The organism is Limosilactobacillus sp. (genome assembly GCF_040772465.1).
Taxonomy (GTDB): domain Bacteria; phylum Bacillota; class Bacilli; order Lactobacillales; family Lactobacillaceae; genus Limosilactobacillus.
In genome coordinates this window covers 1-57,671 of the sequence record NZ_JAXGYB010000007.1, presented here as the reverse complement: position 1 = coordinate 57,671, position 57,671 = coordinate 1, and the positions used below count along the sequence as shown (strand labels likewise).

40 protein-coding genes and 1 pseudogene (1 of these 41 running past the window's edge) are annotated in these 57,671 nt (G+C 45.1%); 25 read left to right on the top strand and 16 right to left on the bottom strand.

Annotation, left to right across the window (positions count from 1 at the left end):
- A protein-coding gene (locus AB3114_RS07430; RefSeq protein ID WP_367342624.1) for a Na+/H+ antiporter NhaC family protein crosses the window boundary here: on the bottom strand, positions 1-1,287 show its 5' portion. Its footprint begins 117 nt before the window's first position; only the first 1,287 of its 1,404 coding nucleotides appear in the window; the start codon lies at positions 1,285-1,287; its stop codon lies off the left edge, out of view.
- 121 nt (positions 1,288-1,408) lie between these two features.
- On the opposite strand from AB3114_RS07430, the gene AB3114_RS07425 reads away from it, so the two are divergent.
- Entirely contained in the window at positions 1,409-2,452 is a 1,044-nt protein-coding gene (locus tag AB3114_RS07425; protein ID WP_367342623.1) for a hypothetical protein, read from the top strand.
- A gap of 182 nt (positions 2,453-2,634) precedes the next feature.
- Positions 2,635-3,831 (top strand): glycosyltransferase, encoded by a 1,197-nt coding sequence (locus AB3114_RS07420; protein ID WP_367342622.1) that lies wholly within the window; start codon positions 2,635-2,637, stop codon positions 3,829-3,831.
- A gap of 84 nt (positions 3,832-3,915) precedes the next feature.
- Here the strand turns inward: AB3114_RS07420 and AB3114_RS07415 are convergent, their stop codons facing one another.
- The 3 genes from AB3114_RS07415 to AB3114_RS07405 are packed head-to-tail and all read right to left on the bottom strand — an operon-like array spanning position 3,916 to position 7,137.
- Complete coding sequence (locus tag AB3114_RS07415; RefSeq protein WP_367342621.1) at positions 3,916-4,905, bottom strand: beta-1,6-galactofuranosyltransferase; 990 nt, start codon at positions 4,903-4,905, stop codon at positions 3,916-3,918.
- 15 nt (positions 4,906-4,920) lie between these two features.
- Entirely contained in the window at positions 4,921-5,928 is a 1,008-nt protein-coding gene (locus AB3114_RS07410; RefSeq protein WP_367342620.1) for a beta-1,6-galactofuranosyltransferase, read from the bottom strand.
- 18 nt (positions 5,929-5,946) lie between these two features.
- Positions 5,947-7,137, bottom strand: a complete 1,191-nt coding sequence (locus AB3114_RS07405; RefSeq protein ID WP_367342619.1) for a glycosyltransferase family 8 protein — start codon at positions 7,135-7,137, stop codon at positions 5,947-5,949.
- Positions 7,138-7,309: 172 nt separating this feature from the next.
- On the opposite strand from AB3114_RS07405, the gene secY2 reads away from it, so the two are divergent.
- The 10 genes from secY2 (at position 7,310) to AB3114_RS07355 (ending at position 21,955) form a co-directional block, all read left to right on the top strand.
- Positions 7,310-8,521, top strand: a complete 1,212-nt coding sequence (secY2, locus tag AB3114_RS07400; RefSeq protein ID WP_367342618.1) for an accessory Sec system protein translocase subunit SecY2 — start codon at positions 7,310-7,312, stop codon at positions 8,519-8,521.
- A complete protein-coding gene (gene asp1, locus AB3114_RS07395) occupies positions 8,521-10,020 on the top strand; it encodes an accessory Sec system protein Asp1 (RefSeq protein ID WP_367342617.1) in 1,500 nt (499 codons plus the stop codon). Before secY2 ends, asp1 begins: the two co-directional genes overlap by 1 nt.
- Positions 10,017-11,528, top strand: coding sequence for an accessory Sec system protein Asp2 (gene asp2 / locus AB3114_RS07390; protein ID WP_367342616.1), 1,512 nt, complete (start codon positions 10,017-10,019; stop codon positions 11,526-11,528). Before asp1 ends, asp2 begins: the two co-directional genes overlap by 4 nt.
- A 2-nt stretch (positions 11,529-11,530) precedes the next feature.
- Positions 11,531-12,406, top strand: a complete 876-nt coding sequence (gene asp3 / locus AB3114_RS07385) for an accessory Sec system protein Asp3 (RefSeq protein ID WP_367342615.1) — start codon at positions 11,531-11,533, stop codon at positions 12,404-12,406.
- Between the two features lie 18 nt (positions 12,407-12,424).
- The gene (gene secA2, locus AB3114_RS07380) at positions 12,425-14,794 is read left to right on the top strand and encodes an accessory Sec system translocase SecA2 (protein WP_367342614.1); all 2,370 of its coding nucleotides are present in this window, start codon (positions 12,425-12,427) and stop codon (positions 14,792-14,794) included.
- Positions 14,795-14,809: 15 nt separating this feature from the next.
- Positions 14,810-16,348 (top strand): accessory Sec system glycosyltransferase GtfA, encoded by a 1,539-nt coding sequence (gene gtfA, locus AB3114_RS07375; RefSeq protein ID WP_367342613.1) that lies wholly within the window; start codon positions 14,810-14,812, stop codon positions 16,346-16,348.
- Entirely contained in the window at positions 16,341-17,675 is a 1,335-nt protein-coding gene (gene gtfB / locus AB3114_RS07370; protein ID WP_367342612.1) for an accessory Sec system glycosylation chaperone GtfB, read from the top strand. The genes gtfA and gtfB overlap by 8 nt, the downstream gene beginning before the upstream one ends.
- Complete coding sequence (locus AB3114_RS07365; protein ID WP_367342611.1) at positions 17,668-17,859, top strand: hypothetical protein; 192 nt, start codon at positions 17,668-17,670, stop codon at positions 17,857-17,859. The genes gtfB and AB3114_RS07365 overlap by 8 nt, the downstream gene beginning before the upstream one ends.
- A 576-nt stretch (positions 17,860-18,435) precedes the next feature.
- Positions 18,436-20,502, top strand: a complete 2,067-nt coding sequence (locus tag AB3114_RS07360) for a serine-rich glycoprotein adhesin (protein ID WP_367342610.1) — start codon at positions 18,436-18,438, stop codon at positions 20,500-20,502.
- Between the two features lie 103 nt (positions 20,503-20,605).
- A complete protein-coding gene (locus AB3114_RS07355) occupies positions 20,606-21,955 on the top strand; it encodes a transposase (protein ID WP_169490189.1) in 1,350 nt (449 codons plus the stop codon).
- 390 nt (positions 21,956-22,345) lie between these two features.
- Here the strand turns inward: AB3114_RS07355 and AB3114_RS07350 are convergent, their stop codons facing one another.
- On the bottom strand, positions 22,346-27,547 hold the full coding sequence (locus AB3114_RS07350; RefSeq protein ID WP_367342609.1) for a hypothetical protein: 5,202 nt from the start codon (positions 27,545-27,547) through the stop codon (positions 22,346-22,348).
- Between the two features lie 124 nt (positions 27,548-27,671).
- Between AB3114_RS07350 and AB3114_RS07345 the strand changes: the two genes are divergently transcribed.
- The 4 genes from AB3114_RS07345 to AB3114_RS07330 all read left to right on the top strand — a co-directional run bounded on the left by AB3114_RS07345 (position 27,672) and on the right by AB3114_RS07330 (position 30,978).
- Positions 27,672-28,031: an LPXTG cell wall anchor domain-containing protein gene (locus tag AB3114_RS07345; RefSeq protein ID WP_367342608.1), complete on the top strand. Its 360-nt coding sequence runs from the start codon at positions 27,672-27,674 to the stop codon at positions 28,029-28,031.
- A 150-nt stretch (positions 28,032-28,181) separates the two neighbouring features.
- Positions 28,182-29,012: an exodeoxyribonuclease III gene (locus AB3114_RS07340; protein ID WP_367342607.1), complete on the top strand. Its 831-nt coding sequence runs from the start codon at positions 28,182-28,184 to the stop codon at positions 29,010-29,012.
- A 148-nt stretch (positions 29,013-29,160) separates the two neighbouring features.
- Positions 29,161-29,841 (top strand): matrixin family metalloprotease, encoded by a 681-nt coding sequence (locus tag AB3114_RS07335; protein ID WP_367342606.1) that lies wholly within the window; start codon positions 29,161-29,163, stop codon positions 29,839-29,841.
- A 117-nt stretch (positions 29,842-29,958) separates the two neighbouring features.
- Positions 29,959-30,978, top strand: coding sequence for a glycosyltransferase family 2 protein (locus AB3114_RS07330; protein WP_367342605.1), 1,020 nt, complete (start codon positions 29,959-29,961; stop codon positions 30,976-30,978).
- A 56-nt stretch (positions 30,979-31,034) separates the two neighbouring features.
- On the opposite strand, the gene AB3114_RS07325 is transcribed toward AB3114_RS07330, so the two are convergent.
- The 3 genes from AB3114_RS07325 to AB3114_RS07315 are packed head-to-tail and all read right to left on the bottom strand — an operon-like array spanning position 31,035 to position 33,953.
- Complete coding sequence (locus AB3114_RS07325; RefSeq protein WP_367342604.1) at positions 31,035-31,907, bottom strand: LysR family transcriptional regulator; 873 nt, start codon at positions 31,905-31,907, stop codon at positions 31,035-31,037.
- Positions 31,900-33,246: an ATP-binding protein gene (locus AB3114_RS07320; protein ID WP_367342603.1), complete on the bottom strand. Its 1,347-nt coding sequence runs from the start codon at positions 33,244-33,246 to the stop codon at positions 31,900-31,902. The genes AB3114_RS07325 and AB3114_RS07320 overlap by 8 nt, the downstream gene beginning before the upstream one ends.
- Positions 33,246-33,953: a LytR/AlgR family response regulator transcription factor gene (locus AB3114_RS07315; protein ID WP_367342602.1), complete on the bottom strand. Its 708-nt coding sequence runs from the start codon at positions 33,951-33,953 to the stop codon at positions 33,246-33,248. Before AB3114_RS07315 ends, AB3114_RS07320 begins: the two co-directional genes overlap by 1 nt.
- Before the next feature lie 167 nt (positions 33,954-34,120).
- Between AB3114_RS07315 and AB3114_RS07310 the strand changes: the two genes are divergently transcribed.
- The 6 genes from AB3114_RS07310 (at position 34,121) to AB3114_RS07285 (ending at position 44,910) form a co-directional block, all read left to right on the top strand.
- The gene (locus tag AB3114_RS07310; RefSeq protein WP_367342601.1) at positions 34,121-36,538 is read left to right on the top strand and encodes a glycoside hydrolase family 3 C-terminal domain-containing protein; all 2,418 of its coding nucleotides are present in this window, start codon (positions 34,121-34,123) and stop codon (positions 36,536-36,538) included.
- A 2-nt stretch (positions 36,539-36,540) separates the two neighbouring features.
- Positions 36,541-37,059, top strand: a complete 519-nt coding sequence (locus AB3114_RS07305; protein WP_367342600.1) for a GtrA family protein — start codon at positions 36,541-36,543, stop codon at positions 37,057-37,059.
- Positions 37,060-37,222: 163 nt separating this feature from the next.
- Positions 37,223-40,174, top strand: a complete 2,952-nt coding sequence (locus tag AB3114_RS07300; protein ID WP_367342599.1) for a glycoside hydrolase family 3 N-terminal domain-containing protein — start codon at positions 37,223-37,225, stop codon at positions 40,172-40,174.
- Positions 40,175-40,626: 452 nt separating this feature from the next.
- Positions 40,627-43,548 (top strand): glycoside hydrolase family 3 N-terminal domain-containing protein, encoded by a 2,922-nt coding sequence (locus tag AB3114_RS07295; RefSeq protein WP_367342598.1) that lies wholly within the window; start codon positions 40,627-40,629, stop codon positions 43,546-43,548.
- A gap of 147 nt (positions 43,549-43,695) precedes the next feature.
- Entirely contained in the window at positions 43,696-43,962 is a 267-nt protein-coding gene (locus AB3114_RS07290) for a SemiSWEET family transporter (protein ID WP_367342597.1), read from the top strand.
- 105 nt (positions 43,963-44,067) lie between these two features.
- Entirely contained in the window at positions 44,068-44,910 is an 843-nt protein-coding gene (locus AB3114_RS07285) for a metallophosphoesterase (RefSeq protein WP_367342596.1), read from the top strand.
- Between the two features lie 557 nt (positions 44,911-45,467).
- Here the strand turns inward: AB3114_RS07285 and AB3114_RS07280 are convergent.
- The 4 genes from AB3114_RS07280 to AB3114_RS07265 form a co-directional block, all read right to left on the bottom strand.
- Positions 45,468-46,850 carry a DHA2 family efflux MFS transporter permease subunit gene (locus AB3114_RS07280; RefSeq protein WP_367342595.1) on the bottom strand — a complete coding sequence of 461 codons (1,383 nt, stop codon included), beginning with the start codon at positions 46,848-46,850 and terminating at the stop codon, positions 45,468-45,470.
- A gap of 349 nt (positions 46,851-47,199) precedes the next feature.
- Positions 47,200-48,144, bottom strand: a complete 945-nt coding sequence (locus tag AB3114_RS07275; RefSeq protein WP_367342594.1) for a Dyp-type peroxidase — start codon at positions 48,142-48,144, stop codon at positions 47,200-47,202.
- Between the two features lie 134 nt (positions 48,145-48,278).
- A complete protein-coding gene (locus AB3114_RS07270) occupies positions 48,279-49,583 on the bottom strand; it encodes an FAD-binding oxidoreductase (RefSeq protein WP_367342593.1) in 1,305 nt (434 codons plus the stop codon).
- 27 nt (positions 49,584-49,610) lie between these two features.
- Entirely contained in the window at positions 49,611-50,237 is a 627-nt protein-coding gene (locus AB3114_RS07265; protein ID WP_367342592.1) for a flavodoxin, read from the bottom strand.
- Between the two features lie 145 nt (positions 50,238-50,382).
- Here AB3114_RS07265 and AB3114_RS07260 point away from each other — a divergent pair, with 145 nt between their 5' ends.
- The 3 genes and pseudogenes from AB3114_RS07260 to AB3114_RS07250 all read left to right on the top strand — a co-directional run bounded on the left by AB3114_RS07260 (position 50,383) and on the right by AB3114_RS07250 (position 53,045).
- Positions 50,383-51,216: an alpha/beta hydrolase gene (locus AB3114_RS07260; protein ID WP_367342591.1), complete on the top strand. Its 834-nt coding sequence runs from the start codon at positions 50,383-50,385 to the stop codon at positions 51,214-51,216.
- Positions 51,217-51,430: 214 nt separating this feature from the next.
- Complete coding sequence (gene tnpA / locus AB3114_RS07255; protein WP_367342590.1) at positions 51,431-51,808, top strand: IS200/IS605 family transposase; 378 nt, start codon at positions 51,431-51,433, stop codon at positions 51,806-51,808.
- A 71-nt stretch (positions 51,809-51,879) separates the two neighbouring features.
- A pseudogene (locus AB3114_RS07250) lies at positions 51,880-53,045 on the top strand (RNA-guided endonuclease TnpB family protein).
- A 96-nt stretch (positions 53,046-53,141) separates the two neighbouring features.
- On the opposite strand, the gene AB3114_RS07245 reads toward AB3114_RS07250, so the two are convergent.
- The 4 genes from AB3114_RS07245 to AB3114_RS07230 form a co-directional block, all read right to left on the bottom strand.
- Positions 53,142-53,342, bottom strand: coding sequence for a type II toxin-antitoxin system PemK/MazF family toxin (locus AB3114_RS07245; RefSeq protein WP_367342667.1), 201 nt, complete (start codon positions 53,340-53,342; stop codon positions 53,142-53,144).
- A 541-nt stretch (positions 53,343-53,883) separates the two neighbouring features.
- Positions 53,884-55,203 carry a solute carrier family 23 protein gene (locus AB3114_RS07240; RefSeq protein ID WP_367342589.1) on the bottom strand — a complete coding sequence of 440 codons (1,320 nt, stop codon included), beginning with the start codon at positions 55,201-55,203 and terminating at the stop codon, positions 53,884-53,886.
- Positions 55,204-55,402: 199 nt separating this feature from the next.
- Positions 55,403-55,888 (bottom strand): flavodoxin, encoded by a 486-nt coding sequence (locus tag AB3114_RS07235; protein WP_367342588.1) that lies wholly within the window; start codon positions 55,886-55,888, stop codon positions 55,403-55,405.
- A 143-nt stretch (positions 55,889-56,031) separates the two neighbouring features.
- Positions 56,032-57,273 (bottom strand): OFA family MFS transporter, encoded by a 1,242-nt coding sequence (locus AB3114_RS07230; protein ID WP_367342587.1) that lies wholly within the window; start codon positions 57,271-57,273, stop codon positions 56,032-56,034.
- Positions 57,274-57,671: the final 398 nt, after the last annotated feature.

Genomic DNA, 57,671 nt, shown 5'->3' with positions numbered 1-57,671 from the left:
AGCACCAGCGATGAAGACCCCAGAAACTGACCACGGAACCACCGCGTTGATGGCGGCCCCGGCATCGTTTAGAATCCGGGTCAGATACTTGCGCTTGAGCCCTAGACGATCAAAGGCGTGGCGGAAGGATTGACCAGGCAGGATGATGGCCAGGTAGTGTTCACCGACCATTAGGTTGACCCCGATACAGGTAACAGCAGTAGCCAAGGTTAGTCGTCCTGGTGTCTTCACGATACCGGACAGGTGGTCGATGATGGCGCCAATGATGTGGAATTTGATCAGCAAGCCACCGAGTGCCAAGGCAAAGACAATCAGGGCCAGCGACGTTAACATACTAGCAATTCCACCCTTGGACAGAAGGGTGTTGATGGTTTTGCTGTTAGTGTGGGCAACGTATCCCATCATGATCGTTTTAGTAATAGCAGTAATGCTCGTTGTCGGGGCGTGGACCCAACCGAGAAAAGCGGCGAAGAGTGAACCTAGCCCCAGTGACGGGATGGCTGGCACTTGCAGAATAGCGAGGACAATCAAAAGGACAACTGGTAGGAGGGCCCAGCCGGAGATCCAGAAACCATTGGCCAGACCATGCATCATTTGGTGAACAGCGGTCAGGCTGACTTTTTTGGAGTTTAGTCCCAAAATCGTGTAGGCAATGACACAGAGAACCCAGGCTGGAATGTCAGTCATCATCAGCGATTTGATGTGCTCGTAGATGCTGATCTCACCGACACTGGCGGCCAGGTTAGTCGTTCCGGACAGTGGTGAAATGTTCGATCCACAGAAAGCCCCTGAAACGATAACTCCGGCGGTGAGGCCCGGATTGATCTTTAACGTAGCGCCGATCCCGATAAAGGCGATTCCCATGGTTGAGACGGTTGTAAAGGAACTTCCACAGGCCACCCCGACTAAGGTACAGACAATGAAGACCGTCGGCAAGAAGAACTGAACGGAGATTATCTTGAAACCGAAGTACATGATCGTTGGAATCGTTCCGGAGAAGATCCAGGTAGCAATCAGAACTCCGATGGAGAGGAAGATCACTAACGGATCGACCCCAGCACGAAGCCCTTCTCGCATACCGTTCATGACGGTCGACCATTTAAAGCCACGTAGGCGACCATAAACGGCTAAAACAGTAAAAGCAATGAATAATGGCGCTTGGGGTTCCTGCTTTTGACAAATGATTAGGTAGCCCAAGATACAAAGAATAACAACTAAGACGGCGATGCTCTCACCAAAACTGAAGACCGGTTCAGGCTTATCAGTTGCTTTCTTTAAGTGATGCAATGTAATCGCTCCTTAATAATTTTATTGTATTTTAATTTTAAGCGTCGCCATGGTCCGTAGTCAATTGCTCTTTGGTGTTAAAATAAGCAAAGATTGAATGATTATTGGGAGGATCATTGAGATGAAGAAACGATTATTGACGATGACGGTCTGTGGTTTGGCACTGTTGACGCTGGCTGGGTGTGGCCAGCAGAACAGTAAGCAGGGGGCTAGTTCCAGTAGTTCGAGCTCTAGTTTGTTGGTTAAGAAGACAAGCACGAAGGTCAGCCCGAGCACTTCGCCACAACAGTCAGTGGCTCTGATCACGGCTTACGCCGGCAATAAGTACGGCAATGGCTGGGCAACAACGGCCAAGAAGGCTCAATCTGCCGGTCTGCAGGTTAACCTCTACCAGTCCAACAAGTATAAGCTAGCTGATGGTGGCCAGGGCGTGGCATACAGTGTCACGGCTGGTGGTAAAGATACTGGCTTGCTGTACACGATGAAAGGTAACAACGTTATTCTATACAGCAATAACGGTAGCCAAAAACTTGGGACGGTTAGTCGCCAACAAATGGCTGACTACATCAACCAGAACGGCCAAGGTTCACTGGTTAAGCAGCTCGCTGGACAGGCCAAGGTGGTCGATAAGACGAACGGCCAGCTGAGTGGTGGTTCGAGCAACGGCGGTAGTTCCAGTAACAGTGAAACCGGCAAATACGGCAACCAGGGGCCATTCACCGTTCCAGCGGAAATGCGTGGCACTTGGTACACGTCCAGTGATGATGACGATAGTAGCGTGACCTTTGGTGCACATAGTATGTCCAATGCGGACGATGGGGATAGCAGTACCTTGCAGCTCTTCAAGCAGGATCCGAAGTTCTTAAGCAGTGATCAAACTGAAGATAATTCAATTCAAGATGCAACGAAGAACTGGGGCAGTGCCCGGATGACCAATGTTCACGATCTGGACTTTCTTACTATCCGTGGTTGGACCCAGAGTGCAGGGGATGGCGAATCCTTTGCTGTCCACACCGAAATGGTTGACGGTCAACAAGTGAAAGTTTTGGTCGAAGCTGGTGGTGCCGGCTACTGGACTGACGCGGTTTACTATCAGAGTAAGTCGATGTCTCAGCATCAGGGGGATCACCACTTTAGTGATTTGAAGTATGAGGATGATGAGTAAAGAACTGAAGATTCACTGAAGCGAAGGCCGTTATTGGTCGTCGCTTTTTTTACTGATCATTAACAAGTACGGAAGCAAAGCAATTTGCAAAGATGATTGAAAAAAACATTCATTTAGCGTATTATAAAAGTAATGTAAGCAAGTAATTATTTTTATAATAAATAAAGGAATGGGGCTACACGATGGATAGGGTTATTGCAATTTCAACTGATATTAACTACTTAACGCCAGTTGAAACACTGATTAAGTCGATTGCTTATAACAATCATGATGTCAAAATTTACGTAATTAACGAAAATATTCCACAGGAATGGTTTATTAATTTGAACCATCGTTTGAATAAAATTGGTATTCAAGTTCAGGACGCCAAATTTGATCCAGCCCTTATTGAACAGGAAAAGATTTCAATTGATTATCTCAGCAAGATGGCTTATGGGCGAATTTTAATTCCTGATTTAATTCCCGAAGACAGGGTGCTTTATCTGGATGCCGATATCATTGTTGATGGTAGCCTTGATGATTTGTTTAATCTGGATCTCAAGGGTAAACCAGTTGCTGCAGCCACGGAATACTTTGATACCTCCATTTTTAATTCAGGTGTCTTATTGATGGACAATGCCAAGCTGCGGGATACTAACTTTGTTCAGGACTTGTTGGAACGGGGAAAGAATTCGCCTGCTGATAACGATCAGACTCTACTTAACGAAGAGTTTGAAAATAACTATTTACCGTTGAAGCCAACCTATAATGCGATGATTGGTGGAGACTTAGTTACATTCTTCCATCGTGATCAGTTAGATATGTATGAAAGAAAATTGAAGGAAGCAGAACCTTACACGGTTATCCATTACACTACCTCTGACAAGCCGTGGAACGTGGTCAGTTGCCTGCGGATGCGTGACAAGTGGTGGCAATACCGCGAACTTGAATATAACGAAATCGTTAATCATGATCCATTGCCAAGTGATGCAGTACCGAATAAAAAGGGAACCTTCTTTACCTTCACTGATGATGAAAATGTTGAATCCTTGTATGATCTTGCCACGGCAATGCCGGAATATGAATTCAATGTGGCAGCTTACACAATGATGGGTTCTAAGCTTGTTCAAGCGCTTAAGTATCCTAATGTGCGTCTCTATCCATCAATGACGCAGCACACTCTGCACCGGATGTTAAATGAAGCAGACATTTATTTGGACATTAACCATGGCCCTAAGACACAGGACATTATTAAGCAGTTCATAGAAAAAGGCGATCCAGTACTGACTTTTGATGATGTCAAAACTAATGAACTTACTGGACAAAAGGGTTATGAATCCTTTAAGAGCGGTGATGTCAAAGCAATGGTAAAACGGATCAAGGAATTGATTGCTAAGTAATGCATTAAATTTTGATACACGAAAAAATCCTCTAAGGTTGAGAAGTACCAGATATGGTGCCTTTTCCTTAGAGGATTTTGTGATTTATAAGAATAGCTGGTAAATAGCCTCGTTTAATACCAATTTGGTGTTGATTCCCATTCTTAATGAATTGCTGTAGTAGTCTACAGAAGATACATATTCGTTATATTTATCTTCTGTCAGCTCATTTAAGAATGAGTTTATTGCGTCTTTAGAGTCGACAAGAACTCCCAAGTTATTTTTCTGAATGATATCCGCTACCGAAATATTAGCTGGTGCAATTACAGGCAAACCAGCGGCCAGGTAATAACTGAGCTCATATGACGGATTGAGAGAATAATACTCGTTGGTATCATCCCAAACAATGCTAAGCCCGCCAGATAAGCGGAGATTATCAATTAATTCCTGCTTTTGGTGGGGCTTTGCAAAAGACACACCTTGTTGTTTCCAATTAGGATTGTCTTCAAATAGCTGGAGAGTGTACTTATCTGAATCCCAGTGACGGAAAAACTGTTGATTAGGGTTATCTCCGAGATATGAAACTACCTGATTAAACTTTGGCTTTCTGTTGGGATTGACTACGCCTGGCCGGTCCCACATACGCATGATAACAGTTCGATTGACAGTTAAACCATTATTGTTGAGTAGATCTACCATTTTCTGACTTGGTGCAATAATCAGGTCAGCTTGGTTTAAAAATTCAATTTCTTGTTTTAACAACTGGCTGTCGCTATTGTCGCCTTGCTGAGATGGCAAATCATGAATCAAGATAATCAGGTGTGCATCATAGGCACGAACGTGGTTGATAAAACGGTTATCCCAACTGAGACTCATAGTGGGAAATTGAAAAATAACCGTATCATTGTTATGAAGAGAGGCAATGATACCATCAATGCGATTATCCAAAACTTCATCTGGCTCGTTTGGCCAATTATAGTTGTATATGCCAAGCTCACGGTAATTTAAATCGTCGCAGGCAATATCAGTAATCATATTTTGAGCTTCTTGGTTGCCACCAATAAGGCCATTAAGGTTAGTAATATATGTTTGCATGTTGTCCCCCAATACTTACTTGTTAAACAGCTTGTACAATGCGGTAGCTAATGCACGTTTGGTAAAGATACCTTCACGGATGATATTGGCGTAACGGTCAATGCCTTTTACCATTTGTTGATACTGTTGAGGGCTCATTGCTAGCACTTGTTTTTGGGCATCAGCCATATTATCAGCTAAGAGACCGAGTTGCTCGTCCTGAATCAATTTGGCTTGGGTCAGCGATGGTCTTGCGATAACAGGAATGCCAGCTGCTAAGTAAGTGCTAAGCTTAAAGGAACTATTCATTTTCATATAGTTGTTCCAGTAAGGGTCGTCGGACCACACAAGGCCAAAGCCGGCATTTTGGCGTAAATCAATTAATAATTCTGAATCTTCGTGCCAACCGATGAAATCAATGTTTTTATCTTTTCCCCAATCGTGTTGGTGATCATAAATTCGTAATTTTACATCATCAGAATTCCAGGACTTGATGAAAGCCGCTTTGGGGTCGTTTGGTCCAGCGTAGGTCATCACTGGCTTGTAGGTCGGTAGGGGACCGAGATCCATTTTAGTAGGATGATCCATGATGCCTAAAACCACTGATTTTTGAACTGTCAAACCATGTTGACGCAGGAAATCCAGCATTTGCTGAGAGTGAGTAATAATGAGCTCAGACCGGTTGTAGATAGATATTTCTCCCTGAAGCTGGTTAGCCCAAGCATGATTCATTTGTGATTCGATGTCATGGATGAAAATTACAACGTGAGCTCCATAAGCTGCAATGTGATCTAACAATGCCATTGTCCATGGGTTTGGCATCCAGGTTGGCATCTGAATGATTAAAATGTCTCCCGCTTGAAGAGGGGCAATAATACCATCTAATCTGGCGTTACGGCTCTCGTCCGGTTCGTCAGGCCAATCATAGTGGTAGATGCCCATAGGTCTAGCATTAAAATATCTAGCAGCAATGTTGGCTATCATATTTTGGGCCACCTGGGCTGTTCCGCCGACCCCATTAATATTAGTTATATAGATATTCATTAATTGGTTCTCCCAGATTTAGTTAATAGATTTTAGATAGGTGATCATTCCAGCTACATCATCCTGTTTGAAACTATGATAGTTAATTGCTCCCTTTATGCTGGAATTAACATCATCAAATGAGACAATTGGTTTCCCAGTGGCCTGGAATTTTTTTAGCATATCATCATCTTTACCGCCGTAGTTAATATCTAGGTAAGCGTCGGCGTTGTTTAATAATGGATCGATCACAACTTGAACAGCATTCATGTAGAGGTGGACATTAGGATATGGAATTAATTTAACTAATTTACCACCCATATTGGTTCGCGCAGCGATGTTAAAAGTGTAATGTGGAAATGCTTTGACTAATTCTTCGAGATGTTCAATGTTTTCACTATTGGTGAGGGTGAAGAAGGATCCCTCTTCTTTATAGTCGAATACTGCTGGTAAATCTGCATGAGCGACAACTTCAGCCCAGTCAAGGTCGTAATACTGCCACCAAAGGTCACGGTAGCGTCCTGTAGAGAATTGTTTCCATGGCTTATAAGGACTGGTGTAGTGAATGATACTACCTTGGATGTTAGTCTTTTCAAAATAGTTGTGGTCAAAACCAGGGTAGTAGTAACAAAGAAAATCATAGCCGATAGCAAGGTTGTACTTCAGTGGTAAGTGGTAGTACTTATCGCTAAAGAAATGATTCAGGACTGACTGGTCACCTTCGCTAAGATCAGAAGTTAAGCCAAACTCGAGCATTTTATGAACTATATCGGGATCTTTCTTCAAAACGGGGATGTTGAAGAGGAGGACACCTGAATTAAAATTGTTTGCATACAGTAAATCAGGAATAGCAGCAACTGGATGGTCACCAAGATCCATGTCGAACAGTTCGCTTAGATCAGCATTAACGACAATGTCACTGTCTAAATAGAGGATGCGTTCTTCATCAATGAGGTCAGGAATCAAAATTCGACCATATGACATTTCGTTAATTTGTGGCTGTGAAACGTGTTCATTACCTAATGAATTTTCATCAATTTTTTGGTTAATCACTTTACTGCCGATGGCTTCGACGCGATTGTTAATACCACTAAACCATTCTTGGGGAATGTCCTTGTTGATAATATAAATTGTCGAGTCATGATTGTGATAAAGAATGGATTTGACAGCCGTTGTAATTTGATTAATATATCCATAATCAGCTGATAATGCAAAAACCTTTTTTGACATGTGGTGTCCCTCCAGTTAGTCGAAAGCTATTAGAAAAAAGTTATAAGTAGTATAATTATACTATAATTGATAGAAACGGGTGCTAAGTTCATTTGGCATGACGAATAATTCCTGTTAATATTTATATATTACATCTATCAGGTAAAAAGCACATGTTCAAATAACAAGAAAAATGGGAAATGAAATAATGAGAAAAACATCTCAATTAAGTAACTTATATAAACGAATTCGTGTAACTCTTTTGATTTTGTTTGTGTATATTCTAGGTTCATCTATACCGCTGCCTTATGCACATACTAGTCATCAGTTCACGCGTTTGCTTCACGATACGCCGATGGGGATTACTAGTTTTATGAGTGGTGCTAATATGCAGCAATTATCGCTATTTATGGTGGGACTTAACCCCATGATGATAGCCATGCTGTTGATGCAACTATTAATGATGATACGCTTGTTCCACTTTGATACATTGTCGATGAGCCAAATCATGTATGTGCAGCAGGGACTCATTTTAGTCTTGGCGGTTATACAATCGGCTGCGATGACAGTGGGACTCCACCTTACTGATAATCCATGGACAACTGCTTCTGTAATTATTATTTTAACTACGGGCAGTATGTTCGTAACTTGGTTAGGCTTTATGAATATGCAATTTGGTATTGGTGGAACAGTTGCAATCATCTTGTTCAACATTATTACCTCATCTATCCCAACGGTGCTGGGGGCTTTGCGAAGCATTAATAAATTGTCACACCCCACACTAATTTTAATTGCTATCGTTATCTTCAATATTTTACTAATGATATTCTGGCTTGCATTTACAAAGGCTTACTACCCACTAAAAGCTGTCAATATATTATTAGATAGTCATAGCAAGTTAGTGACGACGCCATTAGGCTTAAACATGGGGGCCATGATGACGTACATGGTTGGTATGGCCTTATTGATGATGCCGCTGATTTTTAGCAGTATTTTAGGACCACATTCGTTGCTAGCACGTCCAGGGTTTGATGCCTTAATCAGTGGCATCATGTCATTTTTCCTGTACTATTTCTTCTCGTTTGTCCAATTTAGTCCGTACCAACAATCAAGGAGTTTTCGTAATTCCAATACCTACATTCCGGGATTACATCCAGGAAAACCTACTCAAAAGTATCTGACACGATTGATGTGGATTGTTTGTTTCCCAGGAGCCTTGCTTAATAGTATTCAATTGACCTTCGGCCTGATGGGTCAATATTTCCTGGGAAAATATGGCGGTTTATCTGTTATCCCAATGAATGTCGTTATGATTGTTTTAATTATGAATGGTGTTAAAGATAATTTGTTCACCCTTACGTTTCCTCGTAAGTATGAACGTTTTAGCCAAAGGGGGGATAAGTAGTGGAATATCTAGTTCCAGCCTGGCATGACCAATTAATCGACTGGTCATACACCACTCCAGAAATCAAATTTGATGATGTGGTTAGCCATGCACGAGTTTTGCAAAAGGGTGGACACCAAATTAGTTTAGTCATTACTGATTACCTTCCACAATTATTGACCCAGCTTAATCAATTTGCCTTACAGCCAGATCACATGTTTTCCGTTTTTGACTACATTCAGGGAATTGATGTGTGGGGCAATCAAACGGTGGATTACCGTGATTTAAAATGGCCTGAAGGAATCATTTTTGATTTTACTAACTTCCGTTTATTCGCTGTTTTAAACGACAAACTATATGCGCGGATCACATTTGATATTCAGGGCAAAATCCTATCGGTTGAGTACACCGATGGCCCCCAAAAGGGACAAACTTTTCTGTTTGATAGTCGCGGATTTGTCTCTCAAATTAAAGATGGAAATATCGAGATATATCTTGATTTAAAAGGACATTGGCGGATTAAACATAACATTGATAGTGGTCATGTTGAAGTTAATCCTGCGGCACCGAAGTTTTGTGACAAGTCTGAATATGATAGCTTAAAAGATTTGATTGAAGAAATCGTCACAAAGCATTGCCTTGATCACTTGAATAGCAGCGATCACCTAATTGTGACCGGGGATGACCAATCTACGGTGTCACAAAGCATTTATAATCCTTATCATCCTATTTTTTCGTTTAGCCATTGGCACACAGCAACCAAAAATTTGAATGAATTACAGCCAAGTACGGTTCTTGTGAACAATGACCACGAAAAAGAGCGGTTAGCTGACAAAATTGCGGGCGGAGATAAGGCACAGATAATTCCATTATTTCAATCTCAATTCAAATTGGGCCATAGTCAGCGCCTCTCACAGCAGCGCATTGCGATTTTCGCCGAATATATGGACCCACAAGAATTGGATGAGATGATAGAAATGATCTATCCACGTTTAATTGACAATCCAGACGATACAGCACTGTACCTGTTTTCTTACAGTCCAGATAAGGATGGGATGGTTCACCAAGTCTTTAACAAGTTTCGAGAACGACACGAGGGAGAATTTATTCTTTCACGTAATGAAGTTGACCCCGGTGAAAATCAGTTAATTGATGATCTTCCGCCATTGTTAACAATTAAGGCGCAGCGGTTGATGAGCAGTATGGATGTTTTAACGGCACTAGACCAAATTCGCCTGTTGATTTGCTGGAATAAACCCGACGATTTCATGTCCATTGCAGGTGTCAGTGTAGGTATTCCGATGTTACAAAACTTCGAAACTGCTGAACTCCAGGACGGTAAGAACGGCATGGTTTGTCAGAATATCAATGCTCTTAAACATGGTATTGAGTATTATCTGGACACTTTGAAGCATTGGAACCAATCTCTGGTTTACAACGTTCAGATGATGAATCGTTATTCAGAAGAACATTTACTAGCAAGATGGGAAAAACTATTTAAGGGGGAATCAGCACAATGAGGATTTTACAATTAGGGTCCACTAATTGGGCTGATCAATACCAACTTCCTAAAGATATGGACTGGGAATTTAATGTCTTTCCCAACCCTGATATGCAAAAAGCTAAAAAGGGATTTGATGCTGTCATCATTGCCGGACCTGTAACGTGGTCTTCCAAAAAATGGAATCAACTTCTTAGAAAAGTTGACCCATATCATGTTATTTATTTGCCAGCAGCAATGCAAAAATTGGATAAAGCTGGGCAACTATTTATTCAGTGCAGTAATGCCACTGAGATTACTGAAGATCCGCAGACTGTCATTGATCATTTGCCAACGCGACTCTTTTTTGGACAATCAGGAATCCGGTTTATGCCATCCAGTTTTCAACCATTGATGGACCGAATTGAATCTTTTCAGATGATGGACCAAAGCCACATCAAGATGGAAATAGATACGGATGGTCAGTGGGTAAATATTGGCAATTTCCGTGACAATATTTTTATTGATCCTGGTAAATTGATGAGTCTTTGGCTTGAGATGGAAAGTGATGGTCTTGAGGCACGATTAAGAGTTTTCATTCAACCATCCGGTGGTGATGGGGATGTTAAGGACTGCTATCTTGTATCAATAGGCAGTAACTTAGACAATCCGCCTTTGCCAATTAGTGCAGCGGATTATCCGCGCTATGCTTCAGTTAGTCTTGAAGTTAAGGGCAGTGGTGATTTTACCCTTGGAATCCTTCATTCACGTTGGTCTCGTGAAGGTTACGGAGACTTCATCGCGGGTGGCAAGCGAATTGTTAATCCCGCCAACCATGAAGATATTGCTTACTTCTTTAGCAATGGCGATTTGCGCCCACCACTGAATGTATATTTCTCGGGTGCACGTTCTGCAGAAGGTTTTGAAGCATTTCCTTTGTTCCATAATCTTCATGCACCAATGCTCTTGTTTACTGATATGCGTCAAGAAGCGGGCCAATTCTATACGACCAGCTACATGGAAGAGCATATCAAATCTGTGATTGACCAGTGCTTAAAGCAACTTGGTTTTAACAGGTCTCAGCTTGTGATGAATGGTATTTCAATGGGGACTTATCCTGCTTTGAAGCTGGGCGTACAAATGCAAGTCGGCTTTATCAACGTTGCTAAGCAAATTTCTAATTTGGGTTATGTATCCCGGAGAGCACGTTTGCAGCGTCCTGGCGCTTTTGAAACCAGCTATGATATCGATAATCGTTTAGTAAAACAACTGGATGATAAGAATCTTCAAAAACTGGATAATGATTACTGGGAACTTTTTAATAAACAAGACCTGAGTAATACCCGTCTATTTGTAGCGTATATGGAAAACGATGATTATGATGACCATGCTATTAAACATTTGCGAGAGAGTGCAGCGATTGCGAAAGCTAAGCAGTTTGTTTATCGTGGATTCCCTGGTCGTCACAATGACAATCGCCAAATTAACTACTGGTTTATGCGAAGACTGCAACAAATTCTTCGTCAAGACTTTTCAAGGGAGCTGTGATGATGTCAATGAGTCAGGAAATTATGCAACATGTTTATTGGGACAACGTTGACATTTTTCAGCATGGCGTCCAAATAAGCGTTGATCATCATTATCACGTCCGGTGGCAAAGCAATTTGATGGGTCCGGGTCAGTCTATTATTAGCTGGCAATCAGAATACAACTACCAAGGCAGTAAAGTTGTTCCTCAATTACCCATTTTGTCTGTTGGTAAGCGTTATATCATTATCAACCATTTGACATCCGTTCCTGAAAAAACACATTTAGTTCGTTTGATTTTCCGGGACCTGCAAGGCACTGTCATTCAAAAATATGATTTTAATGATGATCATTTTGAATTTGAGGTGCCAGAAGGGACAGTTTCGTATTCGTTAGCGATTATCAATGCGGGTTGCTATCAATTGGCATTTGATCGTTTTGATATTTGTCCTGTTGATATGGATGCCAATGCCAGTTCCGATATTTGGCCACACCAGCCGATTAACACTGACCGTCACGTTGCTAATAATTTAATATTGTTAGCTGATGCTAAACGTTCGCGTAAGACTTATCCAGAACTGAATAAACTGATAAAAATGCCTGTGCAACTTATTAGTGTTGGTTGGCAATCTCAGCAATCCTTAACGCGTTGGCTACGGGATTGGCTGCGCAATAACCAAATGAAACAACCACATATTGCCGTGGCGTCAGCGTCATTAAATATGACCGCTCTTGAATTGACACGGGCATTTCCTTTGGCACAGTTATTATTGACAACAACGATTGCAGGACGCAGCGTTGAAACTTGGGACGCACAACCTGTTCCTTGGGCTTCACCGTCCCTGGTTGATCCTGATTGGCAACGTTTAACAGAAAAAATGAACAAAATTTGGAAGTAAAAGAGGTGAAACTAATCAATGCTGATGGATCAATTGACCATGCATCGGGTCAGACAAACACTAAAAAAAGTTAATAGGTTAGCCCCGACAATGAAGAAAATGAGTGATGAGGAACTTAAGGGACAGACAGACATTCTAAAACGGCAATTGAAGGATGGTAAAACAGAAGATGATATTTTACCGCAAGCCTATGCTGTTGTACGGGAAGCGGATCGTCGCGTTTTGGGAATGTATCCCTATGACGTTCAAGTAATGGGCGCTATTGTCCTTAACTCAGGCAACATTGCTGAAATGAAAACGGGGGAAGGAAAGACCCTGACGGCAACAATGCCACTGTACCTCAATGCTTTATCCGGTAAGGGTGCAATGTTGGTAACACCTAATGCTTACCTTGCTGAACGGGATGAGACTCAATTAGCCCCAGTTTATAATTGGCTGGGTTTAACGGCTGAGACAGCATTTCCAAAAAAGGATGAAAAAGACAAAATTAAGATGGATGCTGCTGAAAAGCGACGCCGCTATGCTGCTGACATTGTGTATATTACGTCCAGTGGGCTGGCTTTCGATTACCTCTTTAATAACCTAGCTGATAATCGGGAAGATCAGTACTTACGCCCATATAATTACGCTCTTGTTGATGAAGTTGATGCTGTTTTACTAGATAATGCGACGTCGCCATTTGTTGTTTCTAGTTCTCCTAAGCTCCAGTCTAATTTGTACGAATTAACTGATAACTTTGTCACCACACTGCGTCCCAAGGTTGATTATGTTATTAGACGACGCGACCATGCGACATGGTTAACTTCGCAAGGGATCGAAAAGGCAGAACTATACTTCCGAATTGACGATCTTTTTGCCTTGAAATACCGGGAACTTTATCGTCATATTATTTTGGCAATGCGGGCTCACTTCTTTATGGAAAGGGACCATGATTATGCCGTACGTGATGGTAAAGTCGTCTTACTGGATGAGACCAATGGTCGTTTGATGAAAGGAATTCAGATTAGTACTGGGATTCACCAAGCCATTGAACAAAAGGAACATGTCGAAGTGACGGCACAGCAAAAAACGGCTGCTTCGATTACGTTTCCTAGCTTATTCGGATTATTCAATAAGGTCTCGGGAATGAGTGGGACTGCGAAAGTAAATGAGAATGAATTCATCAACGTTTACAATATGAAAGTAGTCCAGATTCCGACTAACAAGCCCATGATTCGCAAGGATCTTCCTGATAAGATTTATCTCAATACTAGTGATAAATTGTTGGCGGCGATGAATGAAACGGTTGAATTACATAAACAAGGACGACCAGTGCTACTGGTTGCCGGTTCAGTTGATAATTCGGAAATTATTTCAGAACTGTTATTAAACCGTGGAATAGCACATAATGTTTTGAACGCTTATAATGCTAGCCGTGAAGCAGCGATGGTAAAAGATGCCGGGCACACGGGGGCGGTTACTGTTGCCACTAACATGGCTGGCCGTGGGACTGACATTAAGCTATCAGACCACGTCAAAAAGTTGGGCGGTCTTGCTGTGATTGGCACGGAAATGCTGCCAGAGCGGGTGCGTCTGCAACTAGCTGGTCGTGCGGGAAGACAAGGTGATCCTGGTACTAGTCAGTTTTATATTTCACTAGAAGACAGCTTCATTTCTAAGGCCAGCACTGATCGCTTTCGTGCATATTATCGTCACTTAATGGCTCAGAAGCGTCGCGGAAAGAATATCGTGACGTTGCATGGCCCAAGGATTCAAATTGCATTGGATATGCTTAAGAATCGGGTAGCCAGCAACGAAGAGAATAACCGGACTCAAACCAACAGAGCAGATGTTGTTCTGCGGATGCAACGCAATAATTTTTACAGACAACGTAACCATATCATTGATGCCAAAAAACTGGATAATTTGACTATGTCTTGGCTTAATGATGGTATTGATGATTATTTAGATACGGTGTCTAATTTCCAAATTCCGCAAATGCAAGAATTAGTGAACGAACACTTTGATTATGGCAATATTGTGGTGCATTTAAACTTTGACGATAAGGCATCTGCCAAAAAGTTTTTGGTGGAGTTGGCACATCAAATATTGGACAAAAAGGAAAAACAGCTTATTAATGATCGACAATTGCAGCAATTTTATAGGTCTTCTTTACTGCAAGCACTAGACGAATGTTGGACTGATGAAGTTGATTATTTGAATAAGCTACAAGCTTACACGTCTAACTGGGCTATGGCTAGCCGTGATTCCGGTTATGTTTATAACCAATGGGCTTTAGAAGCTTATAAACGGATGTTCAGACGAATTAAGAAGCAACTAGTGGATAATCTTTTACTTAGTGAGATTCAAATTAATAAAAAGAATGAACTCATTTTGACCTTTAATTAATGATGGAGGCAAATTATGACAATTTATAATGTCAATTTAGGGATTGGCTGGGCCAGCAGTGGGGTTGAATATGCCCAGGCTTACCGTGCCCAATCTTTGCGTCAAAATAAAATGGATGCTAAGTTTATTTTTTCTGATCTTATTTTGGCTAACAATATTGAAGCAATGACGAAAAACTTGGGATTTACTGATGATCAGATTATCTGGTTCTACAATTTCTTTACTGACGTCAAAATTGCTCCATCAACGTATTCTTTAAAACAACTGGAACAAGATTTGAATTTAGGCCAGCATCACGTTGATAAGAAATTTGATCGTGGTGATGAAACAGTATATCAACTCTCTGATGAGCAGCTCGAAGTAGCTGTCCGGATGGTCAACCGTGACAAGCAGACATTAGATCAGGTGTCCTATGTTGTAAACGGCGTGATGGTTAAGCGCGACTTTTATTCTTATACCAAATATGCCAGTGAATACTACAATGGCGACAAGAATAATAACCACGTTACTTTCCGTGAATTCTATAACGAGAATGGCCAAGTGGCCTATACGGAATATCTGAATGACAATAATGGGGAAACTTTTGAATTTCCTGACCACCAGATTTTCTATTCGAAGAACGAATTGTATTTGGAAATGATAAAGCGGCTTAATTTCCAGGATGGGGATGTTATCATTCTGGACCGGATGGATGAAAGTAAGGGACTGAATAATGGTCAGCTGATTTTTGAACATCATAATCCAGCTAAGCTGATGGTTGTTGTCCATGCTGATCATTATGACAAACACTATACCGATGAGCATCATATCCTCTGGAATAACTTTTACGAGTACCAATTTACTCACACCGCGGATGTAGCCAGTTTTGTAGTGGCAACTGATGCACAACGTGATTTATTACTCAAGCAGCAAAAGCATTATTATGACTTGCAACCCCGTGTTGACACCATTCCTGTTGGTAGCTTAGATCAATTGCGGCGCCCCAAGGATAAGCGCAAGTCGCATTCACTCATCACAGCTTCACGCTTGGCCAGTGAAAAGCACATTGACTGGTTGATTAAAGCAGTGGCTTCTGCGCATAAGCAAGTTGCTGATGTTACTTTGGATATCTATGGTCAAGGCAGTGAACAGGGACACTTACAACAATTGATCAGCCAGTTTAATGCCGGTTCTTATATCCACTTGATGGGCCAACATGATTTAACCGATGTCTACACCAAGTATGATGCTTATATTGCTGCTTCAACGAGTGAAGGTTTTGGTCTGAGTTTGCTGGAAGCTGTTGGGTCTGGGTTGCCAATGATTGGCTTTGATGTTCCTTATGGCAACCAAACTTTCATTGATGATGGACAAAATGGCTACCGTTTGCCTTACGTTGAGGATTGGTCAGATCAGAAGAAGGTTGATGTTTTAAGTCAGGCTACGGTAAAACTATTCACTGAAGCAGATTTGAAACAGTTTAGTCAGCATTCGTATAATTTGGCTGAACCATACCTGACAGATAATGTTGCTAAACGCTGGAGCCAAGTTTTGGGGGAAATAGAAAATGCTTAATCTATTCGAAACGTTTGATCAGGCTTCGCTTGATTTCTTAAACTCGCAAAAGATTACTAATATCAAAGTGCCAACGGTGGTTTTAAATGATGATGGTTTCTTGCCGCAAGACGTGGATTCTCCGGTTCAATATTATTGTGAGCTACCCACTAACGGGCAACCAATGTATTTTGATCAGTTACCAATCCCACGTTATTGGAAAATAAATGCCAACAGTACTGGAGCCCAAGTCTATGATGTGGCTAAAAAACGGGCTGACGTGGTATTCAGCGCTAATGACAATAGCCGATTTGTTAAGGAAGTTCACTGGTTAAATAACGATGGCAAAATCAATTGGGTAGATCATTATGATCAACATGGTCAATACTTTGCCAAAACTTACTACCATAACAATCAACCAGTTTTGCGTCGTTATTATAATCGGCAAGGTCAAAAGGTAATTGAGCATAATTTACGGATAGATGATGTGTTCTTGAGCTTTAAAGGTAATCAACGCCATTTCGCTAGCTTCAATGACTTGGTTGTCAATTACCTTCAAGAATGTAACTACAATTTAGACCATGTCTTTTACAACACACTTAACAAGACAATGGCGGTTAGTTTACGCTTGCCGGCTGGTGGATCAGACACATTGTTGTGGCATGAAAAGATTAACGGCAACGAAATTCCGGGAAACATGCAGTACTTGATGGATAATCAGACGCGTACTAAGCACGTTATTTTTCAAAATTACCGGGACTGGCAACGGCACTCTGATTTTCTTCCGGATGACACCGGTAATGTCGATGTGAATTATTTAGGATTCGTTTATCCTCATCCGCGGAGTAATAATTTGCGGCCAACTGCCTTGATTTTGACTAACTCTGACGACTTGGAGCAATTGGATCAGCTGACGACATTGTTGCCAAACGTTACTTTTAATGTAGCGGCAGTAACGGAGATGTCTGAAAAATTGTTGGCGTTTGGGGATCGTGCCAATGTTAATCTGTACCCAACAGTTAGTTCTAAGCGGACAAAACAATTGATTAAGGATTGTGATGTCTATTTTGATATCAATCGTGGGAATGAGATCTTGGATGCAGTACGTGGTGCTTTCGAACAAAACATGCTGATTGTTGGATTCAAGGATACGTTACACCGTCCACAATTGGTAGCACCAGAAAATGTCTATCAGGCCAGTGATGTGCGTAATATGGCCCAAAAAGTGCTAACCGCATTAGTTAAACCAGCATTGATGAAAAAGCTGATCGATCAGCAACGTTTAATGGCATCGGATACACTGACTGATGACTTTAAAAAGGGAATGGAAGTGCTGATGCATGACTGATAAAGATGAACAACACAAACCTAGTTTGGTTGAACGCCATGCAATGGGCAAGCTAGATAAGGTGCAAGAAGAAAAACAGCGTCCCTATAAGAAGCATAAGAGTGATTTTCACTTTTCTAGTATTATTATGGGTTTAGTGTTTTTGATTGTTTTAGTGACGATGTTGATTGGGATTATTAAATAGAGTTTGATAGCATTAGAAACAATGAGTCATCCGTTCAGGGTGGCTCATTGTTTGATTGATCACCTTTTATCTTGCCGAGCTGTAATGATGAAAGATATCAATGAGTAGTTTTTGTTATATATTGATAAATAACATAAAAATAAATCTCGATATTATTTAAAAAATGTAGGATTACTAGAAAAGTAGAAAAGTGCTTCATTTATCAGCATATTATTATAAGCTAAAAATAGTATTTAAAATTAGACCATTTATCAGCAAATGCTGAACAATAAAAGTAATTCCAAAATACAAATAATTATTATCGTGTTATAAAGAGAACAGACATATGATATTAATTATATTAAGTAAAAATAATGATATACCATTGTGAACAGTACTGCTTAGCAGTTGATTTATATTTTCCAATTGATTATTATGTAAATGTTCAAACCATTAGATAGCTTTTTCGGTTGATAATCATTTATTGAAAGATAATTGTTTACTAATTGATAAATATGATGGGTTAGCACAAAAAAGTTATTTATCAGAATGGTTCTTCAATATTCATGAATGATGCAGCTACTAGGAGGCAGGTTTATGTCAAAGAATAATCAACAATCTAATAGGGAACAGGATAGTAACCGGGTTAAGCTTTTCAAAACTCACCAAGGTTGGATGAGCTGCTTAACTCGTTTCTTTAAAGTTTTTGAAGGTAAGGATGCTAAGCAGGTTAAACCAGAACAGGTTTTTGACCGCGATGCTCTGAGTAACTCGAAAGTCAGCAGCACATTAAGCAGTTACACCAAGGGGGCGGCTGCGATTGCTGCTATGCTGGGTGCAGGTGCTTTAGGTACTGGTGCTATGAGCACGCAGGTTCACGCCGCAACTACTAATGCTGACACTCAGGGTTCAACAGTTGTTGGTTCTAACACTACTAGTGCTTCAACTTCCACCAGCACTGCTTCAACTTCAGGTTCAACAAGCAACGCTTCAACCTCTACTTCACAGAGTGGTTCCACTTCAACTTCTGGTTCACACAGTCATTCCACTTCAACCAGTGGTTCAACGAGTACTTCTGGCTCAGGCTCCACTTCAACCAGTGGTTCAACGAGCACTTCTGGTTCAGGTTCCACTTCAACCAGTGGTTCAACGAGCACTTCTGGTTCAGGTTCCACTTCAACCTCAGGTTCAACCAGTACTTCAGGTTCCACTTCATTAAGTGGTAACAGCAGCACTTCAATTGCTGAAAACGGTACTGCTACCACGACGTTGGATACAGCAAGTATTGCAGCTAATACAACTGACCTGAAGAACGCGGCAGTAAGTTTAATATCAACTGACACTGTTGCACGTCACGTTTCCACTGAAAAGGAATTCGAAGACGCAATGAAGGACAGTACCGTTACAAATATTGTCCTTGACAATAACATTGATATTCCTACTGCAATTCAATTTAGTGATAATATCAGTCGAACTAAAGTTATTGATGGTCAGGGTAAGTACTACATTAACGCCAATAATACTGCAGATGGCGGGATCTTTGTTAACAACAGCCTGACTACTACTACAACAAACCTGACATTCAAGAACATTACGCTGTACGACCAATCATGGTATGGCTTTGTTCACATGAACACGATGGGCACAGATAATGTGACCTATGATAATGTAACTGCTTACGGTGGTACGCTGGTTTGGAGCCAAACTCACCAAGGTGTTAAGTCATTTACAATGGCTGGCCACACGACGATGAACAGTGTTTCGTCATACACAGTTGGTGGTAAGACTTATGCAACCAACACGTTTAGTATGTTCACACACAATCCTAACGGCACCAAGACCGCAGCTATCTATGTTTCCAATAACGTAACGGTTGCCGATAATGCTAATGTCAACATTGCCAACTCTAATGCCGACATTGATGTTTGGATGATTGCTGACAATGTTAACGTTACTCATGCTGCTAAATTTACTGTTGGTCAAAATGCACGTCTGACCATGGCCAATGAAAACCGCGCCGCCTTCAACGTTAAGATGGATGGCATTGCGAGCGATTCATTTACTGTAGCTAAAAATGCTACTGTACACATGAATGCCCTGGTTGATAACATTCGTATTTTACCTGCTGATAATAATGGTAACCTTGACCAAACCGCTACTGTCGATTTTGCTAAGGGTTCTGATGTTGAATTAACTACTAGTACCGGTTCGAACATCCGTATGGGTGCAGCTACTGGAGATGCTAAGCATATTGGAACAAACACGGTTAACTTTAATGGTAAAGCAACGTTAACAAAGCTTAGCGGTGGCAGCGAAATTAGTTTTGACGGTAATGCCACTAAAGGTAACATTGAATTCACTGCAGCTCCGGCATGGAAGAGCACTGGTTCTGTTTCATTCAAGCCAGGTTCAAACGTTACATTAATTGCGGATGGTAATGGTTCTAACATTGCTACTTCTTACGGTAACCAGTCGGTCGATGTTAATATCAATGACCCTGAACGGGTAACGTTAAACACTGACAAACTTACTGGCACTGACGGGTACGCATACAATGCCAATCCAAAGATCAACGTTAATGTTCAAAATGCTAACATTGCTGTAAATAACAATCCATTTACTAATGTTATTAGTCTGAAACTTGAAAGCCCTGAATTGCAATGAAATCATTGTGGTTCAGGGCTTTTGGACGAAAAAAATAAAAAACGCAAGAACTCTTACGCTATACTTTAAGTGTCAAAATCAAAGTAGAAAAGAGTCTTGCGCTATGCAAATTATAAACCATTTCAGTACTGAAAACGATTCTCAAAACATTATTTCTCACTTCTTAAGCCTAATTGGTCTAGCTAAGCTAACTCACAGGGTGAATTTTAAGCGTCACTCATTATGTTCATTGAAAATGATCGTAGCTTGGTTAATGACAGCTCATTTTGAGCGTCTTTCGATCAATCGTGCTCATCCAGATTGCCATTTTACCCCAAGAACGGCACGGAATGTTTTGAATGATGGCCGTATTAACTGGCAGAAATTAGTCTGTTTAGTAGCGATTCAATTAATTCGCATCTTAACCCCGTTTATTGATGGTCGACGTCGTTTGGCATTAGTGCTTGATGATACTCTGTTAGCACGTCGTTGGTCCCAAAAGACTGAATTATTAGCCAAGACCTATGACCACGATAAGCACGAGTATGTAAATGGTTACCGTGGCTTAACTCTCGGTTGGAGTGATGGTAATACTTTTTTGCCTATTAATTTTGCTTTAATGTCAACTCACCAGCCTGCTAATCTGATTGGATGCTTAGCGCAGATTACTGACCAACGTCAAATTGCCGGTCAAAGAAGGGCTCAAGCTCAACGCCCAATGAACCAAGTGGCTCTAGAATTGATTAGACAAGCGCAAACACTAGGCGTGTCAGCTAAATACGTCCTTTTTGATTCTTGGTACAGTTCGCCGAAGATGTTTTGGCAACTCGCTCAGCTTCAGCTTTTTGGTGTGGGTATGCTCAAACGCAGCGCAAAAGTCTATTATCGATATCGTGGTCGTCACTATAGCATTAAGGGTCTTTATCAACGTTTAGCAGCTTCTAAAATGAATTGTCGGCATCACTATCTTTACAGCAGTGTCATTCAAGCCCAATATCATGGCCATCAGTTTCCGCTAAAAGTGGTTTTTGTATCCAAAAAGGGGCACCGTCAGGACTACCTAGTTTTAGCGACCACTAACTTAGCTATGCGGCCAGAAGAAATCATTCAATTGTACGGACGCCGCTGGCAAATTGAGACCTATTTCAAAGCTGCTAAGCAGTATTTAGCTCTTAATCGATCACAAATTCAAAGTTACGACGGTCAATGTGGTTATATTGCCGTCACCATGATTACTTATGACTTATTGGCTTGGCAAGAACGACTTAATACTGATGATCGCACAATTGGTGGACTCTTTTACATTATGAATCAAGCACTGCCAGATATTCGTTTTATGGACGCATTGGTCTACTTATTTCATGAACTGGGTCGAGCTGAGCTCAGCCTAACTGATCACATTGATAACATCATTAATCGATTCATAGCTCAGTTGCCAATAACGATCCAAAAAGCATTGAATACTGGCATCTAAAAGTCTAATTTAGGCTGAGAAAAGCCGAAGCTGACGCAGCTCCGGCTAGTTTTCGTGCTTTCAAGTTTCAGTTATTAGTAGTAACAAGACAGTCATCACCAGCACGAGTGATGTTACGACTGGTTCTGTTTCATTAGCATCCAACTCAACGAGCTTTGCTAATGAAAGTGAAGCAAATAGTGCTTCACTCAGTTTCAGCATTGCAAGTTCTACTGCAAGCAGTCAATTAAATGCTGTTGATACTAACAGCACTAGCACGGTTATTTACCAAGGTAGTACAGTTGTTTCTGAATCTACTTCAGTTTCGACTTCTAATAGTACCTCTGTTTCAGTAAGCAATAGCCAATCTGGATCAGTAAGTGCAAGTCAATCAGGCTCTGTTAGTGCAAGTCAGTCAGGTTCCGTTTCAATTTCTGAATCTAATTCAACTTCTACATCTGAAAGCAATTCGTTAAGTGTTAGTGAGTCTAACTCAGTATCTACATCAGAGAGCAATTCAGTATCTACTTCTGAATCCAACTCAGTATCATCTAGCGAAAGCAACTCAGTGAGCGCATCTGAATCTAATTCAGTATCTGCATCTGAGAGCAACTCAGTCAGCGCAAGTGAATCCAACTCAGTATCTGCATCTGAAAGCAATTCAGTAAGTGCTTCCGAATCCAACTCAGTATCAGCTAGCGAAAGCAACTCAGTGAGCGCATCTGAATCTAACTCAGTATCAGCTAGCGAAAGCAATTCAGTAAGTGCTTCCGAATCCAACTCAGTATCTGCATCTGAAAGCAACTCAGTGAGCGCATCTGAATCCAACTCAGTATCCGCAAGCGAGAGCAATTCCGTAAGTGCTAGTGAATCCAACTCCGTATCAGCAAGCGAAAGCAACTCAGTAAGTGCTTCTGAATCTAACTCCGTATCAGCATCTGAGAGCAATTCAGTATCTGCTTCCGAATCTAACTCCGTATCAGCTAGTGAAAGCAATTCAGTAAGTGCATCTGAATCCAACTCAGTATCAGCTAGTGAAAGCAATTCAGTAAGTGCATCTGAATCCAACTCAGTATCAGCTAGCGAAAGCAATTCAGTAAGTGCTTCCGAATCTAATTCAGTATCAGCATCTGAGAGCAATTCAGTATCTGCTTCCGAATCCAACTCGGTATCAGCATCTGAAAGCAACTCAGTGAGCGCATCTGAAAGCAACTCAGTATCCGCCAGCGAGAGCAACTCCGTAAGCGCATCTGAATCCAACTCGGTATCCGCATCTGAGAGCAACTCGGTAAGTGCATCTGAATCCAATTCCGTATCCGCCAGCGAGAGCAACTCAGTCAGTGCTTCCGAATCTAACTCCGTATCAGCAAGCGAAAGCAACTCAGTCAGTGCATCTGAATCCAACTCAGTATCAGCTAGCGAAAGCAACTCAGTCAGCGCATCCGAATCCAACTCCGTATCCGCCAGCGAGAGCAATTCAGTAAGTGCTAGTGAATCTAATTCGGTATCTGCATCTGAAAGCAACTCAGTGAGCGCATCTGAATCCAACTCGGTATCTACTTCTGAAAGCAATTCTGTAAGTGCTAGCGAATCCAACTCGGTATCCGCCAGCGAGAGCAATTCAGTCAGTGCATCTGAATCCAACTCGGTATCCGCATCTGAGAGCAACTCGGTAAGTGCATCTGAATCCAACTCCGTATCAGCTAGTGAGAGCAACTCAGTAAGTGCATCTGAATCCAACTCGGTATCCGCATCTGAGAGCAACTCAGTAAGCAATGCATCTGAATCTGTAAGTGCATCTGAATCTAACTCAGTATCCGCAAGCGAAAGCAACTCAGTAAGTGCTTCTGAATCTAACTCAGTATCAGCATCTGAGAGCAATTCAGTATCTGCTTCCGAATCTAACTCAGTATCAGCATCTGAAAGCAATTCAGTAAGTGCTAGCGAAAGCAACTCAGTCAGTGCTAGTGAATCCAACTCCGTATCAGCTAGTGAAAGCAACTCGGTAAGTGCTAGTGAATCTAACTCGGTATCCGCTAGTGAGAGCAATTCAGTAAGTGCTAGTGAATCCAATTCCGTATCCGCAAGCGAGAGCAACTCAGTCAGTGCTTCCGAATCTAATTCAGTATCAGCATCAGAGAGTAACTCAGTCAGTGCTTCTGAATCCAACTCAGTATCCGCAAGCGAGAGCAACTCAGTCAGTGCTAGTGAATCCAACTCAGTATCTGCCAGCGAGAGCAATTCAGTAAGTGCATCTGAATCCAACTCCGTATCAGCTAGTGAGAGTAATTCAGTAAGCAATGCATCTGAATCTGTAAGTGCATCTGAATCTAACTCGGTATCAGCTAGCGAATCTAACTCAGTATCAGCATCTGAGAGCAATTCAGTAAGTGCTAGCGAATCTAACTCCGTATCAGCTAGTGAAAGCAACTCAGTAAGTGCTAGCGAATCTAACTCGGTTTCTGCCAGCGAGAGCAACTCAGTCAGCGCATCTGAATCCAACTCAGTATCAGCATCTGAGAGCAATTCAGTCAGTGCATCTGAATCCAACTCAGTATCCGCAAGCGAAAGCAATTCAGTATCTGCTTCCGAATCCAACTCGGTATCCGCAAGTGAGAGCAACTCAGTGAGCGCATCCGAATCTAACTCGGTATCAGCTAGCGAAAGCAACTCAGTCAGCGCATCTGAATCCAACTCAGTATCAGCATCTGAGAGCAATTCAGTATCTGCTTCCGAATCTAACTCAGTATCCGCAAGCGAAAGCAACTCAGTCAGCGCCAGCGAGAGCAATTCCGTAAGTGCTAGTGAATCCAACTCAGTATCAGCATCAGAGAGCAATTCAGTAAGTGCTAGCGAATCTAACTCAGTATCAGCTAGTGAGAGCAACTCAGTAAGTGCTAACGAATCTAACTCGGTTTCTGCCAGCGAGAGCAACTCAGTCAGTGCTTCCGAATCTAATTCAGCATCAGAGAGCAACTCAGTGAGTGCATCTGAATCCAACTCAGTATCCGCAAGCGAGAGCAACTCAGTCAGTGCTAGTGAATCCAACTCAGTATCTGCCAGCGAGAGCAATTCAGTAAGTGCTTCTGAATCCAACTCGGTATCAGCTAGTGAGAGTAATTCAGTAAGCAATGCATCTGAATCTGTAAGTGCATCTGAATCTAACTCGGTATCAGCTAGCGAATCCAACTCAGTATCAGCATCTGAGAGCAATTCAGTAAGTGCTAGTGAATCTAACTCAGTATCAGCTAGCGAAAGCAACTCAGTCAGTGCATCCGAATCCAACTCGGTATCCGCAAGCGAAAGCAACTCAGTGAGCGCATCTGAATCTAACTCAGTATCAGCATCTGAAAGCAATTCAGTAAGCGCATCTGAATCCAACTCAGTATCAGCATCTGAGAGCAATTCAGTAAGTGCTAGTGAATCTAACTCAGTATCAGCTAGCGAAAGCAACTCAGTGAGCGCATCTGAATCTAACTCAGTATCAGCTAGCGAAAGCAACTCAGTCAGCGCATCTGAATCCAACTCAGTATCAGCATCTGAGAGCAACTCAGTAAGTGCTAGCGAATCCAACTCAGTATCCGCAAGCGAAAGCAACTCGGTATCCGCTTCTGAAAGCAATTCAGTAAGCGCATCTGAATCCAACTCAGTATCAGCATCTGAGAGCAATTCAGTAAGTGCTAGTGAATCTAACTCAGTATCAGCTAGTGAAAGCAATTCAGTAAGTGCATCTGAATCCAACTCAGTATCCGCAAGCGAGAGCAACTCAGTCAGTGCTTCTGAATCTAACTCAGTATCAGCTAGTGAAAGCAATTCAGTAAGTGCATCTGAATCCAACTCAGTATCCGCAAGCGAGAGCAACTCAGTCAGTGCTAGTGAATCCAACTCAGTATCTGCCAGCGAGAGCAATTCAGTAAGTGCTAGTGAATCCAACTCGGTATCCGCCAGCGAAAGCAACTCGGTAAGTGCTTCCGAATCTAACTCAGTATCAGCTAGCGAAAGCAACTCCGTAAGTGCTAGCGAATCCAACTCGGTATCCGCAAGCGAGAGCAACTCAGTAAGTGCATCCGAATCCAACTCGGTATCTGCTTCTGAGAGCAACTCAGTGAGCGCATCTGAATCTAACTCAGTATCAGCTAGTGAAAGCAACTCGGTAAGTGCTTCCGAATCTAACTCAGTATCAGCATCTGAGAGCAACTCAGTCAGTGCATCTGAATCCAATTCAGTATCAGCTAGTGAAAGCAACTCAGTAAGCGCATCTGAATCCAATTCAGTATCCGCAAGCGAAAGCAACTCGGTAAGCGCATCTGAATCTAACTCAGTATCAGCTAGTGAAAGCAATTCAGTATCTGCTTCCGAATCTAACTCAGTATCAGCTAGTGAGAGCAACTCGGTAAGTGCTAGCGAATCCAACTCAGTATCAGCATCTGAGAGCAACTCAGTAAGTGCATCTGAATCTAATTCAGTATCCGCAAGCGAAAGCAACTCAGTTAGTGCATCTGAATCTAACTCAGTATCCGCAAGTGAAAGCAATTCAGTAAGCGCCAGCGAGAGCAACTCCGTAAGTGCTAGCGAATCTAACTCAGTAAGCGCAAGCGAGAGCAATTCAGTATCTGCTTCCGAATCTAACTCGGTATCAGCTAGCGAAAGCAACTCGGTAAGTGCATCTGAATCCAACTCGGTATCCGCATCTGAGAGCAACTCAGTAAGTGCTTCTGAATCTAACTCGGTATCAGCTAGTGAGAGTAATTCAGTCAGTGCTTCCGAATCTAACTCAGTATCCGCTAGCGAAAGCAACTCAGTGAGCGCATCTGAATCTAACTCAGTATCAGCTAGTGAAAGCAACTCGGTAAGTGCTTCCGAATCTAACTCAGTGAGCGCATCTGAAAGCAATTCAGTCAGCGCTTCTGAATCCAACTCGGTATCCGCAAGCGAGAGTAATTCAGTCAGTGCTTCCGAATCTAACTCAGTATCCGCTAGCGAGAGTAATTCAGTAAGCGCCAGCGAGAGCAACTCGGTAAGTGCATCTGAATCTAACTCGGTATCTGCTTCTGAGAGCAATTCAGTAAGTGCATCTGAATCTAACTCAGTATCCGCTTCTGAAAGCAATTCGGTAAGTGCTTCCGAATCTAATTCAGTATCCGTATCTGAGAGCAACTCGGTAAGTGCATCTGAATCCAACTCGGTATCTGCATCTGAGAGCAACTCAGTCAGCGCATCTGAATCCAACTCAGTATCCGCAAGCGAGAGCAACTCAGTCAGTGCTAGCGAATCCAACTCGGTATCAGCATCTGAGAGCAATTCAGTATCTGCTTCCGAATCCAACTCAGTATCAGCATCTGAAAGCAATTCAGTAAGCGCCAGCGAGAGCAACTCAGTCAGTGCTAGCGAATCTAACTCAGTGTCCGCATCTGAGAGCAATTCAGTAAGCGCCAGCGAATCTAACTCAGTATCCGCTAGTGAGAGCAACTCGGTAAGTGCTAGCGAATCTAACTCGGTATCCGCATCTGAAAGCAACTCGGTAAGTGCTTCCGAATCTAATTCAGTATCAGCTAGTGAGAGCAATTCCGTAAGTGCTTCCGAATCAACTAGTGCATCTAACTCTGGTTCCAACTTGCCAAGCAGCCAGTCTGGTTCTCAGACGAACTCTGAATCTAATAACTCAGGTTCACACTCAACCTCAACCAGCACCAATGTTCCAAGCAGTGCTAGTGAGTCATCCAATAACTCAGAAAGCATGAACATTGATAATGGTTCTGGTGCAGCTAATAACGATAACGGATCAACTAATAACAACGGTAATAATGGTAACAACGGTAACAATGGTAATGGTGGTAATGTTCCATCTGGCAGCACTGCTACGGAAGTTATTACTAACCGTCAACCAGCTGCATCTGTTTCAACTGAAGCTCTGAATGGTGGTAATGGTAATGCGGTTGCTAACCATCCTTCAGCTGCTAGTGAAACTGCAACTAATACCAAGCTTCCACAAACCGGGAATGCTAACCAAAACGGTGGCAAGTTCCTTGCATTAACCGCTCTGGGTGCAATCCTCGGCTTGGGTCTTGGCAAAAAGAAGAATCACGAAGATGACTAAGTAGCAAAATCTCAATTGAGTTGAGAGAAGACTAAAAGAGCAGTTCATGTCTGAAAGGGCATGAGCTGCTTTTTTGGTTTTGGAATCTGCATTTATTGCTTTTACTACGCTATAATAAAAACGTATCATCTTATCAAGGAGTGAAAGAGTTTGAAGTTAATTAGCTGGAACATCGATTCGCTCAACGCTGGGCTCACGGGGACGTCCACGCGGGCCAAGGAAACCCGCACGATCTTTAAATTGATCAACGCCTTGGAACCCGACCTAATCGCTTTTCAGGAAACCAAGCTGCGTAAGGACCCGTTGAAAAAGCACCAAGAGGCATTAGCTGAGTTGTTCCCGGGATACCAATACGTTTGGCGCAGTTCCGTTGAACCGGCCCGCAAGTCATACGCCGGTACGATGTATCTCTATCGTGAAGGATTGAAGCCAAAGGTCACTTATCCTGAAATTGGCGCCCCATCGACGATGGACCAGGAAGGGCGGATCATCACGCTTGAATTTCCGCACTTCTTCGTGACGGAAGTTTACACACCTAACTCTGGCAATGGCCTGAAGCGGCTGGACGATCGTCAGGTGTGGGATGACAAATACCGTGAGTACTTGGCTGGTTTGGCTCAACAGAAACCGGTGATGGCTAGCGGTGACTTCAATTGCGCTCACGAAGAAATCGACCTGGCACACCCATCTAATAATCATCACTCAGCTGGTTTTACTGATGAGGAGCGGGAGCACTTCACAAAACTGTTAGATGCTGGCTTTACAGACAGTTTCCGCCATTTGTACCCAGACAAGAAGGGTGTCTATTCGTGGTTTGCCCAACGGGTACTGACCAGCAAGAAGAACAACTCTGGCTGGCGGATCGACTACTGGCTCGTCAGCAACGACCTCGCCGACAAGATTCAGGATTCCAAGATGATCGATACCGGCGCCCGGCGGGACCACTTGCCGATTGAACTGGACATCGATGTTCAGCCGTAAATCTCACTGATAATCATTATTTTTTGGCATACGCTAACTTCTTAATTGAAAGCACAGAAAGCACCTCATGTGGGGTGCTTTTTAATTGGCATCTGAATAAATTTCGCTACAATTAGTAGTTGGAATAAGAGAGAAGGAGGTGCCTGTCATGCGAATCCAAAAGGCTATCTGGGTGAGCCTGGCCATTAGTTGCTTACTAGCGATCACCACGATTCCGGCCCATGCTGACGATCTTACCAGTAATAGCCAGCCCTACTTTAATTCAGGCAGCCAGACTGACCAGCCAGTGACAGGCAATGAGGAACGCAACGAACCGAAAAAGCCGTTAACAATCCCAACAACGTCACCGGTCCCTCTCGAAGGCTACCGCTGGAAGAGCAGGCGCATTCATATTTACATGGAAACTGACAACCCACAGATACGGGCCGGTTTTCGTGACGCCGTGAAAAAATGGAATCATCCGGGTATCATTCACTTTGTCTGGACAAAGCATCGTTCAAAGGCGCAGGTCATTGCATCCGATGGCGATCTGACTGACACGGCCAATGATCAAACAGTAGGCTACCAAACTTCACAGTTGGGTACGACGGAGACTTCTTATGATCCGCAAAGCCACGCCATGTTACGTGCAACGTCGATTCTCGACTCAGGCACCTTGGCAGGAACGAGCTTGCATTACCGCAGTGAAGTGGCCCAGCATGAGCTCGGTCACGCCCTGGGGCTTGGTCATGCTCAGGAATATCAACATAGTGTGATGGTGCCACGGAATGTACGGACAGGAATTACCAAACAGGATATCCGTAGTGTCCGTCTTTTATATGGAAGGTAGCGCTTCCACAACTTGTGAATGCACATCGACAAGTTGAGCTAGGGGGATGCAATTTGCTTGATGGACCGATATAATAAGTAAGATGTGTTTTCTGAATTAAAAAGGAGAGAAATCGTTTTGGATCAACCAATCCTCAGCATTATTGTGCCATGCTATAACTCAGCAGATTATTTGGATCGCTGTGTTCAATCATTGTTAGCAGGTAACCACAATGTCGAGCTTTTGCTAGTGGACGATGGCTCGACTGACACTACTCCCCAGCTCGTTGATCAATACCAAAGCAAATACCCGAACCGGGTGAAGGCTATCCACCAACCCAATGGGGGCCATGGCCAGGCTATCAATACCGGCCTTGCTAATGCCACCGGTGTTTACCTCAAAGTTGTCGATAGTGATGACTGGCTGGATGCAGCAGCCCTCGATCAGATGATGTCTTTCTTATCCAAGACCGTTGACCAAGGCAACCTGATGGACATGGTGATTGCCAACTTTGTCTTTGACAAGCAAGGTTCTAGTCACAAAAAAGTGATGTCATATCCCCAATTGCCAACTGATCGGGTCTTCGGTTGGGAAGATGTCCGCTTCCCGTTTGGCAAGTATCTCTTGATGCACTCGGTCATTTACCGGACCGCGATGGTGCGCGATGAAGCGAAGTTGCAGTTGCCGAAGCATACTTTCTACGTGGACAATATCTACGTTTTCACGCCGATGATCTACGTTCGCAAGATGTACTACCTGAACATCAACTTGTATCACTACTTCTTGGGGCGCGACGATCAATCGGTTAACGATAGCGTGATGATTTCACGGGCTGACCAGCAACTGAAGGTTAACCGGATCATGTTGCATTTCTTCGTCCAGCACCCAGAACTGGATAAACGCCTGAAGGCCTACCTCAGTAAGTATCTGCAGATCATCACGACCATTACTTCGGTGCTGCTGATCGAACAGAATACTAAGTCGAGTTTACAGGCTAAAAAAGACCTCTGGCACGAGATCAAGGATCTGGACCGCAAACTTTACCACCACTTCCGTCACAGTTCCTTTGGTGTGGCGGTCAATCTACCGGGCAAGGTTGGCCGGAAGATGACGGTCGGCACTTACCGGATGGCTGAAAAATTGTATGGCTTTGAATAAACTGAACACAAAAATACCGCATGGTTGTCAGCGTTCTGCTGAGCCATGCGGTTTTGTTATATCTTCGGCCATTTCTTCGCTAACTGCTTAATCACTGGCTGTAGCCGTTTGCGGTCGCTCTTCAGGTAAGCCGCGTAAAAGGTCATCGTCGCGGCAGGATCGGTGATCGGGATGGTTACGCGGTCGTTGTCTTCTAGCTGGGCATTTTCCGGCGGGTTGAGCGACGTAATGTTGGTGTTGAAATATGGGAAGTTAGAGTAGCGGGTGATTTCGGCGAGGGCGTCCCGCTGCGCCTGGTAAAGGAACTTGGCGTTGGGAATGTGCTCTTGAATCACGTCTTTCCACGGCCCGATGTCTTCGAGGACGACGAAACTCAGACCCTCGAGCTCTTTAAAGGTGACCGACTGTTGGTTGGCCAGGTACATGAACTGGTCGAGGTTGACGGACAGCCGTTCCTGGCCGATGAAGATGGATTCGATATCATCGGTCTGGATTTCCTGGTTGGTGAAAATCAAGGAAAACTTGTGGTTGGTTAGCAAGCTGGGAATGTCTTGCTGGTGCACGAATTTGCTTTCGATTTTGACCGGCGTATCCGCTAGTTGCACTTGCCGCGCCACGAAGATTGGTCCCGGCGCCACGGTGGCGATGTTAATCTGTTGGTGACTGTTATCGTAATTGCGCAGGTTGGTGACGAATTGCTGGTTGTCAGCGAGGAGTTTGCGGGCGCCCCGGACAGCTTCCTGGCCCGTCTTAGTTAACTCAATGCGGTTGGGTTGGCGGTGGAAGAGTTGGACACCCAGTTCATCTTCTAGTTTTTGCATTCCGCGGGTGATTGTCGGTTGGGTCACCATCAGCTTTTCCGCCGTCTTGGCCAGAGTCTTGGTATCGGCAAAAGTGACCAGTTCTTCTAGAAGGTAATAATCAATCATGGGTCTCTTCCTCTCTGTTAGATGTGGCCTTTGCTTCGGCGGGTCGGTTGAACATAACCGTCAATCTGAACCAGTGGTCCTTGATGCCCACCGTCATCGTCCCGTTGTACTTGTGGGCGATGCGGCGGATGCTCTTCAGGCCGTAACCGTGGCGCGATTTGTCACGCTTAGTCGTTTTTGGCAGATCGGTAAAGTCCTGGTTAGCAAGGGTGTAGTTTTCCACTTGGTAGATGATGAAGTTGCCCTTATTGACGATCCGCAGGTTGATCATTCGTTTTTCGGGATCCTTGATCTTTTCCACGCTCTCGGTGGCATTGTCGAGTGAATTACCGAGGAGGCTGCAGAGGTCCATCGTGTTGATCATGTTGAGCAGGGCCCCGTTAGCAATGCAGGTGAAGATGATGTGATGTTGCTTGAAGTAGGCGTTCTTCCGCGTCAGAATGAAGTCGGCGATCTTGTTGCCGGTTTTGACGCCGACGTTGTACATGTGGATGTCCTCCGAAATTTCGTCGAGGTACTGTTGGCGCTTCTTACTGTCGTCTTCCATGGCGAGGACGGTCAGCTGGTGTTTGAGGTCGTGGAAGTGCTGGTTGACCAGCTCGCTACTTTGTTTATATTCCTGGTATTGCTGGTACTGGGATTCCATCATCTGGTTCATCGTCGTCAGGTCGTTGCGCAGGTTGTTGACCATCCGCTGCCGGTCTTCCAGTGTCAGCATCAGTACCCCACAGATGTCGACGAAAGAGCGGATGGTAAAGATGACGGCGGATCCGCCAAAGAAGGTCTGAACGTTGCTGCTGATGAAACCGACGTTGGAGATGGCAAAAACTATCATGGCCGTCAGGGCCGCGACGGCGTCTTCCCGCACCGAAATATTTTCAATTGTGAATTTGCGTTGGGTAAAAAAGAAAAAGGCAAATAAGATTAAGAGATCGACGAGTGACCAGAAAAAGATGATTCCGTTGCCGACACGCAGAGGTAGTAAAGTCATGCACAAAGCCTGCCAGGTGACGGAGGCAAAGGTTTCGGCCAGGACAAAAGCCCGACAGAGGCCGTAGAAAAGGCGACGCCATCCGGCATCCGGAGCGTTAGCGAGAATCGTTAGCAGCATCCAGGCAATATTGATGATGATTCCTAAAATCCAAAAAGCGATCGGCCAGGTGCCACACCAGATCTGCAAAAAGACTTGTCCCAGGAGGCAGGCAACGAGAATCAAAGCGTTGGGCCAGCGCAAACGATGGTGGGTAAACATCAGGACGACCTGGATGCAGGCCAGCCACTCGGCAATGGCGGTGAGTAGACGCGGAATGTTAGGCCAAATTGTGTTGGAAAAAGCCATTATAGTTCCTCCGTTCCCAGGTAATTCGTCAGGTGCTGGAGGAAGTCCTTTTTCCGCGACCGGCTGATCGGCAGGTCAAAGGGACCGACGTGGACGTCGTTGTTGTTAACGCTGGTGACAAGGGCCAGGTTGACCAAGTAGCCATAGTTGCAACGGAAGAAATTCTTGTCCTGGAGTTCCTTTTCCATGTTTTTGAGGCTGCCGATCATGCTGTATTCCTTGTCGTGAAGGTGGAATTTCAGGTAATGACCAGAACTCTCAATATAGTAAAGGTCTTTTAAGGCCACCCGGTGCATCTCGTCGCCGTGACTGACGGTGATGTATTGGTCTTCATTATTTTGCAGACGCGCGCTCAGCTTAGCAAAGTGGGTGGAAAAGCTGAAGTAGGTGATCGGCTTCAACAGAAAATCAGCCGCCTGAACTTCGTAGCCATCGATAGCGTACTGCACGTAGTTAGTTAAAAAGACGATCTGCACTTTTTTATCGTGCTGGCGGACCTTCTTGGCGGCCGTCATCCCGTCCATCACGGGCATCTGCACGTCAAAGTAGATGACGTCGAGGTTGGCCGGGTAGTTGCTGGTGATCTGGACCCCGTCATTAAAAGTGAGCACTTCGATCCCAAGCTGGTGCTCCTTGGCATATCTTTGAATGTACTGATTGAGTTTGGCACGCGCTTTGGCGTCATCTTCGACGATGGCAATCCGCATGGTATCAGCCCTCCTTGCTTACTTATTGTAATTGTAGCACGGCGATAACAGGTTATGGCAATAGAACGACCAACTGTGCGAATTTTATAATAAAGCGTTTTCATTTGAACTAAGATAAATCATGTTCAATGAAGAAGATTTATCTAATAGAAATGAGGCTTAGACTGATGCTAAAAAATCAACAACTGATCGATCAGTTAACGCTCGAACAAAAAGCGGCGCTGATGTCGGGAGCCAACGAATGGCAAACCTTTGGAATTAAAGGAAAATTACCAGCCATCTTTATGTCAGACGGTCCACTGGGCTTGCGAAAACAAGAAGGGGCCGGCGACCACTTGGGTCTAAACGGCAGTGTACCTGCTACCTGTTTCCCGTCACCGGCCGGCTTAGCTAACAGCTGGGATCCGAAAGTCACCCAGATGGTCGGCGAAGCGATCGGTAACGAAGCCAAAGCTCACCAGGTTCAGGTGGTCCTCGGACCTGGTCTGAACATCAAACGCAATCCTCGTTGTGGTCGGAACTTCGAATACGTCAGTGAAGATCCTTATCTCGCCGGCAAGATGGGCGCCGGCATGGTCCGTGGCATCCAGGAAAATGGTACGAAGGCTTGCCCCAAGCACTTCGCGGCCAACAACCAGGAACTGCGGCGGATGGCTTCTAACTCCGTCGTCGACGAACGGACTTTCCGCGAATTGTACACAACGAACTTCGAGATTGCCGTTCGTGAAGGCAAGCCGGGCGCCATCATGACGTCTTACAACCAGATCAACGGTACCTATGCCAACGAAAACGCCCACTTGTTGCAGGATATTCTGCGCAAGGAATGGGGCTTTAAAGGTTACGTTGTCACCGACTGGGGTGGCGACAACGACCACGTGAATGGTATTCAGCACGGCTCCGATTTGGCCATGCCGGGCCAAGGAGTCAACGGTCCGTTGGAATTAGTGAAGGCCGTCAAGGATGGCCGCCTCGATGAAAAGGACTTGGACGCCCGGGTCGACGAACTGATCTCCGCCATCAAGTCATCGACCGCTATGAAGCCGGATGACAAACCGACAATCGACTGGGACCACCAGCACGCCGTTGCCCGCCAGGCAGCTACGAAAACAATTGTTTTGCTGAAGAACGATGATGATGTTCTGCCGCTGGACGGCAAGGAAAAGGTTGCTATCATCGGTGACTTCGCCAAGACCCCACGTTACCAGGGTGCCGGTTCATCACTGGTTAATACGAAGAAACTCGAATCGATCCTCGATCAGCTGCCGGACAGCGGCCTGAATTCAATCGGCTACGCTCGTGGCTACAAGCGGAATAGCGACGCCGATCCGGATCTGGTGGATGAAGCCAAAAAGCTGGCCAGCCAGGCGGACGTCGTCCTCTTCTTCGGGGGCCTCGACGAAATTGCCGAATCGGAAGGGCTCGACCGGCCGACTTTGGACATGCCAGCTAACCAGGTTTCCTTGATCGAAGAACTGGGCAAGTTGGGTAAGCCGGTTGTCGTTTGCCTGTCGGCGGGTTCCAGTGTCACCATGCCGTGGCTCGATTCCGCTACTGCCATCGTCGACGGTTACCTTGGCGGGGAAGCCGGCGCCGGTGCGATGCTCGATGTTCTGACCGGCAAGGTTAACCCGTCCGGGAAATTGGCCGAAACCTATCCGATGAAGTATGCGGACGTGCCGTTTGGGGATGCTTACCCGCAACCGCAGCGCAATTCCTACTATAAGGAAGGATTGTTCGTCGGTTACCGCTACTACCAGACCGCGCAGGTACCGGTTCGCTTCCCATTTGGTTACGGCCTGTCCTACACGACTTTTGATTACGCTAACCTGAAAGTTACGGACCAGGGCGTTGAATTTGACCTGACCAACACCGGGAAGGTCGCTGGTGAAGAAATTGCCGAAATGTACGTTGGCAAGCAGGATACGAATCTCATTCGGCCGGCCCGCGAACTGAAAGGCTTTGCTAAGGTTGCGCTGGAGCCAGGTGAAAGTAAGCACGTCAAGATTGCCTTTGATGACAAGACTTTCCGCTTCTGGGACGTTAAGGCCAACGCATGGCAGGTTGAAGGCGGCACTTATCAGATCATGGTCGGTGCTAGCGTGGCTGACATCAAACTCACTGGCAGCATCGATCGGCAGGGAACTGTTGAGACGGCTCACAATGACCAGTTGGATCCTTATTACAAGTGCCAGCTGGACCAAGTGACTGACCAAACCTTTGCGGCCCTGTACGGCACCGAATTGCCAAGCAACGACTTCCAAAAGGGCCAGGCATTGCAGCGCAACAATACCTTATCTGAATTACGCTTTGCCCGTGGCTGGCTTGGCCGGCGGATCGGCAACATTTTAAAGGGACGCTTGGAGAAGAGTGAACAGGCCGGTAAGCCGGACCTCAACATCCTGTTCCTATACAACATGCCGTTCCGGGCAATGGCCAAGATGACGGAAGGGCAGGTCAGTCTGAAGATGGTTGATGACATGCTAGATGCTGTCAACGGCCACTTCTGGGGCGGCCTGGGTCACCTGATCCACGACTACTTTGCAAATAGTTCTGTACAAAAGAAGACACACATCAAGGAGGACTAATCATGGCTGAACAAGTTAATACTCAAAAGGAATACCACGGCGTGATCGGCGCCATCAAACACTTTAAGGATAAATACCCGAACATCTGGCAGTTCATCATGTTCAATATCTTTTCCAACGTTGCCACGATTACGAACTTCGTTGTCCTCTGGATCAGTGACGCTGCTTTGAAGAACGTGGACTCAGCCTTTAGCTGGTGGATCTTCCACTACTCCACTGACCAAGGTGGTTTGGGTGGCTTCATCGCCTTCCTGCTGGCTTATGTCTGCTCGCAAATCGTTAACTTCTTTGTTCAACGGAAAGTTGTCTTTGGTTCCCACGTCCAAATTCGCCGGGTCATCTTCTGGTACATTTTGACTGTTACGGTTGCCGGGATTATCTCAGTATGGCTACCACCGTACATCATCGGTTTGACGAAGCCAACGATCGGTGGTTGGGCTCCAACCGTTGCCAACATCGTCAACATTGTGGTTCAGGTTGCCATTAACTGGCCGATGATGAAGTTTGTGATTATGAAGTAAACATTATTTAAGAGGTTGCACTTTGCGACCTCTTATTTTTTGCTTCACATTTGCAAGTTATGCGCTTACATTATCCACTTATGCGCTTAAGCAGTTTTTCACAATGAAAGCGCTATACTCAAGATGTATCAGTTATTATTCATTATTTGAGAGGAGTTTCAATATGCAGAAGAAGGGCAAACTTCGTAGCATGTGGATCTCCCTGGGAATCATTATCGGTTTGATTGTGTTGGTTGCTGTGGTAGCCTTCATCGTCATTCGCACTTTGATGAGTCAAGGTGTCCTGACGATCATGGATATCATGTCAACCGTTCAATTAGCTGGTAAGTACTTCATCCCGCTGGGAATCTTACTGCTGCTGATTATCATTGGGATCGTTGCTTTCCACAACCGGAGCAACCGCTTTAACTTCTGGTTTAAGTGGGAATCACTCCTGGCATTTATCGGTGTTTTGATTTTAACGGTCAACGTCGTCATGCTTGGACCTATGGCTGCACTGCTGAGTGTTCAACAAGCTCAACTGGCACCGGTCAGTTCCAGGACATTAAAGCACTCTGCGAATGTTGATGAAGACATCGCAGGTGAAGGTGCTGTTCTGCTGAAGAACAATGACAACGTTTTGCCATTCGATGGGCAAAAGAATGTCAACATCTTCGGCTGGGCTTCCACCAATCCACTGTACGGTGGGACTGGTTCTGGTGGTGTCGGTGCCATCAAGCAGACTAACCTCTACCAGGGAATGGAAAATGCCGGCTTTAAACCGAACATGCAGCTCTACAACTTCTATCGTCATTACCGGAAGAGTCGTCCGCAAGTTTCGATGATGCAGCAAGATTGGACTTTGCCTGAACCAAAGGCCAGCACCTACTCAAACAAGATGATGAACCACGCCAAGAAGTATTCGAAGAATGCCGTCGTTGTTCTGAGTCGTTCTGGTGGTGAAGGTGCCGATTTACCTAAGGACATGACTAATCTGCCAAAGGGTGCTGTTTACAAAGGTAACAAGGGTGACTTCAAGAAGGGCCAGGATTACCTGTCCATCGACAAGTCTGAACGTCAGATGTTGAACAAGGTTAACAAGAACTTCAAGAACGTCGTTGTTGTTGTCAACTCTGCTAACCCAATGCAGTTAGGCTTCCTGAACCAGTACAACCACGTTAAGGGTGCTATCTGGATGCCAGGTCCTGGCCAACAAGGCTTTGATGCCCTTGGCAAGATTATTCGTGGTAAGACTAACCCATCCGGGCGTTTAGTTGATACTTACCTTTACAACGACAAGAATTCACCGTCCAACAACAACTTTGGTGACTTCCAGTACGCTAATGGTAAGCAAGCTTACAATAGTGCTGGTAAAGGTATGACCTTTGCTAACTACACTGAAGGTATCTACGTCGGATACAAGTACTTTGAAACCCGTTATGGCTCTAATAACAGTCAGTACAACCGGATCGTCCAATACCCATTCGGTTATGGTCTGTCATACACTCGCTTCCGTCAATCGATGAGCCAATTGCACCAGGGTAATAATGGTAAGATCACTTACTCTGTCACCGTGCGGAACACTGGCAAACGTGCCGGCAAGGATGTTATTCAGACTTACTACACTGCTCCTTACAAGAACGGCGGGATTGAAAAGGCATCAACGAACCTGTTGCGTTTTGCTAAGACTCGCAACCTGAAGCCTGGTCAATCACAGACAATTCACTTTACTGTTAACCGCGCTGACCTAGCCTCATTTGACCAGAAGCTTGGCAAGTACGTCTTAGATTCTGGTAACTACCAGATTCAATTGAAGAATAACTCACACAGCGTTGTTTCTACGCGTCAATTCAACTTGGCTAACCGGGTCGTTTACAACAAGCTTCCTGGCGACAAGAAGAACACTAAGAGCGAATTTAAGTCCGCTCAAGGTCACAACATCACTTACTTGAGTCGGCGGAACAACTTTGCTAACGCCAAGAAGGCTTTGGCTGCTCCAAGTAAGAACACGAAGGCACCGAAGAGTGTTCTGAAGAACGCCACTGTGCCAAAGAACGAAAAGGTACCAAAGGCCACTGGAAAGATGCCAACGACTAAGGCTCACAACAACATCAAGCTGGCTCAACTGCGTGGCAAGTCTTATGACAACCCGATGTGGAACAAGCTGCTGGATGAAATGAGCGTCAAGGATATGCAGAAGCTGGTTACCTATGGTGGTTACCAGACACCAACGATTCGTTCCATCGCTAAGCGTCAAACCTATGACTTTGACGGTCCTTCTGGCTTGTCTAGCATGATTGTTAAGGGATTGAAGACCACGACCTTCCCAGCTGCCGACTTGACTGCTGCTACCTGGAATGCCCAATTAGCTAACGACAAGGGTCAACAGGTTGGCCGTGAAGGTCAAGCTGCTGGTATCTCCGGCTGGTATGGTCCTGCCATGAACATTCACCGGAACCCATTCGGTGGGCGGACTTTCGAATACTACTCCGAAGACCCACAGATTGCTGGAACGATGGCTGCTAACGAAATCAAGGGTGCGAAGAAGTATGGTGTCTACTCCTACATGAAGCACTTTGCCATGAACAACCAGGAAACTAACCGGATGAACGCTATCAATGAGTGGGCAAATGAACAATCCATTCGTGAAACTTACCTGAAGCCATTCCGGATGGCAACTGAAGATGGCCACGCCATGGCTACGATGAATTCCTTCAACTTCATTGGTGACCGTTGGGCTGGTGGTAACAACAACCTGCTGAAGAACGTGCTCCGTGGTGAATGGGGCTACAAAGGTCTCGTTGAAACTGACTACTTTGCTGGTGGCTCTATGAACTCCAACACTGCTTTGGCTAACGGCACCGACCTGATGCTGTCAACCAACGGTGCCATGGGCGCAAAGCCACAGGGTGCTAACAACCCAACCGTTGTTCGGCAGATGCGGACTGCTTCTCACCACATCCTTTACACGGTTGTTAACAGCAACGCTTACAGCAAGCAAGCTGTTAAGAGCGCTAACGCCGTAACCCTGCCATGGAAGAAGCGTCTCTACGTCATCGATACGGTACTGGTTATCATCCTGGTAATGCTCGAATGCCTGCTCGCTTACGTGGACAAGCGCAAGTATCGCGACTAAGGAGAAGCTGATAATTAAACCTTTCAGAACTCCGGTGGGATAGCCTAGGATGATCGTTGACACGGCACGGGTCGATGATCATACGTAGCTATCCTCGAGGAGTTCGGTTAATTATCGCGATTAGGAAACTTATAATTCACCTTCTCGGGGATTGAGTTCCCCGAGCAAGCAAACTGAAACGAAATCCCTCGCCATTGCTGACTTGATGTCGGTGGTGACGGGGGATTTTTAGTTTTTGCAAGTATACGGACTAGCTATCATTAACTATTCATTATATGTATGTTAATCCACTTGCATAAGCATTTTTGACTAGTTATGCTTGCAAAAATGCAACTTATTCAAAATGTAAGCCCTTTATTAGTGTAAGCGATAACATAAGAACCGTTAAAGGATGTTGCAATCATCAATTCAATTTCAGTTTGCTTGTTTATCAAGAAAGGGGTATGGGAACAATGCGTAAGAAAAGACTTCGCAGCTTGTTCATCACGCTGGGCATTATCTTTGCTTTGATCGTGATTGCCATTGTTGTCGGCTACTTTGCCGTCCAATCATTGATCAAAGCGGGGGTTGTTTCAGCCCAGGATATTACTAGTACCGCTTCAGTGATCATCAAATATTTGATCCCACTGATCGTCTTATTGGTACTGATTATCATCGGTTTGATTGCCTTTTGGAACCGCGGCGAACGGTTCAACTTCTGGTTCAAGTGGGAATCACTGTTGGCCTTCATCGGGGTTGCCATTCTGACCGTCAACTTGATTTTGACTGGTCCGATGGTTGCTCTGATGAACGTCAGCCAAGCCCAAATCAACAAGGTGAACCAGCCGACAGTTCAGTCATCCAACCAAGTCAGCCAAGATATCGCTGGTGAAGGGACGGTCCTGTTAAGAAACAGTGACAACAATCTGCCTATGAAGGCTGGTAAGATCAACGTCTTCGGTTGGGCTTCCACGAACCCAATCTATGGTGGGACTGGTTCTGGTGCCGCGGGGGATGTTGCTCCAGTCACGTTGTACCAAGGTTTGCAACATGCTGGCTTCAAGCCTAACATGCAACTCTATAACTTCTACCGTGGCTACCGCAAGACGCGTCCTGCCGTTGGTCTGTGGAAGCAAGACTGGACTTTGCCTGAACCAAAGACTTCCCAGTACTCCAACAAGATGATGAACCACGCTAAGAAGTACTCGAACACCGCAGTTGTCGTCCTCGCCCGGAATGGTGGTGAAGGTGCCGACTTGCCAGAAAACATGGGAAAGCTGCCAAAGACCGCCGTTTACCATGGCAACAAGGGCGACTTCAAGAACGGCCAATCCTACTTGGAACCATCACAGACTGAAAAGAATATGCTGAAGATGGTCAACAAGAACTTCAAGAACGTCATCGTCCTGGTCAACACTGGTAACCCAATGCAACTGGGCTCACTGAACAACTACAACCACGTTAAGAGTGTACTGTGGATGTCAGGCCCTGGCCAACGTGGTTTCAACTCCCTTGGTAAGATTTTGAAGGGCTCCATTGACCCATCTGGTCGGACGGTTGATACTTACCTTTACAACCTGAAGAATCAACCATCATTCAACAACTTTGGTGACTTCAAGTACGCTAACGATCCAAAGATGTCATACGTCAACTACAACGAAGGAATTTATGTCGGTTACAAGTACTTTGAAACTCGTTACGGCTCCAACAACAGCCAGTACAACCGGATCGTTCAGTACCCATTTGGCTATGGGCTGTCATACACCCGGTTCCGTCAATCGATGAGCCAGTTGCACCAAGGTCGTAATGGTCGGATCTCATACTCCGTCACTGTTCGTAACACCGGTCGTCGCTCCGGGAAAGATGTTGTTCAGACGTACTACACCGCACCTTACACCAACGGCGGGATTGAAAAGGCTTCAACGAACCTGCTGCGTTTTGCTAAGACTAAGAACTTGAAGCCTGGTCAGTCACAACGGCTGCACTTCACGGTTAACCGCGCTGAGATGGCTTCATGGGACAGCAACCACGGTGGCCGCTACGTCCTCGATCCTGGTCAATACCGGATTCAGTTGAAGAACAACTCACATGATGTTGTTACTAGTCGAAACTTTAATTTGAACAACCGGATTATCTACAACAGCAATAACAAGCGCCCTGGTGACCACCAAGCACCAAAGGACGAATTCCAATACGCTAAGGGCCACGTTACTTACCTGAGTCGGCGCAACAACTTCGCTAACGCCAAGAAGGCTCTGGCTAAGCCACACGATGTCAAGGCATCACAGCACACGATCAAGACTGCTACGATGCCAAACAACTACAAGCTGCCAAAGGCTAAGGGTAAGATGCCAACGACCGGTGCTCACAACAACGTTAAGTTGAGCCAGCTGCGTGGCAAGTCTTACAACAATGCTAAATGGAACAAGTTGCTGGATGAAATGACACCAAAGCAGATGCGTCAGTTAATCGCCTACGGTGGTTACCAGACGATGAACATCAACTCCATCGGCAAGCGTCACACTTACGACTTTGACGGCCCTGCCGGCCTGCAAAGCTTCATGGTTCACGGGCTGAACACCACGACCTTCCCAACTGGCGACATGATCGCTGCTACCTGGGACTCCAAGTTAGCCAATGACAAGGGTCAACAAGTTGGTAGCGAAGGTCGGCAAGCCGGGATCTCTGGTTGGTATGGTCCGGCAATGGACCTGCACCGGAGTGCCTTCGGTGGTCGTGACTTCGAATACTACTCCGAAGACCCACAACTGTCCGGGACGATGGCTGCTAATGAACTGAGTGGTGCTAAGAAGTATGGCGTCTACGGTTACATGAAGCACTTTGCCATGAACGAACAGGAAACTAACCGGATGGGTGCCATCAACGAATGGGCTAACGAACAGTCAATTCGTGAAAACTACCTGAAGCCATTTGAAATGGCCGTGAAGGATGGTGGCGCAACGGCTGTCATGTCTTCTTACAACTTTATCGGGAACCGTTGGGCTGGTGCTAACAAGAACCTGCTGCAAAACGTTCTGCGGAACGAATGGGGCTTCCACGGTTTGGTTGAAACCGACTACTTCATCGGTGGCTTCATGAACTCCAACCAGTCTCTGAAGAACGGTGGCGACATCATGCTGTCCACCAATGGTTTGAACGGGGCCCAAGCTAGTGGCCTGAAGAACCCAACCGTTGTTCGGCAGATGCGCAAAGCAAGTCATGACATTCTCTACACGACCGTTAACAGCAACGCTTATAGCAAGGAAAGTCAGCAGAAGTCAATGACTCTGCCATGGCGGAAGCGTCTGTACACGATCGACGTCATCCTGGTTGTTATCCTGGTACTGCTCGAAGCCATGGTGGTTTACCTCGACCGTCGCAAATTTAAGAACTAGTCACTTGGATATGAATTAAAAAGTCGTCTAACTGGCGAGATAATCGTCGGTTAGGCGGCTTTGTTTTATTGTAAGGGGGTTGAATTAAATCGCTTTCAGTGATAAAGTAATCGCCGTGCGTGTTCGCATAGAGAGAGGAGAAATTTGATGTTTAAGGAAGCTAATTGGATTCGGGCCCTGAGCGTAGTGGCCAGTATTATTGCGGTCTGCATGTACGTTTCTTACATTCCACAGATTTTCAACAACCTTCACGGTAATTACTGTGCACCACTGCAACCCTTTGTTGCTGGTGTGAACTGCACGTTGTGGTCGATCTACGCTTGGTTCAAGCACGATCGTGATTGGGCGGTCTTTATCGCTAACTTTCCGGGCATTTTCTTTGCCTTCATTACATTTTTTACGTCAATCCATTAAAAATTAGAACGCGTCGTACCAGGGATGACCTTGGGCGACGCGTTTTTGTTGTTATGATAGATGAAAGTTGTATGATAATTGAAAATAAGTCGGATTAGGGGAGGGATGATTATCAAAATTGCCGTCAGTTCAGACAATCATATCGACGTCAACCGCCAAGACCCAGAAGAAGTGTTGGCTTTTCAGTCTCAGTGGCTGCAGGCGCATGGGATTGATTATTACTTATTTGCTGGTGATCTTTTCAACAACTTTCAGAAGACAGCAGACTACATGTCGTTACTGCAGTCCAAAACTCCAAGTACTAAGGTTTTCTACATTGCCGGTAATCACGACATGCTTGGTGCATCCAGTGAAGAACAGATTGAAAACTTTGCTTCAGATCAGTATCTTCACAATCAATATGTGGACTTGCCTGGAACTGACTGGCGATTGATCGGCAACAATGGCTGGTATGATTATTCCTTTTCGACTTATCGTGATCAAGCTAAAGAAGTCGAACGCTGGAAGAAGGTCTTCTGGTTGGATTCGTCGACGCCGCAAGATGAGAGTGATGGGCAACGGGTGGCGCGGGTGCTCACCCAGTCACGCCAACAATTGATCGCAGCCCAGCATCACAACAAGAAAGTACTCTTCTTAACGCATTTTGCCCCGCGTCACGAATTATTGGCGCCTAAACCCGCAGCTGTGAATACGCCACGCCGGGAACGGATCTACCAAATGATTAACGCCATGATGGGATCTGATGCACTTGGTAACTTGTTAGCGGATTATCCTTCGGTCCAGACTGTCTTTTATGGCCACCTGCACGGCCAGCATCCTGATTGGCGTTGGCACGGGATTTCTTTCCTGCACCAGGCAGTGGGAGTGAAGAATAAGCGGATCAATGAGTGGCAGGCACCAATGTTTGAGCAGCAGTGGGTGAAGACACTGCGGGTGATGGAGTTTTAAAATGAGATAAATGTTGTGTCTGAATTTAGGTGTACGTTTAATTGGATGCTTGATCTAATTCATTTGTCTACGAATAGCCATATTAGTAACGAACACATCAATTCATGATATAATAAATATACGGAATAGGTTTTGATAGTTCATTGGACTTCAAACCACAAAAGCCCCCCGCTAGTGCTAGTAGCGAGAGGCTTTTTTTTGTGGGCGACTTTATGTCGTTCGATTTCTTGTTAATGCTTCTTATGATTGTTGTGGTTGTTCAGCCACCAACCAAACCATGTCACAAGCAATGCACTAACGAGCTGGAATAGGTCTTGTAGATAGTTCATCGGTCTCACCCCCTTCCCACAGTTCCAAGGGTGACGAACGGCCTGCTAATTATATCATGTCTAAACGTTGTTAAATTAACCAAACAATAGTATTTGATTTTATATAAAAATCCCTCCATCCTAACTATTAGGATGAAAGGATTTGTTCGTAATAGGCCCCGTAGGGTATCTATCACTCTTCCGTGATTTTGCTTTACTTTAGTGACATGAAATTTAACAGGAAGAACATTATTCCGCCAAATCCTGCACCCCGTGGTGCTTGAGAAACGGCGTAAGTGCAAGGGCAATGCACAGCAGCAGAAAAGCAACGCCAAAACCACCTTGGATACCGAGGTGGGATGTACTGCCGTGACCAGTGACTTGGTCGACAATACCGATCGTAGCGACGATGACGGCCATCCCCATCGAAGCCGCAATCTGCCGCAGAGTATTGAAGCAGGCGACGGCGTCAGGCAACACTTTAACGGGCACCATCACTTCAGCTTGGGTCTGTAGTGGAATCAACATGGTGACCAGGCCGGCCTGACGGACAGTTTGGAAGATGGTCACCATGACGGTGGACGTCCGTACGCCAATCAGTGCTTGGCAAGCGGTCCCAGTCATATCGATCAGCAGGCCACAGGTGACTAGCGTCCGGATAGAGTATTTATCGTAGAAGCGCCCGCTGGTGGTTGACAGGAGGCCCGTTAAGCAGGCGCCCGGAAAGATCGCTAGTCCACTGGCCAATGTGCTTTGGTGCTGCACGGTTTGAACCAGCAGGGGGATCAGGATGGAATTACCGTACATCGTCGAGACAATCAGCATATTAATCACCGTTGGGATGGTGAATTGGCGGTAAGAGAAGATGTGGAGGTTCAGCAGGGGATGCGAGCTGTGCCACTGGGTTGCCACGAAAATCGTCAGGAAGATCAGGCCAATGATGATGCAGCCGAGGACGTTCCAGGACATAAATGAGTGAGTAGATAGATCTGACAGGCCGTTCATCAAGGTGAAGAGGCCGATCGTCACGGTGACCAGACCGGGTAAGTTGAAGCGTGGAGATTGCTGGTGCTTAATATCTGGCAGATTTTTGAGGGCCAGCGCAAAGATAATCAGGATGAAAGGAATCATCATGATGAAGAGGTAGCGCCATGAGAGATATTTCAGCATTAACCCCGAGATGACTGGGCCCGCGATCGGGGAACAGTTAAAGGCGAGGCCGATCCAACCGTTGATCTGCCCCTGGTGCCCCTTGGGTGCGTAGTTCATCGCGATGACGTTGACCAGTGGCATCATCATCCCCGAACCAACGGCTTGTACCATCCGCCCGGCAACTAATGTTGGAAAAGTGTGGGCGAATGCTCCCAGGAAGGTGCCACAGATGAAAATGCCCTGGAAGATCAGGAATAAACGACGAAAGGAATACTTTTTAATAAAGTAGGCACTGATTGGAATCATCAGGGCGTTGACCAAAATGTAGCCGTTACTAACCCACTGAACCCGGGCGGCACCGATGCCAAAGTCTTTCATCAACACGGGTAACGCTACGTTCATGACGGTTGAACTCAGGATGCCGAAGAAAGCACCTAGTACCATGATAATCAGCGCATTCCGGATGCGACGGTTACTCATTATTTTCAATCTCCTCCAAAGTAGAATAATGTTCATCATAACATAATCGCATCATTTTGAAAGGGAAAAGGGCGAAGACACCATTGGAGATGTCGTCGCCCCTCTAAAGGAGATAGTGAACTGCAAGGCAATGGTTTCTAGGAGTGAGAATTTGTATGGAAGATTACGATAAACGTATACTCGACAGAAAGAGGGAGCGTGACAGAAGTCATTTATGACTTCGTAGTCATGCCCCCACAAGCAACAATAGGCCTTTAGCGTTCGGATTTGCCGAATGTTAGAGGCCATTGTTGTACTGTGTGTTCACTTTTTATCCATGTAATAGGAGTTATGCCACAGCCCCTTTACCTTAATCGAAGTCGCCATCCGTGATCTTTGCCAAAACTGTCTTCGAAGGAATGAAGAAGAGTTGACCTGTCAGGATCTTGGAGAAGCTCAGCAGGTAGTCGTGCTTGTTGACCATGTTCGTCAGCATCGTCTTAGTGACGTTCCAGTGACGAGCGTAACCAATGAAGTAGGTCCCGGTCGTCTTTTCGGCTGGTTCAGAGAATGGTACGTTCATCCGCACGATGTTTTGGGTGACGCCATTGATCTTAGCCTGTGATGCGACGTTGTGTGAGTTCTTAAACTTGTCCTTGTCGAACAATTCAAGGTCGCTAAACTTCTTCCGACCAACGGCCTTTTCCTGGGTTTCGGTGGACAGGGCATTCCAGATGTCCATGTCGTGGTGCCACTTTTGAGCGAAGGCGTACGAGCCGTTTTCAAATTCAGGATCTTCGTCACCGATGATGGCGTAGTCCTTGGCTTCGTCGATCTCAGGGTTTTCGGTACCGTCGATAAAGCCGATGATGGACCGGCCTTCGAAGTAACGGAAGCCGTGGGTTTCGTCAAGGGTGGTAGTGACGTCGCCGATGAACATCATGATCTGGCGCATGAATTCATAGACGGTTGCCCGGTCGTTAGCCCGGACGTGCATGAAGATGTCACCCTTGGTAGCTGGCATTTCATATTTGTCACCCTTAATGGTCTGGTAGGTTTCCAGTTCCTTTGGCTTATCGGCGTTCGGGAACAGGTAGTCCCAGGCAGCGTTGCTAAAACCGAGGGCCACGTGCAGATCGCTTTCCTGAGCACGGATCCGCAGGGAACGGGTGATGGCTTGGAAACGGTCAACGAATTCCTTGACGGCGGCTAATTCCTTATCGCGGTCTTTGCGGTTGAGTTCCAGAACCGTAAATTGGACTTCTTTGCCGGCATCTTTCCAGACGTCTTGAGCTTTACTTGGATCAACAGACATAAAAAGGTCTCCCTTCCTTAATCTCTAACTACACTTCCAATATATCACAAATGTGAACAATCGAGGAAATAATTTAGACTGTTTCCAAACTAAAAGGCTTTCTCACGGATGTGCGAGAAAGCCATCAAATCAGTTTACATTGTTAATCGTTCGTCGTGAAGTTGACGCCCTTTAACGCCGATCCTTTGCAACTGGGTTTCCACTTGCAGGATAGCCGCCGAACCACCGATGATGATGAATTCACCATTTTCAATTTCGCTGTCAGATAGTTGTTCCTGCCACCGTTTCGGGTTCATGCGTCCTTGCAGAGGAGAATACTGGAAGTCCTTGTTGTCTGTTAGGTCCTGGAATTGGTTATCAACGTTGAGAAAGTGGTCGGCTTCACGTGAATACGACCACAGGACGTGGATAGTGCCGTGCCCAGCAAATTTTTGGCTGATACCGATGAGGGGCGCGATACCAGTACCCATCCCATAAAGTACGAGGGGATGGCCCTGCTGGATAGCTTGTTGAGCAGTCTGGTCGAGATCGCCAAATGGGCCTTCCACCCGCACGCGGGCACCGGTCTCAACTTGGTCTAAACGTTTAGTGTCATCGCCGTTTTGCCGAATGATAAATTTCAGCTCTTGTTTACCATCCTGTTGTTTAGCACTGATTAAGGAAAATGGGTGGGGCTCACGGAGGCCATGAATCCCTGGAAAACGCAGAAAGAACGTGGCACCAACATGGACTGTTTGTGCTTGCTGGAGGTCAATCACGAACAGACGCGTGGAGTCGTTGAGCTGCTGGTTGCTGTGGACAACAGCTTGTTGTCGCCGGCTGAACGGGAGAACTTTGCTGCCCACGTAAATCAAGATAGTAACGATAGTGTAGATATCAAAGACCAGCATGAAGGGACGCACAGAACTGACTTGGGGGATGAAGTTGACGTGCAACCAAATTAAGGCAATGCAAATGAGGTTGAGCCGGTGCAGCCACATGATGAGCTGGTGACGCAGGCCATGATGACTTAACCAGTTTTTAAAACGAGCTAGCCCAGGCCAACGATCAGTCAGCCATCCGGAGAGGAAAATGATTGCGAGGATAGCGCCGATGATGGTCAGCCACCAGGCAATGTTTCCGGTTAACTTGATTGCAGGCTGAAAAGAAAACTCGGTTTGACGGTGAATAGTTGCGGCCAAAAGTGCAAAGACCCCAAGCACACCATGAACCTGGTAGACGGTTTTGATGTTTAACCGACTGACGAGCCAGCGGGGTCGTGAAGCGAGAATGGTTGCACCTAACCACCAGCTATAAGCCAACAATCCTTCGTCCGCAGCTTGGATGTGTGCCGCTGTATCAACCATGTGCTGGTTTAACAACCACAAGAGTGGAATCGGTAGAATGATAATGAATCCTACCCAAATAAGAATACTTTGCCATCGACTTCGTTGCTGCAAGAGCGCCACTTCCTTTAACTAGAGATTTTAGTAGCCAAGCCCCTTCAGCCAACGATTAACTTTGCCCTGAGCACTAGATGCTTGTGAACCACGAACGGTGAAGCCCTTGGCGTGCTTAGCTTTCGGGAAGGTCTTCCGCAGAGTTTGAGCGGTATTGCCTAAGCCGGAGCCTTCAGCCGTGGTAAATGGAATGACGGTTTTCGAACTAGAATTCAGTGCCGGTTCTTTGTCCATAAAGGTCCGAACAATCATTGGGTACTGACTCCACCAAATTGGTGAACCGATGAAAACGGTCGAGTACTTCTTAACGTTTGGCAGCTTGTTCTTGATAGCTGGCCGTGCGTTATTACGTTGTTCACGCCGTGCAATTTGGGTTGTCTTGTTGTAGCTGGATGGGTACGGCTTCTTGGGAACAATTTCGTATTCCGTGCCGCCGGTCCGCTTTTGAATATAATCAGCGACCCGCTTGGTGTTACCAACTTTTAATGGCCCATTATACACCCCTTTTGTCCTAGAAAAGTACACAATTAAAACTTTGTTCTTTCCATCTTTGTTGGTAGCAGCATTAGCCTGTTGGCTAGCTAAGGTGAAAATCCCTAGCGCAGCAACGGTTGCTAAGCCCACTTTCCATAATTTCTGCCAAAATTTCTTCATAGGAAAACTTCCCTCCTTTATTTATTGCCACCGATTCTAAACCATGAAGTGCACTCCAAGGCAAGCGCTTATTGCCAAGAAGTGGAAAAACTTGTCGATTGTATTGAAGGGGCGTATTTTAGGGTGCAGAAAAGAGGTTTGAGCAATGATAAAACACAGTAAGATTTGGTTAATCGTCATCGTCGTCTTGGTATCCGTCTTTGGCATCGGCCATGTTCGTGGTTACATGGCGAGCCAGTACAAACCGGTGGCTAACCGTCCGCGGATCGGTACCCCGACTTTCTTCTTCCATGGATATGGTAGTAGTGCCCATGCTGAACAGCACATGACTAATGCGGCCAAGCGCGCTGGCGTTACGAACACGGTGATCCGGGCGACGGTGGGGATGGATGGTCACGTTAGTCTACGGGGTCAGATTCCCGCTGGAACGAAGAATCCGATCGTGCAGGTTCAATACAACAACAATCGCAATCCAAACTTTAAGCAGGACGGCCAGTGGGCTGCCAATGTCATTACTGCCTTGCAGAACCACTACCGTTTTAAGCAAATGAACCTCGTCGGTCACTCGATGGGTAACATGGACATTGCTTATTACCTAGCAGCGAATGCCAATAGTTCACGACGCCCCCGTTTAAACCGGGTTGTCGATATTGCCGGCCACTGGAATGGTTTTGATGGCAGTATTAAAGTTGGTGCCAATGGCAAACCAGAGCAGGAAGACCGTGGCTTTAAGCCATTGCTTGTGTTGCGGCACACCTATCCACGGACGGCTCGTGTTCTCAATATCTACGGCGATAAAGGCGGCAATACTGATGGCACCGTGCCTAACAATTCCTCCAAGACGCTGCGTTACTTGATTAACGGTCGTGCCAAGTCTTACCAGGAAAAGAAGATGACGGGGCCACTTGCCCAGCACAGTAAGTTGCATTCGAATCCACAAGTCGATCGGGCCTTGATCAAGTTTTTGTGGAATAAGTAAGTTGGGTAGAGCGTAAAAATAGGGCTCCAGTATTCGAAATTAATGAATGCTGAAACCCTAACCCTATTATTGTATATTTGGAGTTCCTTAAAGGACTAAACGTGCTTTTTGAAAACGGGCAAGGAAACACGTTCTTTTAAGGACGTGATGAATTGCCCTCTTTTTTGTGTCCTTTAGACACATGGATTAACTTAAATATGATATAATTATTGATATGAAAGATACTAATAGGATTACATATGGGAGAACATCTGTCTATAATCTGAATTACCACATCATTTGGGGTACCAAGTATCGCAATAAGGTGCTTACCGGCCATGTAGAGGAGGTATTTAAGGCCTTAGTACAAGATATTGCGAAACAATATGGCTTTGACATTGCCCATTTGGAAATCGGTAAAGATGATCATGTTCACCTGCTAGTAAGTGCACCGCCAAAATTATCGGTGACTAATATTGTCCGTTGGTTAAAGGGAATTACTGCTTATCAGTTATTTCGCAAATGTCCCGAATTGCAAACTAGTTACTGGAAAAAGCGAGGGACGTCATCTGTGGGGTCGCCAGCTGCTATGTGGAAAGCATTGGTGCAGTAAACGAACAAGCGGTAGCTAAATACATTGATGATCGAAAACGAAAAAGGAGCAATAGAAGTGAGGTGAATGTAGTGACTAAAGTGATTAAGGGGATCAAACTTCGTTTGTACCCAAACCAAGCTCAGACCAATTTGATTTGGCAGATGTTTGGCAATGATCGCAAAGTCTGGAATCTCATGTTAGATATGGCTAAAAAACGTTATCACAATAATCCCAAGAGCCAGTTTGTGAATGAATATGGCATGAACTATCTTTTGAAACGCCTAAAGCAGGAATATCCTTATTTAAAATTAAGTGATTCCACGAGTTTCTTAGTAGTTAACCATAATTTGGCCTTGGCTTTTAAAGCTCTTGCCCAAGCACCGTGGTGAGATTCTATCCACGCTTTAAATCACGGCATCAGCTACGGCAAGCCTACACTGGTCGCTCAGTTTGTCGGGTAGAAGCTAAGCGGCGCATGAAATTACCCAAACTAGGTAGTATTCGCACCAGCAAGACCGGCCGATTAACCCACAGCAAAATTAAACGCTATACGCTTAGTTACGACCCGACGGGTCGCTATTACTTATCATTGCAAGTAGAAACTGAGGTTGAGCAGTTGCCTAAAACAGGTCAATCCGTGGGCATTGACGTAGGTATCGCTGACTTAGCCATTGCTTCTAATGGGATCAAATATCCTACATTCAATGCTCATTGGTATGAAAAACAGGTTATTAAATGGCAATCTAAATTTAACCGTCGTAAAAATATAGCTGAAACATCGGTCAACCAGTGGAATCATAACCATAAAACAATTAAAGAAGATCTGCAGGATTACTATAATTGGCAAAAAGCAAGAATGAGGAAAGCCCGTTATCAAAAAGCAATTGCCAACAAGCGCCAAGACTATTTGCAAAAGCTGACAACCGATTTAGTTAGGAAATATGATGTAATTGTGATTGAAGATTTGAAAACCAAAAATCTACTCAAAAACCATCATTTAGCTAAATCGATTGCCAACGCTAGTTGGCGTCAGTTCCGGATCATGCTGGAATATAAATGTACCTGGTATGGTAAAAAACTGATTACCATCAGTGCCAAGGACACTAGCCGTATCTGTTCAAAATGTGGCTTTAACAGCGGGCCCAAGCCCTTAAAAATTCGTAAATGGACGTGCCCACAATGTAGTGCCCATCACGATCGAGATATTAATGCGGCAGTTAATATCTTACGTAGAGGATTAAAAGCCGTTGGCTAGGGACTAGCCGTGGTAAAAGAACGAAGTTCTGTAAGTTGGGTAGCATGAATACATGCGCAATACCCCAAATACTACTTCGTGTTCCCAGAAGCTCGGTCATTCATGGCCGAGTAGTTCACTACGTATTTCATCCAAAACATCAGCTGGACATTTTTCGACAAATTGCCATTGACGTTGGTTGAAGTTAAAAGATTTAATTTGTTCAACATAGACTGTGCCATTTGTCTTAGTTCGTTGGTCCAGTAAAACGTGTAGTGGGTAATCCTCACCATCGAAATGACCATGTGAAATGGGCACCACCCAGGCAAAGGAGAAGTTTCAGCTAAGATGTCGTCACTGATAACCACTGCGGGACGTCTTCTTTGAATTCCGCGCCAACAGAAGGATCAAAGTCAATGTAGATAATACTACCTAATTTGGGCCGCTTTACCATAATTCTTCACCTTTTTGGTTTAGCATTTTGCCAGTCTTGAAGGTCATTTGGCATATGATAAGAGCCATGCCAATTTTTAAACAGCTCTTTCATGGTCGATGGGACATGAGCAGTTGGAATTAGTGTAAGGACACCGTTTTTGACTTTCACAAAGCGGTATTCTGTACCTGGTTGAACGTTAAACGATTTGGGAATTATTTACCACCGTTGCGTTTCCTTGAATTCTTGCCTTTTACTGTATCCATAGAAACACCTTCTTTTAAAATATTTTATCATAATCAATTACAAAAGTAATTACTTTTGTAAATGCCGGCAAAATTAAAGAAAAAGATCTGTCCAGGAATTTATCAAGATTCCCGAACAGATCTTCTTTGTTTAGAGACTTATTTCACAGTTTTTTGTTAACTATTTGTTTTCTTTTTCTGCCATTTCCTTGGCATTCTTGGCAGCCATCTCTTTTTCGCTCCGCGCCTCTTGCGGCAGAACGAGGTTGAGAATGATGCCCAAGATTGCAGCGACGGCCAAACCAGAGAACTGGTACTGGCCTAGCTTAAGGTAGGCGTTCCCAATCCCGATGACCAAGATGACAGATGCGATCATCAAGTTGCGCTTCTTATTGAAGTCCAAATGATTTTCAATCATCACCCGGAGACCACTTGACGCGATCACCCCGAAGAGAAGGAACGAAATTCCTCCGATGACGGGCATCGGAATGGTTTCGATCAGAGCGCTCAGCTTGCCAATGAAACTAAAGAAGACGGCAAAGAGGGCAGCCCCGGCGATGACGTATACGGATTGAACCTTGGTGATGGCAATCACACCGATGTTTTCCCCGTAGGAAGTAACTGGCGGGCCACCAACGAAACCAGCGATGATTGAGGCGGTCCCGTCACCTGCAAGAGTGTGGTTCAAACCAGGATCCTTGAAGAAGTTACGTTCGGTCAGTTCGTTGAGGACCATGATGTGTCCCAAGTGTTCAGTCATGGTGACGAAGGCAATCGGCGCCATGCTTAAGATCGCACCCCAGTAGAATTGTGGATGGTAGTTAATAAACGGTACCTGGAAAGCCGGTAAGCTGAACCAATGAGCCTTGACCACCGGAGCAAAATTAACGATGCCGAAGAGGCATGCGACGATGTAACCGAAGACGATTCCCATCAGGATCGGGATTAATCCCAAGAAACCCTTGAAGTACATGTTAAAGGCAATGACCAAGAGCATGGTGATCATGGCCACAGCGAAGAACTTCAAGTCATACTTGCCAGTTGCCGAGTTAATCGTGGCGTCCTTGGCAGCAGTGCTGGCTAAGGACAGCCCGATAACGACTACGACCGGGCCGACGATGATCGGTGGTAGGACTTTGTCGATCCAGTCGGATCCAATCAATGAAACAATGAGAGCAACGATGAGGTAAACGCAACCAACGGCGACCGTCCCTTGGGCGATCCCCGGATAGCCGGTTGACTTCATCAGTGCCATCATTGGGACGACAAACGAAAAGCTTGAACCCATGTATGCCGGGATTTTGTGCCGGGTAATTAAAAGGTACATGAGGGTTCCGACACCAGAACTGAAGAGGGCAATCCCGGGGTTTAAGCCGACTAGGATTGGCACCAGCACGGTGGAACCGAACATGGAAAACATATGTTGCAAAGAAAGGCCAAACCACTGTCCAGCAGTCGGTCTTTCGTCGACGTCTAAGACGACGTCATCACGGTGTGCCATCAAATTTCCTCCTTTATATAAAAAAAACAACCTCGAAGTCCGCAGACCCAAGGTTGTCATCAATTCATTCTCACGAAGATATTTGATTTTTGCCGTGCCTTGAAAGCCTCACTGGACTTTGTTAAAGGAAGTATATTCGATGAACAATGTTACTTGTTTGGCACAGAGATGTCAATAGGAGGCTGGGACGGATGTCTTATTATAGTCCCAGTGCCTGTGACCACTTTTGCAACTGGCCATTAGTTACACGTGAGCCGTTGACATGTAAGCCATTGGAAATAGGGGACAGATCAGCCTGTCGAGCTAACTCCTTGAAGTCATTTTCGTAACCACCAGTATCACTAGCAGCACTAGAAAAATCGGCTACTTGTCCTTTGAAACCGTGGAGTTGGCTGCTGATAAAGGTGCGAACTGGTGACGCAACGGTTACGTCCCAAACCGGCCCGCCGATGAGGATCAAGTCATAGTTATCAGCATTGTCCAGATGACTAGTCAGGGCTGGCATCTTGCCATCAGCCAGTTGTTGCTTGAAGACATCGTTGGCAGCAAACATGTCACTTGGAAAAGTTCCTGGGACCTCTTTGATTTCGTGCAGGTCAGCTCCCATTTTTTGAGCGACTGTCTTTGCAATTCGTGCAGTGTTACCAGACATTGAATAGTAAGCAACTAAAACTTTCTTTGTCATTATGAATAACCCCTTTTGATTTGATGCTGGGGTCAGTATAGAGCTTCCAGTGAACTGCAAGGCAAGAGGGAAAATGCAATTTTATATTAAAAATCCGCCCAGAAAATTCTGAGCGGATTTTTGAGTGTTTATTGGTATTGAAATTACTTAGCGTCGCTTGCAAAATCAGCCACGTGGGTGAATTCACGACGCATTGCCAGTGAAACAACCATGGCAATCAGATCGATGACGATGAAGACAACCAGGGTGACGTAGTAGTTGTGGAGCAGCTGGTGAGTGAATGACAGCAGCAGGGGACCAACAACACCGGCGGCAGCCCAGGCGGTCAAAACGTAACCGTGGATAGCGCCGAGCTCGCGAGTACCAAAGATGTCACCGAGATAGGCAGGGATAACAGAGAAACCAGCACCGTAGCAAGACATCAGCAGGCAAAGGGCCAGTGAGAAGATGAATGGAACCTTGCACATGATCAGGATCAACAACATGATGACGTCGACGATGAAGATCAAGCTGTAGGTTACGGGACGGCCGATGTAGTCAGACATCGTTGCCCAAGCCAGACGACCGAAGCCGTTGAAGAGGCCGATGATGCCGACCATCACGGCGGCAGTAGCGACTGACATACCAGTCATTTCTTGAGCCATTGGGGAAGCGGCTGAAACCAGGCCGATCCCGGTAGTGATGTTAATGAAGAACATTAACCAGAGGAAACGGAAAGCACGGGTCCGAACGGCTTGGTTGGCGGTCAATTGGGCACCGTCAGTCAAACTGACACGGTTGGCTTGTTTAGCAATAACGGTTGGCAGTTCACCCTTCTTTGGCTTCTTGATGAACTGAGCTGCGATGATCATGACGATGAAGTAGAAGAGACCGAGAACGTAGAAAGTCCGTTCAAGACCAACGGTGGTCATTAAACGCTGGGCAACCGGACCAGTCAGCAGGGCCGCAAAACCGAAGCCCATGATGGCAAGACCAGTAGCGAGCCCCCGCTTGTCAGGGAACCAACGAATAATAGTAGAAACAGGAGTAACGTAACCAGAACCAAGGCCAAGACCGCCAAGCGCACCATAAGAGATGTAAAGCAGCCATAACTGGTGGTCATGGATTGCCAGACCAGTCAAGGCAATGCCCAGACCATAGCAGATACTGGAAATAGTACCAGTAGCTGTCGGGCCAAACTTTTCAACCAAACGTCCCATGAAGGCTGCAGACATTCCTAAGAAAAAGATAGCAATACTGAAAGTGAACGTAACGGATGATTCGCTCCATCCGGTTTGACTAGCAATCGGTTTGGTGAAGACACTCCAAGCGTAAACACCACCGATCATTAAGTGAAAAATGACACCTGCTAGGGCAACACCATAGCGCTTAAAACGATTAGCCATGCTAACTGCACACTCCTTTAAAAATGATTCAAAACTGAATAATTGAATAATACCGCTGCGGTGTTTTTAGATTATCACGAATTATTTAGATTTTTCAAGGCTTTAAAAGCATTAAAAAACGAACAATAAAAGCTAAAGCAACTATTGCTGTGAAATGGTTTTCAAAGATAGTTACAAATTAATGTTCGGGAAAAAAGCAAAAATTTGGTGCATCACAGCCGTAGTGGGCCAAATTGAATGGTCGATAACTTAAAGAAAGTTCGTTGAACAGAAAAGGGCTTGCATGTTCAAAAAAAGGTGTTACTATAATAGGCGTAAGCAAAGTTATCATTATATAGATGAATTTAAAAAGTATTTATAATCAATTTGATGGGGGAGTAATTAATCATGACGCAGAA

Coding starts and splice junctions, on each gene's coding strand:
- AB3114_RS07405 (WP_367342619.1), bottom strand. CDS start 7,137: ATGTCAAAAAAGGTTTTTGCATTATCAGCTGATTATGGATATATTAAT.
- AB3114_RS07260 (WP_367342591.1), top strand. CDS start 50,383: ATGATAAAACACAGTAAGATTTGGTTAATCGTCATCGTCGTCTTGGTA.
- AB3114_RS07240 (WP_367342589.1), bottom strand. CDS start 55,203: ATGGCACACCGTGATGACGTCGTCTTAGACGTCGACGAAAGACCGACT.
- AB3114_RS07290 (WP_367342597.1), top strand. CDS start 43,696: ATGTTTAAGGAAGCTAATTGGATTCGGGCCCTGAGCGTAGTGGCCAGT.
- AB3114_RS07420 (WP_367342622.1), top strand. CDS start 2,635: ATGGATAGGGTTATTGCAATTTCAACTGATATTAACTACTTAACGCCA.
- AB3114_RS07365 (WP_367342611.1), top strand. CDS start 17,668: ATGACTGATAAAGATGAACAACACAAACCTAGTTTGGTTGAACGCCAT.
- AB3114_RS07230 (WP_367342587.1), bottom strand. CDS start 57,273: ATGGCTAATCGTTTTAAGCGCTATGGTGTTGCCCTAGCAGGTGTCATT.
- AB3114_RS07310 (WP_367342601.1), top strand. CDS start 34,121: ATGCTAAAAAATCAACAACTGATCGATCAGTTAACGCTCGAACAAAAA.
- AB3114_RS07320 (WP_367342603.1), bottom strand. CDS start 33,246: ATGGCTTTTTCCAACACAATTTGGCCTAACATTCCGCGTCTACTCACC.
- AB3114_RS07355 (WP_169490189.1), top strand. CDS start 20,606: ATGCAAATTATAAACCATTTCAGTACTGAAAACGATTCTCAAAACATT.
- AB3114_RS07235 (WP_367342588.1), bottom strand. CDS start 55,888: ATGACAAAGAAAGTTTTAGTTGCTTACTATTCAATGTCTGGTAACACT.
- AB3114_RS07285 (WP_367342596.1), top strand. CDS start 44,068: ATGATTATCAAAATTGCCGTCAGTTCAGACAATCATATCGACGTCAAC.
- AB3114_RS07415 (WP_367342621.1), bottom strand. CDS start 4,905: ATGCAAACATATATTACTAACCTTAATGGCCTTATTGGTGGCAACCAA.
- AB3114_RS07335 (WP_367342606.1), top strand. CDS start 29,161: ATGCGAATCCAAAAGGCTATCTGGGTGAGCCTGGCCATTAGTTGCTTA.
- asp3 (WP_367342615.1), top strand. CDS start 11,531: ATGTCAATGAGTCAGGAAATTATGCAACATGTTTATTGGGACAACGTT.
- secY2 (WP_367342618.1), top strand. CDS start 7,310: ATGGGAAATGAAATAATGAGAAAAACATCTCAATTAAGTAACTTATAT.
- AB3114_RS07315 (WP_367342602.1), bottom strand. CDS start 33,953: ATGCGGATTGCCATCGTCGAAGATGACGCCAAAGCGCGTGCCAAACTC.
- AB3114_RS07265 (WP_367342592.1), bottom strand. CDS start 50,237: ATGAAGAAATTTTGGCAGAAATTATGGAAAGTGGGCTTAGCAACCGTT.
- gtfA (WP_367342613.1), top strand. CDS start 14,810: ATGACAATTTATAATGTCAATTTAGGGATTGGCTGGGCCAGCAGTGGG.
- AB3114_RS07295 (WP_367342598.1), top strand. CDS start 40,627: ATGCGTAAGAAAAGACTTCGCAGCTTGTTCATCACGCTGGGCATTATC.
- AB3114_RS07275 (WP_367342594.1), bottom strand. CDS start 48,144: ATGTCTGTTGATCCAAGTAAAGCTCAAGACGTCTGGAAAGATGCCGGC.
- secA2 (WP_367342614.1), top strand. CDS start 12,425: ATGCTGATGGATCAATTGACCATGCATCGGGTCAGACAAACACTAAAA.
- gtfB (WP_367342612.1), top strand. CDS start 16,341: ATGCTTAATCTATTCGAAACGTTTGATCAGGCTTCGCTTGATTTCTTA.
- AB3114_RS07305 (WP_367342600.1), top strand. CDS start 36,541: ATGGCTGAACAAGTTAATACTCAAAAGGAATACCACGGCGTGATCGGC.
- AB3114_RS07280 (WP_367342595.1), bottom strand. CDS start 46,850: ATGAGTAACCGTCGCATCCGGAATGCGCTGATTATCATGGTACTAGGT.
- tnpA (WP_367342590.1), top strand. CDS start 51,431: ATGAAAGATACTAATAGGATTACATATGGGAGAACATCTGTCTATAAT.
- AB3114_RS07325 (WP_367342604.1), bottom strand. CDS start 31,907: ATGATTGATTATTACCTTCTAGAAGAACTGGTCACTTTTGCCGATACC.
- AB3114_RS07360 (WP_367342610.1), top strand. CDS start 18,436: ATGTCAAAGAATAATCAACAATCTAATAGGGAACAGGATAGTAACCGG.
- AB3114_RS07345 (WP_367342608.1), top strand. CDS start 27,672: ATGAACATTGATAATGGTTCTGGTGCAGCTAATAACGATAACGGATCA.
- AB3114_RS07410 (WP_367342620.1), bottom strand. CDS start 5,928: ATGAATATCTATATAACTAATATTAATGGGGTCGGCGGAACAGCCCAG.
- asp2 (WP_367342616.1), top strand. CDS start 10,017: ATGAGGATTTTACAATTAGGGTCCACTAATTGGGCTGATCAATACCAA.
- AB3114_RS07300 (WP_367342599.1), top strand. CDS start 37,223: ATGCAGAAGAAGGGCAAACTTCGTAGCATGTGGATCTCCCTGGGAATC.
- AB3114_RS07425 (WP_367342623.1), top strand. CDS start 1,409: ATGAAGAAACGATTATTGACGATGACGGTCTGTGGTTTGGCACTGTTG.